We start from the raw sequence: 57,671 nt of genomic DNA, 5'->3' as shown, positions 1-57,671 counted from the left end.
TGAGCAGGTTCAGCTACAGCGCTTGTTGGTGCATTAAACTCTGCCTTTGGCTGTCCAAAATCAGTTTTAGGCTCATTTCTGGTTGGCTCATTGACAAAAAAGCTGAATTCAACAGGTTTCTGTTCTGAGAAAGAATTGTTGAAAGTGCTTCCAGACTGAGGTTCATCTTTCTTATTGTCAAAATCAAATTTGAAAGACTGAATTTCAAGATCATTTGGATCTTCATTTTCTTCATCAACAGAGAATAAACTGTACGCATCCTGCTCGCTTTCTTCTTCATTTCTCCAGCTCTGCTCAGGGGTGTTTAGTGTATTATCCTCTTTATCAGAGAATTTTATTTCTCTTTTGATCTCCTCTTCCTCAATAATCATTTTTTTTTCAATAGAGGTCACCTTGAACTGTTGAGTATCATGGTCTTCATCATCTAATCTGAAATGATTGATTCTATTGGTATCGTAGATTGTTTCCGGAGCAATCTCTCTTTCTTCTCTTGTTTTAAAAGGAGAAGATTTTGGAGACTCAAAGCTGTCATTAAGACTGATTCTTATTTTTTCTGTAGGACCTGAAAACTTTTTGTTGTCATTAGAGAATCCTGTTGCGATAACAAGAACACTTACAGCATCCCCTAGTTCTTCATCAGCACCTACCCCAAAAATAATATCGGCTGTATTTCCTGCCTCTTTCTGGATATGATCCATGATGATACCGATTTCGTCCATGGTAACTTCTTCAGCACCACTTCTGATCAGTAACAGGACATTTTTGGCACCTGTAATCTTATTATCATTTAATAATGGAGAATCAAGAGCTTTTCTTACTGCTTCTTCAGCCTTATTTTCACCTGAAGCAGTTCCTGTAGACATCAGAGCAGTTCCTGAATTCTGAAGTACAGATTTAGCATCTCTAAAGTCAATGTTTACATCAAAGTAACCTGTAATAACTTCTGCCATACCTTTCGCGGCATTTGCTAAAACTTCATCGGCTTTTGAGAAGCCCTGTTTGAATCCAAGGTTTCCGAACTGCTGTCTCAATTTATCATTGTTGATAACAATTAATGAGTCAACATTATTTTTTAATTTTTCAAGACCGTTTTCAGCTTGCTCCAGTCTTCTTTTTCCTTCGAAGCTGAAAGGGACAGTCACAATACCTACGGTTAAAATCCCCATGTCTTTTGCTACTTTAGCAATCACGGGAGCCGCTCCGGTACCGGTACCACCACCCATTCCGGCAGTGATAAACACCATCTTGGTGTTCTGGCCCATGGCTGCTTTGATATCTTCAATACTTTCAATAGCTGATTTTTCCCCCACTTCAGGGTCTGCGCCAGCCCCCAGACCTTCCGTAATGGAAGTTCCTAGCTGAACTTTATTGGCAACGGGGTTATTGTCAAGTGTCTGAGCATCTGTGTTACAAACCACGAAGTCTACCCCGTGGATACCTTTTTCGTACATGTGCTTCAGAGCGTTGTTACCACCGCCCCCTACACCGATTACTTTTATGATGGATGAATTTCCTTTTGGTAAATCAAATGAAAATCCTTGTGTACCTATATTTTCCATAACTATACTTTTTATAATTATAATTGATAATTGATTAATGATCATTGATAAGGAAAAGATCATTTATCGCTTATCATTCTCATTTATAATTTACTCTACTTCTTCAAAGAATTTTTTTACTTTTTCCATAAGCGACTGCCCGAATGTCAGTTTAGCTTTTCTGTTTTGCTGCTTTTCCTTTTCAACAGGCTGCTGCTCCTGAACGGGTGCTGTCTGTTGAACCGTTTGGGTAGTTTCCGCCTGTGAAGGAACTACTTCCGGCTTAGGCTGCTCAATCTCAACTTCTTCCACGTCATCAGCATTCTGCTTTTTATCTCTGATCTTTAAACTCTCCATCAGTAACCCAATAGAGGTAGCAAATTCAGGGCCTTTCAGGTACTGATTTTTATCGTTGGCGATATATTCATTAGCAAAACCGATTCTGCTGTCAAAACCTGTGGTATAATTCGCCAGCTGACGCAGGTGTTTCAGATTTGAACCACCTCCTGTCAGAACAATTCCGGCAATCAGCTTTTTCTTTTGTTCAAAGGCGCCATACGCTTTCAGCTCGGTATTTACCATTTCCAGAATTTCTTCTACTCTTGCATTGATGATCTGTGCCAGAGTTTTTAAAGAAATTTCCTTGTCTGGTCTTCCGTGAAGTCCGGGAATTGTTACAAAAGTACTGTCTTTTTCCAATTCGGGAACAGCCGAACCAAATTTTACTTTCAATTGTTCAGCATGTTTCTCAATAATGGAACAGCCTTCTTTTATATCTTCGGTAATAATCCCGCCTCCGTAAGGAATAACACAGGTATGACGGATGATATTATCTTTAAAGATAGCAATATCAGTAGTACCGCCACCAATGTCAACAATGGCTACACCGGCTTCTTTTTCTTCTTTTGTAAGAACAGCTTCTGAAGATGCCAATGGCTCCAGGGTAAGGGCCTCCATTTCCAGCCCGGCTTCGCGAACACATCTAGCAATGTTTCTGATGCTGCCCATTTGGCCTACTACAACATGGAAATTAGCTTCTAAACGTTTTCCGTGCATCCCGACAGGTTCCTGAATTTCACCTTCGGAATCCACTTTATATTCTTGAGGAAGTACATGGATAATTTCTTCTCCAGGAAGCATGACCAGCTTCTTGACCTGGTCTTTTAACGCTTCAATGTCATCGTCTGTAATAAATTTATCCGGATGTTCACGCATAATATAATCGGAGTGCTGCAGAGAACGTATGTGTTTTCCTGCAATACCTACCGTAACCTTGCGGATAGGAACTCCAGCACTGGATTGTGCTTCGGATACTGCAGCCTTGATTGAATTAATGGTTTGCGAAATATTATTCACAATCCCTTTATGAACACCAAGACTTTTAGCTTTTCCTACACCGAGAACTTCTATCTTCCCGTGTGCATTCCTTCTTCCGACAATCGCGACTATCTTCGTTGTCCCGATGTCCAGACCTACTGAATACTCTTGATTTTCCATTTTTTATATCGATTTGATTTTTTCTACTTTTTCCATTATCAGGACCGGTCCTGTTTTATATTAAATTGTCTTTTAGAGACTCTTTTATTCTATTTTAACCTTGGCTTTCGGCTTTGGTTTGGACGGTGCCGGGGCCTTTGTTTTTTTCTCTGTTTTTTTTGTTTCCTTAGTATGCGTTTTTTGTTTTGTACTTTCCTTGGGTTTTGCTGATGAGGAATTTACTTTTTTTTCTTCAGCTATCTTTAGCTTAGTTTCTGTTCTCTTCATTCCCTGAGCAGGTATCTTCGCCAGTTCCAGCTTTCCAGCTTTTAAAATACTGTCGTTTTCCTTAAAATAAGGGTTTAAAGTCGTTACAATCTGGTTCTGATATTTTACAGAAACCATACTGTATTTTTGAGGATCCTGATAGACCAGGTATTTTTCTACAAAAGTTTTAAATCCTTTTACTTTAAAATCAATGTTTTCCAGATCTCCAATTTCTACTCTGTAATTCCCTTCGCTTGTCAGAAGGCTGTAACTGTCTTTGCTTTTTGAAATTCCAATAAAGTATTTTTTGCTGAAATCATCTTTATCGATCTTTTCTACCAGCTCTGCCAGTTTTTTATATTCTTCAGGCTGTACATTTCCTGTTACCAGCATACAAGGGTGAGAATAGGTCCTTGAAATGGGAAACTCAGTTCCTCTTTCATCTACATAAAAATCTTTTCCATCTTTATTGAGCCTGAAAACAGGAACTCTCTGTTTGATATCCAGATTCAGTTTTCCGTTTAAGTTCAGATAGACATTGGCACTATCAACTGCCGGCAAAGAATTGATCTTTTTTTCTAAGGCAGGGATATTCAGTTCTCCTACTTTTCCCGAAGGGTTTTCTCTTCGGACGATCTCTCGAATGTCTTTTTCATCCACAAAATAAACCGGAGTTCTCTCGCTCATTTTTACAGAAATTTTATTGTCTGTAATCTGCTCATTGCTGAATCTCTTCAACGAGAAACTCAGTAATAATCCAAGGATGATTACAGTGACAACAATTTTTAATATTCTGTATTTATTTTTCATACTTTTTTGTATTCATGTATTGATGTAAAATGTATTCATGAATACGTTAATACATTATTACTTTTTACAATTCACTTATCCACTCACAGATAGGGTCATACAGGGTGTCTATATTCCCCGCACCTACTGTAAGGAGGATATCAAAATCTTTTTCTTTTATTTTTTCAAAAGCATCTGATAAATTGGATACTTCCTTTTTCTCTAATGTTACTTTTTCTAAAAGCCAGTTTGAAGTGATTCCTTCAAAATTCTCCTGAAGTTCTCTTGCAGGATAAATATCTAGTAAAATCAATTCATCAGCTTTACTTAAGCTTTCTGCAAATCCGTCTGCGAAATCTCTTGTTCTGCTGAACAGGTGTGGCTGGAAAGCTACCAATAGTTTTTTATCAGGGTAAAATGTTTTAATTGAACCCATTACGGCATTGATTTCTGTTGGATGATGAGCATAATCATCAATATAAATTTTACCGTTTTGATAAATATGTTTGGTATATCTTCTTTTAATTCCTTTAAAATTGGCAATTGCTTTTTTCAGCGTATCAAAATCTGCGCCCAAATTGCGAAGAATAGCCAGTGCTACCGTAGCATTTTCAACATTGTGGATTCCAGGGATCTCCCATATGAAATCTTTTATTGTTTCTGTCGGGGTATGGAAGTCAAAATAAATTTTATCATGGTCCATACGCAGGTTGTCAGAATAGTAGTCAGCAGGCTCATTCACTGCATAAGTTCTATGAGGTCTGCCTATATCAATTCCTTTTCTTACAAATAGCTGCTGATCTTGCGGGACCAATGCTACAAACTCTCTGAATCCTTCTTCTATATGACTTTTATCTCCATAAATATCCAAATGGTCCGCATCTATAGAAGTCACTACGGCCCAATCCGGGGAAAGGCTTAAAAAGCTTCTGTCATATTCATCAGCTTCTACCACAGAATAATTGGAACCATTATACAGAAAGTTGGATTTAAAATTCTCAGAAATACCTCCTAAAAAGCATGAGAAAGGAAGATTGACTTCTTTACATAAATGAGCCACAAGGGTAGACGTTGTTGTCTTTCCGTGAGTTCCTGCTATTGCAATACAGTCTGTATTTTCTGTAATTAATCCTAAAACTTTAGCACGTTTCAATACTTCAAACTGATTTTCATTGAAATAATCTAATATACTCAGCACTTTGATAGCGGGGGTGTAGATGATCAATGTATCTTCTTTCTGAAGAGACGTGATTCTTTCATCAATATGATCTTCAAAAACAATATCAATACCCTCCTTCATCAGATTCTGAGTGAGTTTAGTATTGGTTTTATCGTATCCCAATACTTTTTTCCCGGATGCATTGAAATAGCGTGCCAATGCACTCATTCCGATACCTCCGATTCCAACGAAGTAAAAAGTCTGATATGTCTGTAAAATATTCATTTATTTCTTTTGTATTATTGTATTCATTTAAAATGTACTGATGATTTTTCGTTACCTCATTTTACGATGATACTTTTTACATTAATTTAAAAATTTCGTCCACAATCTCTTTTGCAGCATCAGGCTTGGCAAAATACTTCAGATTGTCGGACATTTCTTTTCTTACACTTTCGTTTTCGCAGATATCTGATAATGTATTCCAGAATTTTTCCTGCATTTCAGAGTCTTTTACCATTCTCGCTGCATTTTTGTCTACAAGGTTCATGGCATTTTTAGTCTGATGGTCTTCCGCTGCAAAAGGGAATGGCACCAGCAGAACCGGTTTCTTTGCTACTGCCAACTCTGAAATGGCAATGGCTCCAGCTCTTGAAACAATCACATCGGCAGCAGAATAAGCCAGCTCCATGTCTTTGATGAATTCACGGATCTGAATATTGGTGGTGTCAATGTCTTTTGTTTCGTCTAAAATATTTTTATAATCAAGCTTTCCTGTCTGCCAGATCAGCTGATAATCTTTATCTGCAATTTCCTTTAAATGGGTTTTCCAGGCATTATTTAATGTTCTGGATCCTAAAGAACCACCTACGGATAAAATGGTAAGCTTGTCTTTACTGAGTCCCATTTTTTCTTTTGCCAGAGCAGTTTCCTGCATTCCCGAAACAATAACTGAACGGATCGGATTTCCCAGAAATTTTATTTTTTCAGCCGGAAAGCCTTCTACTTTTGGGTAGGCTGTAAAAACAGCTTTTGCTTTCTTGCTTAAAATTTTATTAGTTACCCCTGCGTAGGCATTTTGTTCCTGTATGAAAATCGGAATTCCCATTTTGCTTGCTTCATAAAGAGCAGGTCCGCTTGCAAAACCTCCTGTTCCAACTGCAAAATCGGGAGCAAAACTTTTAATGATTCTTTTTGACTTAGATAAACTTTTCAGAATTTTGAAAGGTAATCCTAAGTTGGATAACAAGTTTCCTCTGTTGATTCCGGCGATATCAATTCCTTCTATTTTGTAGCCAGCCTGAGGAACTTTTTCCATTTCCATTTTTCCGTTGGCTCCGATGAACAAAAACTCTGCATCAGGAAATCTTTGCTTGATTTCGTCTGCAATGGCAATGGCAGGGAAGATATGTCCTCCTGTTCCTCCGCCTGATAGTATTATTTTTAACTTTTTGTTCATTTTCTTAATAGGACTGCGTCCGATTTTTTGTTAAATCTTCTTTTTGGGACTCTTTGATATTATGCGATATCGTTTATCTCTGCTATACTTTGTTTTTTTCCCATTCCTTCTTCATCATAAATCTGAATTCTGGAACTTATATTTAAGATAATTCCTAACTGTAAATAGGTCACCAGCATGGAGGTTCCTCCGTAGCTTATCAATGGCAGTGGCTGTCCGGTTACCGGGATAAGATTCACTGCAACGGCAATGTTTACGGAAAGCTGTATAAAAATCATTACCCCGAGACTGAGCACGAGGAGTGAGCCGAAGAATGCCGGCATTTTACTGGCAATCATTACAATCCGTATCATCATGATCAGGTACAAACTGATCAGAAAAGTGGCACCAATTACTCCGTATTCTTCTACAATTACAGCGAAAATAAAGTCGGAGGCAGACTGTGGAAGCATTTGCTTTAAGGCACTTTTTCCGGGTCCCATTCCTGTAATTCCACCATGTACAATTGCGGCTTTGGCCTGCATTACCTGATAATTTTTGGCTTTGATGCTTTCGTCATCGCTATCCGTTGTTTTTGCTTTACTTGATGTAAATGTTTCGATACGGCTCATCCATGTATGTACACGGTTCCCTCCGATCATATTGGTGTTTAAAGCAATTAACAGGAAGAATACGATGGCCACAAATGATGCGGAAATAAATCCTGCAATATACTTCCAGTGTAGCTGTCCTATAATCAGAACAATGACTGAAACCAGCAAAATCATTAAGGCGGTTGACCCGTTGTCTTTTGCTACCAATACGAAAACAAGCAGGATAGGCCCGAAGATATACATGATGTTCTCTATCGGAAGCCTCTCTCTTGTTATCTTTTTGGTCAAATATCTGCACAGATAAATGATCAACATTAAGAATGCAAATGATGAAGGCTGGAATGAAATTGGTGTACCCGGAATTTTAAGCCATCTGGAAGCACTGGCTCCGTCAATGGTTTGTCCGGTAAACATGGTGACTATCAATAGAACAATCATCAGCCCGAGCAGAATACTGCTGAGCTTTCCTATGTATTCATATTTTACAGTCCCTACCAGTCTCATGATTCCAAGACCCAGGACTACAAAGAACATATGCTTGATAACGTGACCGGTAGTGGTCCCGTTATTGACAATATATTCCAGATTTGAACTTGCAGAATATACAGGGAAAATAGAGAAGATGGAAATCACAAGGATGACCATCCAAAGTACTTTATCGCCCTTTAGAAACTCAAATCTGCTTTCTGTGTTCTGTTCGTCCATAATATTGTATTCATGTACCGATGTAAAATGAATTCATGAGTTACACGCTCATTAATACATTAGTACTTTTTACATTTATTTTAATACTTGTTCTTTAAACTGACGCCCTCTGTCTTCATAGCTTTTGAATAAATCAAAGCTTGCACAGCATGGAGAGAGAAGAACTGTATCTCCTTTTTTAGCGAGTGATTTTGAAATTTTCACTGCTTCTTCCATGCTTGAGGTATCATATATAAATTCTTTCTTGTCTTTAAAGAAATCTATTATCTTCTTGTTGTCAATTCCCAGACAAACAATTGCCTTTACTTTTCTTTTGACTAAATCTTCAATCTCGGTATAGTCATTCCCTTTATCCAACCCACCCACAATCCATACGGTAGGGGTTTTCATACTTTCCAGAGCATAGTACGTTGCGTTGACATTGGTTGCTTTACTGTCATTGATGTATCTTACACTGTCAATTTCAGTAACCAATTCCAATCTGTGTTCAACAGCCTGGAAGGTCATTAATGAATGTCTGATGCTCTCATTATTTATTTTTAATATCTTACCGGCAATAGATGCAGCTAAGCTATTGGCTACATTGTGGTTTCCAAGGAGAGATAATTCTTCAACTTTCATTGAGAATTCATCTTTCATTTTTACCACAATCTGATCATCATTCACAAAACCTCCTTCAGGTAGTTTCTCTTTTGTAGAGAAAGGAACCATTTTAGCCTTTATTTCAAGTTTTTCAAGAAGATTTTTACTCATTTCATCATCCTTGTTATAGATGAAGAAATTGTCATTTTCCTGATTTTCAGTGATTCTGAATTTTGCTAATGCATATTCTTCATAGTTGTAGTTATACTGATCCAGATGATCTTTTGACAGATTCAACAATAAAGAAATATAAGGTCTGAAATTCTGAATGTCATCCAGCTGGAAAGAGCTTACTTCCAGGACATAATATTCATGGTTTTCATCAGCAACCTGTTTTGCAAAGCTGTATCCGATATTTCCACCCAGGCCTACGTTTAATCCGTCATTTTTCAGGATATAGTAGATCAGGGAAGTGGTTGTTGTTTTACCGTTACTTCCTGTAATAGCGATAATCTTTGCGTCTGTAAATTCAGAAGCAAATTCAATTTCAGAAGAAAGCCGTATTCCTTTCTCATGAATTTTATGGATAATTTCTGCCTTTTTAGGAATTCCCGGGCTTTTTACAATCCAGTCGGCATTTAAAATTCTTTCTTCGGTATGGTTTCCTTCTTCAAATTCAATTTCATGATCAGTAAGGAACTGCTTATAGTCATCCTTAATGGCTCCTTTATCTGAAAGAAATACTTCCAGACCTTTCTTTTTAGCCAAATAAGCAGCGCCGCATCCGCTTTCTCCACCTCCTAAAACAACTAATTTCATATTTAATCTTTTTTGTAAAATGTAAAATGTAAAACATATAATGTATTGGTGTCTTTTTACATTAATATTTTTTACTTTTCACAAAAATTATCTCATTTTCAGTGTGATCAGACATACAATTGCCAGTATTACGCCAATGATGATCATTCTGTTCACGATTTTACTTTCGTGGAACCCTTCTTTCTGATAATGATGGTGTAATGGTGACATTTTGAATAGTCTATTGTTCTGGGCATATTCTAACCCGTATTTTCTTTTTCTGTATTTGAATACCCAAACCTGCAGGATCACAGAGACAAGTTCAATTAAGAAGACTCCGCACAGTACAGGAATTAGTAATTCTTTTCTTAAAATAATTGCTAAAACAGCAATGACACCTCCCAGCATTAAGCTTCCTGTGTCTCCCATGAAAACCTGAGCCGGATAAGTGTTGTACCAGAAGAATCCGATAACTGCTCCTACCATTGCTACTGCAAAAATGGTGGTTTCGCCCATATTCGGGAGGAACATAATATTGAGGTAGTCTGCAAAGATGATGTTTCCGGAAATGTAGGCAAAGAGGGCCAGTGTGAGCAGGATGACTGTACTGGTTCCGGCTGCCAGCCCGTCTATTCCATCGGCTATATTCGCTCCGTTTGAAACGGCTGTCACAATGAAAATAACAATAGGGATAAAGACAATCCATGCCCATTCGTGGGCATCTTTATCATTCATCCAAAACAAAATTCCGCTGTAATCGAATTCGTTATTCTTTGCAAAAGGGACCGTGGAAACGGTAATTTTTTCAGTAGGCATAAAGTTCTGCTCTACATTGTTCCTGTTCACTACTTTTGCATCTGCATATTTTCTTTTTACAGTGATATCGGGATGGAAATACATTGTAATTCCGACAATTAATCCTAGACCAACTTGTCCTACAACTTTGAACTTCCCGCTGAGACCGTCTTTATTTTTCTTAACTTTTTTCAGATAATCGTCTACAAAACCAATAGCCCCCATCCATAGCATCGAAACCACAAGTAAAACGATATACACATTGGTGATCCTGGTAAATAACAATACCGGAATAATGGTTGCCAGAATAATAATAAGACCTCCCATAGTAGGAGTTCCTTCTTTCTGCTTTTGACCATCCAGTCCAAGGTCACGTACCAATTCTCCCATTTGTTTTGTTCTCAGATAATTGATGACTCTTTTTCCGAAAACAAGAGCAATAATGAGTGAAAACAGTACAGCCATTCCGGCACGAAAGGAAATATATTTAAGCATTCCCAGTCCCGGAACATGAATTCCATGGTTAGTTAGATATTCGTATAGATAGTATAGCATAGTTTCAATTGTTAATAATGATCAGTGATAGTTTTATTTTACTTACTCATTAATTTCCAAAGCTCATTAATTACTTCTTTGTCATCAAAATGATGTTTCACACCATTTATCTCCTGATAGTTTTCGTGGCCTTTTCCGGCAACTAAAACAATATCTTTAGGTTCTGCAAACTTTATCGCCATTTTAATGGCTTCTTTTCTGTCCGGAATTGAAGTGTATTTGCTGAAGTTTTGAGGTTCAACGCCTGCTTCAATTTCTTTAATAATCTGTGCCGGATCTTCTGTTCTGGGATTGTCTGAAGTGATGATTGCCAATGTTGACTTTTTAGTGGCAATATTCCCCATTTCAGGTCTTTTGGAGTGATCTCTGTCGCCTCCACATCCAAAAACAGTGATCAGTCTTTCATTTTTTGTTCTGATATCATTGATGCTGTCCAGTATATTTTCTAATGCATCTGGAGTGTGTGCATAATCAACGATAAAGAAAATTCCTCCATCAGATTTCATGGTCTCAAATCTTCCTGAAACTCTCTTCAGCTTACTCATAGCCTGAAGAATTTCATCCTGTTGGAAACCAAGTTCAGTAGCAATTCCGAATACCAGTAATAAGTTATATGCATTGAACTTACCTGTCAGAGTAGTCCAGAACTCTTTTCCGTTGAAGTTCAGCAGCATTCCGTTGAAATCTACTTCTAAAAGTTTGCCGTGGTAATCTGCTATTGTTTTCAAAGCATATGATTTCTTTTTTGCTTTGGTATTCTGAAGCATTACGTTACCGTTTTTATCGTCTACATTCGTGATGGCGATGGCAGTATCATCTAATTGATCGAAGAATCTTTTCTTTGCTTTTAAGTATTCTTCAAATGTTTTATGATAGTCTAAATGATCGTGAGTAAGATTAGTGAAACCTGCTATCTGGAAATGTAACCCCTCGATTCTGTTTTGAGCGATTCCGTGAGAACTTACTTCCATGAAAGCAAATTCACATCCTTTCTCTACAGCTTCTGCTAAAATCCTGTTGATAGTGATAACATCAGGGGTAGTGTGAGTAGCGGGAATGATTTCTTCTCCTATTCTTATTTCAACAGTTGAAAGTAAAGCAGAGTCATAACCTAAGTTTTTGAAGACATCAAAAAGCAGGGTAGCCACAGAAGTCTTTCCATTAGTTCCTGTAACGCCTATCAGTTTCAATTTCTGAGAAGGATTTCCATAGAAGTTGGACGCTAAGTGACCTAAAGATTTAGATGAATCTTTTACTTTTATATAAGTTACATGTTCAGCAAAAGTTTCGGGAAATTCTTCACCAACAATGGTAGTTGCTCCTTTTTCAATAGCCGAAGTGATGAATGAGTGACCATCCACAACTGTTCCTCTCATAGCGATGTAAAGAGAGTTCTCTGTAACTTTTCTGCTGTCAATCACCAGCTCAGCAACCTCACGGTTTGTATCACCGTGGATTTCTATTACTGGGATTCTGTTTACTAATTCTGTTATTATCATTTTTATCAATAGAACCTTGTTCTATCTTTTTTTAATCGTCCCTCAGGGACTATGTTTTAATTCTGCAGAGATAAATAAATTCTCTGGTTTTTACTTATTGTTGTGCCTTCTAATGGGAATTGCTCTTTGATTCTTCCTACTCCTTTATAGTCGACACGGTATCCCAAGTTTTCCAATTGCGGGATTACATTTTTACCGATTAATCCTACTACGTTTGGCATCTGCTTATCGTTTACTGCTACTTTTACATTAGGTTCTACCATTTTGCTCAGGTTTACCTTTTTGTCTACGAGCATTTCTTTCTCAATGTTTTGAGGCGTTTTCAGGAATGTTTTTCCTGCAATTTCTTTAAATACCGGTGCTGATACGGGACCTCCATAAAATCCTATTGCTGTATTGGGCTCACTCACCATTACATAGCAGGTATATTTGGGCGCATCTGCCGGATAAAATCCTGCGAATGAAGCTCTGTATTTCATAGGACCAGGCAGCCAATATTCGAATCTTGCGGTTCCTGTTTTTCCTGCCATTTTAAGGTTCGGAGTAAAAATACTTCGTCCCGTTCCTTTTTCTACAGCTTTAGTCAGAGCACTTGTCATCATTTTAATGGCTTTTTCTGATGCCATTTTATTAACCATTACTTCTGGTTTAGCGGTATACATTACTTTTCCGTCTTTCATGATTTTATCTATGAATAAAGGCTTAAGCATTTTTCCTCCGTTGGCAACTCCGTTATAGAAAGTGGTCAGCTGTAATAGGTTTATATTGGAAGAATATCCATAAGAAATAGAAGCCAATGTTGCTGCATTCCATCTTTTGTTTTGTGGCGTTACGATCTTCGGTTTTGTAATTCCGGGAAGCTCGATATCCATCTTATCGAATAATTTCCATCGTTTCAGGTGATCAAGGAAAATCTGTGGCTTTTCAGCATAATATTTTGTGATCAGCTTTGAGGTTCCTACGTTACTGGATTTGGCCAGTACATCACTGATGTCATAGATTCCTCCACCGTGTCCGTCGGAAATTCTCTGTTTGGCATATACCCAAACTCCGTTTCCTACATTTACCGTTGTATTCTCATCAATAAATCCATCATCCATTGCCGCTAAAAGCGAAATGGTTTTAAAAGTAGATCCCGGTTCGATATTATCTTTTAAGGCATAATTGTAAGAGTCTTCGTAATCTCCGGATTCTGTTCTTCTTAAATTAACCAGAGCACGTACTTTTCCGGTTTCAACCTCCATTACGATTACAGTGCCGTGTTTTGCTTCAAAATTAATAAGCTGTTTCTCCAAAGCAGAATGTGCAATGTCCTGAATTCTAAGGTCTAATGTGGTGTAAACATCTTCTCCGTCCACAGGTTCCTTAACTTTCCAGAAGTCGATTGGCTTCCACTGGGAAGAATTGATTCTTTGCTCCAGTCTTTTGCCGTCAGTACCTGTCAGATATTTTGAAAAAGCTCCTTCCAGTCCGGATTTAAGTTCTCCATTATCAATACCGATTGTACCGGCTCCGATTTCTGAAGTAGCAAGCTCTCTTTTGTAGTTTCTGTCAACAATAAACCCTCCTTTGTTTTTTCCTCTTTTGAAGATCGGGAACTTTCTGATTCTGTCGTATTCGTCAAAATCAAGTCCTTTTACAAGGGTGTAATATTGGTTTTTCTTTTTCTTCTGTTCGTCGAACTTCTGTCTGAATTCTCCTCTTGATTTTCCGAACATTTTGCTCAAAGAATCTGTCAGGGCACCAATATTATTACTGTAGACCGTGTCCTTCATAGTTTTGAAGTCAAGGTAGATGTCGTAACGCATTACAGTGGTAGCCAGAATAGAACCATCTGAAGCAAAAAGATTACCTCTGGCAGCCTTTAAAGTGGCTTCCCGGTAATTTTTATTAATGTAATCATCTTTGATTTCCTGGACATTGGTGTTCTGAAGGATTACAATCCTTGCCAAGAACATTACAAACACGCACAAAGCTACCACTGCGAAGAGGTAGCCCCATCTTAACGTTTTTTTACGTTTATTGTCGTATTCATTTTGCTTTTGCATCTGTACTGTCCAGTTTTATTAGCAATTTATGAGGGTGGTTTTCCAGGGTCATTAATGAATCCCGTGCTACCTCTTTCCCCAACTCTGATTCCATTTTTACTTTTATCAGCTTACTTTGGGCGTAAGCGTTTCGTGATTTGTATTCTTCCGTCTCTTCTTTTAAGGCGTTTACAATTCTGATTTTTTTATTGACGAGATGGTTCGTATATATCATAGCCATCATCAACACAAACAACAAGAGAAAATACCTGTAATGTATTTTGATCTCATCACGATTCAGAAAATTTCCTTTTATAATGTCTATAAAAGTGAGTCTCTTCTGGGGGCGATTTGTTGTTCTTTTTGCCAAGTTATTGTAAGGGATCGACAGTTGACGGTTGATAGTTCATATCATTTATCAAATATCGTTTACCATTTATATTTTTATTCCTGTTCTCATTTTAGCACTTCTTGCTCTTGAGTTTTCCTCGATTTCCTGGTCATCAGGAATGATCGCTTTACTCTTTACCAATTCGAATGCCTTTTTATAGTTACCATAGATGTCTCTTGCCGGTTCTCCTTCAAACATGCCATTTTTCAGGAATCTTTTTACCAGGCGATCTTCCAGAGAGTGGTAAGAGATTACTACTAATCTTCCTTCCGGTCTTAGAACATTGTAAGCCTGAACAAGCATTTCTTTTAATACTTCAAGTTCCTGATTCACTTCAATCCTTACTGCCTGAAAAAGCTGCGCATAGAATTTATTAACCTTATGAGGAGGAATATAGCTGAAAAGCTTTTTCAAATCCTCTGTGGTTTCTATGGTTTTTGTTTTCCTGTGATGTACAATCTCTCTTGCCAGTTTTCTTGCTTCTCTTAATTCTCCGTAGTGGTAAAAAATATCAGCCAGTTCTTCTTCTCCATACTCATTAATTACTCTTTTGGCATCCAGTCCCTGCATAACGTTCATCCTCATATCTAAAGGAGCATTGCTTCTTGTAGAAAATCCTCTGTCTGCTTCATCAAACTGGTGAGAAGAAACTCCCAGATCAGCCAAAACACCGTCAACCTGCGAAATTCCATACATCAGTAATGAGTTTTCAAGAAATCTGAAATTCTGATTAACTAATGTAAATCTGGGATCATCAATTGTATTTTTAAGTGCATCCAGATCCTGATCAAAGCTGAACAGTCTTCCTTTGTCTGAAAGTCTGCTCAAAATTTCCTTTGAGTGTCCTCCACCTCCAAAAGTGCAGTCCACATATATTCCGTCAGGATTCGTCACCAAATCATCTACACTCTGCTTCAACAAAACGGGGTTATGATACATGCTTAATTGTGTTTTTTATTTAATAAAATTATTAATAACCAATACAGTTATTCTTCATCGAAAGATCCCATTACATCTTCAGCCAGGCTTGCAAAATCAGTCTCATTGGTGGATATTACCTCTTCGTAGGCTTCTTTATCCCAAATTTCAAAGAGTTCTCCTGCGCTGGTGATCACAATATCCTTCTGAAGATTTGCGAAATTCGTCAGGTCTTTGGAAATCTGTAATCTTCCTGCATTATCCAATTCAACAATTTTTACTCCTGCCGTAAACATTCGTATGAAATCAGCATTCTTTTTTATGAATCTGTTCAGTTTATTAATTTTGCCCATCAGTTTATCCCACGCATTCATAGGATAGACTTCCAGACAAGGTTGGAACACAGCTCTTTTGACTACAAATGCCTTGTCTTCGAAGTTCTCCATCTGTTTGATTAAAGATGAGGGAACTTTTAAGCGGCCTTTGTCGTCAATTTTGCACTCATATGTTCCAATGAAATTTTTCATTTGGGACAAATTTATATAATAATTTCCAAAATTTCCCACTTTTTCCCACTTTTTGACTCAATGTTAATAAGTTTTATTAAAGATTGAATTTAAATAATGTAAAATACTGGTATGTAGAGACTTGTTAAAAGTGGTATTTGAGGCATAATAAAGTCGTTTTGAAAAAAAAAGTTAAAAAGGGGAATATTATATTATTTTTATCTTAAATTAGGATAATCAAAATTTTTTTGAGGTTTAATTTGTATTTTTGCAGAGCTTTATTAAGGCGTTTTATGATATTTAGTACAAAAAAAGAAAAGAAATATTCCTATGTAGAGGCGGGAGAAGGACATCCATTAGTGCTATTGCACGGGTTAATGGGTGGTTTGAGTAATTTCGATAAAATGGTAGATTTTTTTTCGGATAGAGGTTTCAAAGTATATGTTCCTCAATTGCCGATCTATGATCTGCCGGTACTCAATACGAATCTTACCACTATCGCAAAATATATAATCAAGTTTATAGAAAGTCATATTTCAGGTCCTGTGAGCATTGTAGGGAACTCAATGGGAGGTCATGTAGGACTTATTCTAACTTTGGCAAGACCGGATTTGGTGAAAAATCTTGTCTTGACAGGGAGCTCTGGATTATATGAAAGAACTTTCGGAGACAGTTTTCCAAGGAAAAATGACCGATCTTATATCAGAAAGAAAACAGAAGAGGTTTTCTATGATCCAAAGATTGCGACAGAAGACCTTGTAGATGAAGTTTTTGGAGTGGTGAATGACAGAATGAAAGGAATAAAAACGGTGATGCTGGCCAGAAGTGCCATCAAACACAACATGTTGAACGATCTTCCAAAGATAGTGACACCTACCTGTCTGATCTGGGGAAAACAGGATAATGTAACTCCTCCGGAGGTGGCAGAAGATATGCACAAGTTTATTCCAAATTCAGATTTATTCTGGATTGAGCACTGTGGGCATGCAGCCATGATGGAGAAACCAGATGAATTCAATGAAATTCTGTATAACTGGATAAAAGATAAAGTTTAAATACATAATAAATAACCATTAGGAGCTTTTCTTAATGGTTTATTTTTCTAAAATACATTCAAAATGATTATTAAGACAGCAGAGTTTGTAAAGAGTAGTGGAAAATGGCAAGAATGCCCGGAACCTAATATTCCCGAATATGCTTTTATTGGAAGGTCTAACGTAGGAAAGTCATCACTGATTAATGCTATGATGAATCATAAAGACCTGGCTAAAACTTCGCAAACCCCAGGAAAAACCCAGCTGATCAATCATTTTTTAGTGAATGAAAACTGGTATCTTACTGACTTACCGGGATATGGATATGCAAAGGTTTCCAAAGTTCAGCGTAAAGATTTTGAAAAACTGATCACCAATTATATTCTGAACAGAAGAAATCTGGTGAACCTTTTTGTTTTGGTAGATTCAAGACATAATCCGCAGAAGATTGATCTGGAATTTATTCAGTGGTGCGGAGAAAGCGGAGTTCCGTTTTCAATTGTTTTTACTAAAGCAGATAAGCTAAAGCCAAATGTAGTGATCAAAAATGTTGAGGATTATAAGACAGAACTTCACAAGAGCTGGGAAGACCTGCCGGAGCTTTATGTTACCTCAGCAGAAAAGAAAGAAGGAGGAGATGAAATTCTGAATTTTATACAAAAAACAAACGATTTTTTAATCAATAATAATGTAAGTTTCGATGAGTAATATGATATGGAAAATCAAAACTTTTGATGAGTTTACGGTTCCTGAACTGTATTCAGTATTGAAGGCTCGTATAGATGTTTTCGTTATCGAACAGAACTGCCCATATCCCGATCTGGATAATTATGATCAGAAAGCGGTGCATATCTGGGCAGAAGAAAATGGAGAGGTTCTTGCCTACTGCCGTGTTTTTGACAAGGGAATAAAATTTGATGAAACTTCAATAGGGAGAGTCCTTACGACAGAACAGGGAAGAGGAAAAAGCATAGGGAAACAATTGATACAATATGCGGTGGAAACAATAGAAAACCGTTTTCATACTTCTGAAGTCAGAATTTCAGCACAGGATTATCTGTTGAGATTTTATGGAGGTTTTGGCTTTGAAGATACGGGTAAAAAATATCTGGAAGATAATATTCCGCATACGGAAATGATCAGAAAATAAATAAAAGGTATCTCATATGGGATACCTTTTTTATATCTACCGGAAAGCAAACGTAGTGAAAACACCCAAAAAGAAAAGGTGAAGAATTTTTCTTCACCTTTAATGATAGTATATATGGAGTGTGTTTTTTATTTTCCAGTGATTATTTTAAGTATAACAGGCTCCAGATTGGATGGAAGGTCAGCTGATTTTATCTGATATTTCTTTATCTTCATTTCTTTAAACCAGTTTTCCCAATATTCTTTGATGACCCCTTCTTCAAAAGGATTGCCTTTTTCAGGATTAATTCCGAGTACGATGACTTCAAGGTTACTTAAGTCTTCATCCGCCTTTACAAAACCATAGCCATTTTTTTCAATGACTTCTTTAAAATCGGAAGCAGTCAGATTATTGGCTTTTATGAGTTTGGTTGTTAAATAAGATGTTCTTTGTTTGTTATCTTTTTTTTCTTCAAACCTGGTATTTTCATGATACATATATCCGTCTGTCAGAATGAACAGAATATTTCTTTTATCTTGTTTTATACAATAATCATTGACTTTATTTTTAAAAAACTCCCAAATATCAGAACCTACATACTTTCCGTCTTTGATGGCAGACTGATAAATATTTAAAGGTAATTGTGAATATTTTTTATCCACGGAATCAAAATAATCTCTTGGAGTATTTTTATTAAAAGAAACTTTAAGGCTTTTCGTGAAATCATTTATTTTGGGATCAGAGGGCTCAGGATTGAAGAAAACCTGCATCTGATCGTCATAAGTGATGATTTTCTTTGATTTGATATGACTTGAAAATCCTTTTTCAATGGCTTTGATATACTCTGTGTCCCGTTGGAAATACTGCATGGTAGGGTTTGGATTCGTTCCAGGATCAATTCTGTCTGATAAATCAATTAAAATACTGACATTAAGGTTGTTTGGGTCAACAACGATTGAGTCTTTTTTTTCTTCATGGGTCCCTTCATTTTTGTTTTTGCAGCACGAAGCCAACGAAATAATCATTAATAAATAGAATATCTTTTTCATAATATAAGTTATAATGATGATAAGTACACTAGATTTTGATTGTCAGAGTTGGCTCCTACAGCTTCCAGGTTGGTATTGTATGTTGAAATGCAGTCGTCAATCATGGTTTGTTTTTCCGTTTTTGAAACCGCAATTTTCTCTCCGATAAAAGTAACCCAGCCCTGAACATATTCCGAAGCATACAATTTGTAATCTTTGGTAGGAATGATGACTCCGTCTATAATATTCTGAAGCTCTTCTATTCTTCCCCGGGTTTTAATCATCAATTCTTTTGTGTTTCCTATACTGGCGATGATTTCTTCGATTTCTTTTTTAAGGACATTGATCTTTTCCTGAAAGAACTCAGCTTTTTTCTGTCTGATTTCCTGTTCGTTTTTGATCTTATCTTTTTCACGGTGTTCTTTCATCACAAAATCGAAAACAAGCCCCCAAATGATATAGACAATGAATCCTGCGAAAATAATTCCCCAAAACTGTATTTGGGTAAAAGCTATTTTAAGATTAAATGGCAGAGATTCAAAAGTTTTATTTAGTTCATATAATTTTGACTCAATTTCATAAGCCAAAATACAGTCGAAAATAAAAGTCACAATAAATAATAAACCGAGCTTGATGTAATTTGCCCTCGTTTTATTCTCCCAAAACATGTGAATCAAATAGCCTAATCCAAGAAATACAAACGGAATCAAGGTCACAAAGGCGCCTTCAATAGCTCCCTCGTTCCAAGCTTTGCTGAGAGCTTGTGCATCCAAAACACTTTGAATGACGGTGCTTTTTGCATCAAAACTTTTAAAAAAAGCGGAATAGGATGTTGAGATATAGAATGTGAGGAGATACAGACTTATTGGAAGCAGAAGAAGAGCGCCAATCCAGAATTTTGCAGATGCTCCTCGTGAAGCTTTTACATTATATTTTTCCGGGTTTCTTGGAAGATCAATGATCTCAGCTTTTAAAGCTTCAATAATGCGTTGATGGTTTTCAATTTCTTTATTCTTGGTTTTTAATTGCTCATCTTTGGTTTCCTGGGAAACAATGAAAGCTTTGATCTCCGTTTCCCGATTTTTCTGTTCATTCACATATGCTTCTTTAAGCTTTGTCTGCTTTTCAACCATTTCCTTTTCTTCATTTTGGAATTTTGAATAAACGGCATCCAGGCAGATGGATAGGGTAGAATGGTTTCCGCTGGTTCGTGAACTGTCTCTGTATCCAGATTCGTGATAGGTTCTTTTCCGGCTTTCTTCTAAAGAATCATCGTTCGGAATAACTTCATTTTTAGGAAGCTGTTCCTGCTTGGGTTCTATGGGAGCGGATTTTAATTTGAATAAATTTTTTATACTGATGGTATCCATGATGAGTTAATTTTTTAGTTCATATAAGATTTCGTTCTTGTTCTTTCCGATTTGTACGGATTCGATGAGATAATCTACAATGGCCGTTACATTTTCTTCCATAAAACCAAACATCAGGACATATTTTTCCATTGCTGAATATTCGTTAGGAGCAACAATTCCGTCTGCCCACACCATTACTGTAAGATCATATAAATAGTCAATCTTTTCTTCAATAGTTGTGGGAAGCAAAGATTTTAAATTGATTGGATTCATAAGGATTTCATCAAGATTTTTAGAAGAGATCCCTTTTTCTTCTGCCAGTTTATAGAGCATCTTTAACTCCAGAGGGCTGAAGTCGTCATCACATATGGCCATTTGGTAAAGCCTCAAAAAATGCGCTTTAAGATTTTCAGTGATTTGAATGTTTTCCATGGTTGGATTCGTTTTCTTTTGGTTTTTTAGGATTAATAATAATATCCCGGGAATGAAATCTCGGCTGAGCAGGGTAGGCTGAAGTTTCCTCTGGAGTTTCTATGACTTCTTCTTCTTTTTTTTCCTCTGATTTTTCGGCAAAAGCTATCAGCAGAAAAAGAATCCCGGTTATGATATCAATGGGAATCCATATGCTTTTTCTATAAAGATAAATAGGAAAAACAGGGTTGAAAAGAATGAGAATGAATAAGAAAATTAAGCTGAAATAATATTGTTTAAATCGTACAGCATTGTATAAAATGAGTAATGCCCCCATCGAGATAAGAATTCTCAAAATAGTATAGTATTCTATGGGAAGTCTGAAAATAGCCACGAAACAGCTGATAGCACATAAGGTAAGAAAAGGTTTCATGGTGAGAATTGTTCATTTAAAAATAGACCTGAGTTCATAATATTCTGTTTTTGAGTTATTTCAAATCTTTATAATATACATAACCTACTTTTCCGTTTTTTCCTGCCTGTACTTTATACCAGGAGTCTTGTTTGGATAATTGCTTTAGTTCTGTGTTTTTTGGAACTTTTTCTATGATTTTAGAACTTAGAGAAGGCTTTTCATAGATATAGGTAATTGCTGCTCCTGCAAAATAGCGGTTGTTGGTATTGATGTTGATTTCATCAATCCGAATTTTCGGAGAACCATACGATTGTTTTTTTTTAGTAGAGTGTGAACCATTGTTAGTTGTAGATTTACTTTTCTTTGAGGATGATTTATTGCCGGAAGAATCACCTTTGCAAACACCGCAGCTCCCACCGGAAGAGCAATGCGCACAACCCGAGCAGTTGGAACAGGCACGGCACGATGAAGAACCGGTACACCTTCCACCGTGATCAGGGCTTTCGGATCCGGAAATACTGAAAGATCCGGCAGTAAGTGTACCAATGCATAAAATGAGTATAGAAATGAACGTTTTCATGGTTATTTAAATTTAGTTATATATTAGTTTTCAACCGGTGTTTTTACCTGGATACCTTCTTTATGAGATGCTGATAAAATTGTAATTCATAGAAATCTCTTTCATTGCCTGTACTTTTATGTGATCATTCACCTTTCCGTATTGTCTTATAGAGCTGGATAGCCCTGTTGTCAGTACTTCTGCTTCACTTTTGCTCAGACGTAATAAGTAACTTTTATTTTGGACTATTAATTCGAGGTTTCCCCGCTGAAATTCGTGAGAGATTAGCTTATTAAATGGTATTTGAAAGCTTTTCCCTCCTGCGTTGAAAATGATTCTTGAACTGGTTAAGAATAAAGTACCAGAGTATGTTTTTCTTACTTCCTCTTTTACGGGACGATATCTGCCGCCACCCACTCTGGCATTCACTCCTTTTGTTATTCTGAAAGAAATACTGGAACTGGAGCGGGAATATCCTGCATGAACTATTTTGTTTTCAATCAAAGTGGCACTAAACTGCAAATAGCCTGTTTCATCTCTAATTAATGTGATAGGAGGATTATAAAGAACAGGAAAAATCCCATGATCTAAATTCCATAATAATTTGGAACGTTCAAGCTTTCTGATTTTTTTATCAGAGAGAAATGTTTTGATATTCTGATGGTCAATTTTCAAATCACGGGTAGTTTGTACCAGTTGGGTTTCCTTCGAGGGAGAAAGACGGCTGTCTGAAACTTTTTCATCCAATATTTTATTAAATATTAATACAGCAGTTTTCTGTTTAATGGCCTCGGTTTGAGGCAATGGAAACTGAAGGAAAGCTGCGATAGTCGTAATCTGCTGATTCTCGGCATCTGTCAGTACATTATTTTCATAACATTTCTGGATTAGAGCACTGACTGTTCTTTCTGCAATTTTCTTTTTTTCAGCTGAGATTTGTTCATCAGATAAACTGAAAAAGAGTTTAATTTGATTCAGGGCCAGGATTTCACTCTGTGTGACATGAAAATCTGAAACAGCTTTACATAAAGTCTTATAATAAATTCTTCTTCCTGCTTTACTTTTTTGCTGATCACTTACCGGTTTGGGGCTGTTTATCACATTTTGTTCATAAATAGGTAAAATGGTCTGAAGGTTTGAATAATCTATGGTTTTTAAAAGTTTATTAGTGCCATCAATATCTATACTAGCCACTTTGGTAAGGATAAACGTACAGGTAAAAGGAATTGAAAATAATCCCAGAACAAACATAATTAATGAGGCAATAAAGTTCTGTTCGGTCAATAAGCCTACGGAGATTATAAGAAATACAATACCAAAGCTCCATCTTAAAATTCTCACAAAAAGTAAAAGAGTTTTCATGGTTATTAGTTTTTGTTAGTTGTAGATCTCTAAGGTTTTATGGAGTTCTTCTTTGTTGCTTTTTGATGCAGCTGTTCAAGTTTTATTTTAAAGTCCATTAGGTTATTTTTTTAAAGAGTTTCATCAACGATTTGGGAAGTAGGTGCATTTTTCTTTACAGATGAAATCCCAATTTCCATTGAAAATTTAGAACTGTAATATTGGCTTTTACCAATAATTTCTCCATTTCTGGCTTTCAAAACAAAATAATCTTTTCCGTTCACGGCCATCCTTCTGTCGTATCTTGCTTCGTCCTGAGAATTAATCTTCACAGATTCAATTCCTTTTAGGCAAGATGCTTTCTGAACATAGCCTTCACTGGTTAAAATAATTTCGCCATTTCCGGCTTTTAGATTAAATTGATACTCGCTGTTAACTCTTTTTGTAATGACAAATTTTTCCATAATAATTACTTAGCTAGTGTGACATTCGTGTGAACATGTTTTACATCCGTTTGATTGAGAATCCGTTTTCTTAGATTCTCTTACTGTATTATTACAAGAAGAATATTCTCCCAGATATTTCCTGTTAGCGGGATCTGGTATATACCTGCACTCTTCATGGTCTCCATTACTTTGTGCTCTTTTGTTTACGTAATACTTTTTCATATTATTCTTTTAATGTTTTAATACTCCAAAAGTAGATAGATTAAAAACTCAACCCTTACGGTTTCCCGTAAAAGAAAAACCTTCCAAAAAATTGGAAGGCTGTATAACGGGGTTAGAATTTCTTTAAATAATTCCGATGTCTTTACAAAAAGCAACAAGCTGTTCATTACTGTTGATCTGAAGCTCTTCTTTCAGGCTATTCAGTTTTTTTTCAACGCTGCTTAAGCTATTGGGCCTGATGTTATTATTCTGAAGATATACCGGAATGTTTTTTTGCAGAACTCCTTGTGAAAGAAGAGATACCAGGGTAATATCATAATCGGAGAATTCATAGCTGTTTAGCTGTTTTACATCCTGTTTCAGATCGAGAGAAAGATAATTTTTATTATCGTAGACTGAGGCAATGGCCTTTTTTAATTCCTTAGAGTCATTTCTGGCTTTACGAACGAACCCATTGATCCCATTTTCTTTAAAAAGAGAATCGATGACACCGGAACGATGTTCTGCAGAAAACACAATGGTTTTAAGAGAGGGCTGTATTTTTTTTATTGCCTGAATGAGCTCCTTACCGTCTTTGAGGTCCTGTTCACGATGGTCTTCTTCATAATAAAGGTCAGTAATTAACAGGTCATAATGGTCTCCTTCTCTATGAGATTTTTGAATCTTAGCTAACGCATCATCACAATAAGATACATAGTCAGATTGTGGAATATTTAGCTCTTCTAATGTTTTTTGTACAGAGATACTGATACTTTCGTGGTCTTCGGCTATTAAAATTTTTTTAAACATTCTTTTTCTTTTTTTAAAATGCTGGGAACGAAATGTGAATTTTCAATCCCTTTTCGGTTTGGGTATCAAAAGTAATTTCTCCATGGATTTTTTCAATACGGGAAACCGTATTAGTTAAGCCATTGTTATAAGAAATATCTCCTGGAACACCAATTCCATTGTCTGTATAATGTATTTGTATCAGGTTGTTATCTCTTTCAAATTTAAAAGCAACGAGAGTGGCCTGACTGTGTTTTTTCATATTCACCAAAAGCTCACGGAGGACCTGATAAACCTCATCTTTGGTTGTATGGGAAACATTGGCCCAAATATTCTGGCCATTTCCTGCCAGAAACGTATTTACTTCATCATTTTTGAAAGAACCAATAAGGTTGGATATTTTTTTATCAAACTCCAAGATATCGCTGGAGTATTCTTTTTCATATGAAATATCTCTTGACTTTTCATAAACAAACTCAAGTTCATCCAGAGCTCCTTCTTTATCAAAATCAGGTTGATTTTCAATTTTTGTCATGACCTGATAAATGCCGTTGGCTACAACATCATGAACTTTTTTGGACATTTTCAGCTGGGTATTTTTTACTTCGAGCTCTTTTTCCTGCTGAAGTCTTTTTTGTCTTTTTCTAAACCAAAAAATACCCCCAACTAAAACTAAGATTAAAGCCCCAATACCTGCATTTTTATAAAGTAATTCTACTTCTTTTTCTGCATTTTGCCTTTTAATCTTTTCGACATCAAATCTTATGAAGGCAAATTTGCTGTCGTTTTTATCTTTTTCTCTTTGAATACTATCATTCAACGACAGATATGTTTGAAAATTTTTGACACTTTTCTCAGGATCTAATAAAACAAGCTTTTGTAATGCTTCTAAACGATCAGTAGGGCTCTTTATTTCCCTTGCTATTTGATACATGTTTTCCGCATAGAGTAAAGCCTTTTTTCGGTCATTAATTATATAATAATCAGAAAGGTGTGCGTATCCGGCATTTTGAGCCCATTTATCATTAATCTGTTTTTCAATTTCAATGGCCTGTAGTAACTGAGGCTCTGGATTATAATTGGGATTATTTAAAGACTTTACATTTTCAAGATTTGAAAGGAGCCTTGCATATAATTTTTTATTAGTATTCTTTATTTGTGGAAGAATACTTTCATAAATTTTAATGGCTTCCGAATATTTTTTTTCGTCTTTATAGGTATTGGCCTTATTCTTTAGATATGTTAGCTTATTATCTATAGAGTCAGCATATTTTACTGCTAGGTCATAATATTTTATAGCATTAGGAAAGTCTTTTACATTATTACTTGCTATTCCTAAGTTATTATAGTTTGCACAAATGTAGGCATATTGGTCTTTATCATTTTTATCAAAAAATTGTTGTGCTTTAAGTGATAATTCCTGACCAGCATAATAATCTCCTTTGTCTGTTAAAATAATAGCCTTATTGACAATGCATTTTCCCATTCCTACACTATCTTTATGAAGCCTGAAGACATCTTCAGCTTTATCATAGTATACATATGCACTATCTGTTTTTCCTCCACTATTCAGCTCGTATGCCTTATCATAGAATAAGTTGGTTTTTGCTACGATTTTATTTTTTTGGCAGGAGAAAAGTAATAGAAGAAGAATAGCTAGAATTTTTTTCATGTAAAAAGTTTAGCATAAATTTAAAAAAAAGAACAGACATTCTATGCCTGTTCTTACTGAGTTTATTAATTTAATTTTTTGCTGAAGTAATTATTTTTTTGGAGGGGTTTGAGTGGTCTCTCCTCCCGTATCATCCGTTGGATCTGTCGGCCCGCTTTGCGTTTGCGCTGTTATCGTTATAGGATTGTTATCATTTGTTGTTACTGTATTGGCATTATTATTTGAGAATGCTAAGCTGAATAGCATTAATATAAACTGGATCATCTTCTTTAAAATTTAAAATTTGAGCATTTCTGTAGTTGCCAGTGAAACCGATCACAGGTAGAGCTACACGAATAAAAAATTTGAAGCGCTTCTAAATTTTGGGAAGTGAACCTTCAAAAACGGAGGAGAAACATCTGCTTCCCAACCCGGAGTTTTCCTCCGTTTTATCTGGTAATTTTAAAATCAGTTTTGTAAATTTGTTTTCTAATGTTTTGTTTATCACTGATTTTGTTATGGCAAAGATGGGGAAGAAAGGAAAGTAAGTGTTAGACAAAGTATGGACATCGATGGACAAGAAATGGACAGGAAGTTGTTACGGAATCCCGTAATGCGACACGGTAGAAAATCACCTATTTTGTAATTGCTTTTAAAAACTAATTATGTCCAAAAGAAAACTACTGATTCATGAAGTATTCGAACAAGCTAAAAAAGAGTCTGGAAGAGATACAAAAAGCGGTATAGCATCTTACTTGTGGACTTACTTTGAAGAGCATCTGAATTATATTATTTCAGACAAAACATTCATTAGGTATTATGAGACTTTTTTAGAAAATAATAAAGAAGTAAATATAAATCCAGATAGGCTTGATAAATTAAGTCAGTATATTGGATATGAAAGTTTTAAAGATTTTAATTGCACGTTTGAAAAAAAGATCGAAAACGAAGGAGAAAGTACTACATCGGTGAAATTTCTATTAGATGGTGAGGAAGTTTCTGTACCTGAGAAAATTTTCAATATCATTATTAAAATATCCAATAATCCTAATTTTAATGTTCCGGATTTTATGAAGAAGAACGGACTGGGTGTATTGGAATTTGTTTTAGTTGCTATGATGGTTACCGGAGGTGTTGTTTTTTCAAATAATTCTGCTGATAAGAATAGAAATGAAAATCAATTAGGCTTTATGTCATTTATGAGTACAAATAAAAATTATATGTATTGGGACGGGGAACAATTTATTGAAACAGAAAATAGTTTTATAAAGCCTGAATTTGAAGTAGTTGCCAAGAATGAACATAAACTCAAGTATTTTAAGAGAATAACAAGAAAAGACACAATGACTGTTGCGAACTCTCTCGGAAAAACATGGTATTCAAAATACAATGGGAATGTGGAGTTTTTTACGGATGATGGTACTGACCCTAATAACGGCAGAGAATTAAGAAAATCAACTTCTCTCATTCTTTATAAATATGCTGGAAAACCTAAAGACACAGTAGACGCAAAAGAATAACTTTCCTTCACAATAATTTAAAACTCACTTAAAACAACTCTGCATCGATTCCCTTAATTTCGTTTTATTTTAAGATGAATAAGGGAATATTATCATTTTTACTTTTCAGTTTCTCTCTATTGGCTGGCCAGCAAAAACCTGTACAGATTGCCTTTCTTTCCGATGTGCATTTTCAGGACTTATATGGAAGCTTTTTGGATCATGATTTTAAAGGAATTGTAAATCCTAAAACCGGAAAATCAACTATTTTAAGGACAATGGATTCTCAGCTGCGCTCCACAAGGATTTTCAATGAGAACTATTTTGCTTTTCTAAAAGCATTAGATGATATTGCGGCAAAAGGAATAAAAATTGTTGCAATGCCAGGGGATTTTTCGGATGACGGGCAGGCTTATAACCTTCGTGGTCTTCATAAAGTATTGGATCAATACCACCGGAAGCATGGGATGAATTTCTATTTAACACCCGGAAACCATGACCCTGTTGGTCCATTCAGAAATGATGGAGGGAAAGATGATTTTCTTGGAAAAGAGGGAAGACCTTTAGGAATTTACAGTAAAGAACATATCGGAAAATCGATCGATAAGATCATTACAAAAGATATTACAGAATCCGGTTATCTTGAAATTTTGAATGAATTGAAAGGATTTGGATTCTATCCCCAGAAAGAGGATTTGTTTTGGAGTACTCCGTTCGATCATGTATCATTGAAAGATTATTCATATACAAAAGCTTTACAGTCTGCTGCATATTCCAGAAGAATGTATGAAGTTGCAAAAGGTTTTTCTGTTCCGGATTTAAGTTATGTAGCTGAACCAGTGAAAGGAGTATGGATGATTGCTATTGATGGGAATACTTACCTTCCCAAAAACATAAATGAAAGTCCTCAAAACACTTCCAATTATAAAGGTGCAGCCATCGGTTATAATAATGTTCTGACGAACAAAAAGCATTTGATCCAGTGGGTAAAAAAACTTGCTGATGAAGCTAAAAGAAACAACAAAACACTGATTGCCTTTACCCATTATCCGATGATAGATTTTAATGACGGAGCCGGCCATGATATTAAAAATGTATTGGGTGAGAAAAAATGGCAGTTGGAACGTGTACCTCAGGAAGATGTTGCAAAAGTATTTGCCGAAGCCGGTCTGCAGATTCATTTTGCCGGACATATGCATATTAACGATACTGGAATAAGGAGATTTGGAGATCATTTCTTAGTAAATGTTCAGGTTCCGTCGCTGGCTGCCTATTTACCAGGCTATAAAATTCTTACACTTACATCTCCTGATAAGATGGAGGTTCAAACCGAAGTTTTATATAATGTTCCACACTTCGATGACCTTTTTCCTTTATATGAGAAGGAATATCTTGCTTTAGAAAAGGAGGGCAGAAATATTCTATGGAACAGAGAGATACTTAAAGCGAAATCCTATCACGAGTTTATGCTGTTTCATTTGCAGGAACTTGTCCGGTTGAGAATGATTCCTGATGACTGGCCTGAAGATTTTATCAAAAAAGGAAGACAACTAAACGGTAAAGATCTGCTTTTGCTTGTTCAGGACTCAAATTCTTCAATAAATGCTGATGAATTCCGCGACTGGACGTTTGATGATCTGTTGTTTGATCTATATAAATTCCAATCTGCAGATGAACTGGCAAAGAAAGATATTCCGGCAAAAAGATGGCAGCAGTACCAAATCCTGATTAGGCTTTTTGAACAAAATGAATCTAAAGACCCTTTCATCATTCAATTAAAATCTGTTTTCAGGATTCTTTCTTTGCTCTCCAGTGGAGATCCCTCAGATCATTTTGAAATTGACTTTAAAAAACAAGAAATAAAAAGGCTGTAATATTATCAGGTTTATTTTTGAAGGCGTACGAGATGATTAAGATTAAAGGTATTGTGCAATTATTTCCCAGTGACAGGATTCTTTCTTTCATAGGTGTTATTCTCAAAACTGATTTTATAATCCGATTTAAAAAGTTGGCTGGGTTGATAATAGTCTGTGGTAATTATTTGTGCACCGCTTTCCTTTGCTTTTTCAAATCTTGAATAATCTTTGTTTCGGGCTTCCATCGTATCAGCATCAGCTCTTGTACGGACAATATAACCTTGTTTTACAAGCTTTTTTATTTCAGTAATATCTTTTTTCGGTTCGTTCATGAATAGTACAGCAGATTCGGATGTGCCGGGAGTAGAATTGGTAAAAATCACTCTTCCTTTTAATGATGGATGCCCTTTGATGTACAAATCTCTGTTCTCGCTGTTATTATCCAATACGAAAAGGAATTTACCTTTCACATCTTTCAATTTTGGCCAGTTCTTGTTTAAAATAGCTTGGTTCAGTGTTTTGTAAGACCCTCTAATGTCATCCGGAGTGATTATTTTATCTTTTCCTAAATATTCTGCCAGTTCATTATCCAGCTCGTCGAAAAGTTTTGAGGTATAATGTTCAGGCTCTGTTCCAAATATATTTGCTTTTCCGTCTTTCGGTTCAAGGGTAATGAAAACAGGCGTATGATCAGGATGCTTATCAGACCATTCCTTCAGATCTTTCAAGCAGTCTTCTAATGTATAATACCAGGTTTGATAGTCTATATCTGTAATATGGATCATTTTATAGCCTGGCTTTGTCATTTTATTTTCAGGATCAAAAGGTTCAGTCGTTTTTACCAGATCCAGGATTTTCGGATGGGCATATTTCCCCCCTCTACTGTCAGCATAAACGTCAATTTCCAGATTTCTCAACCCCAGGTCCAATTGTTGGGGAATAGGCATATGTTCGTATTGAATCTTCGGTAAAGAGTTTAGAGAATCTTTCTTTGATAAATAGCTGTAAACCTCCGGAAGAATGGCTTTCTTATAAGAATTGTGTGAACCAATTACCTGAATTTCATTAAGCTTTACATTGTTAAGGTTTTGAGATTGTGACCAGAGAAGGTTTAATGAAGATAAATAGATACCCAGGAAAGCTGCCTTTTTCATTACATCAGATTTTATAGATGCGAAATTACTGACTCTTACTTTTCGATGGATTATATATTATGTTAAGTATTTTTTAATATTTTGTAAATGAAGAAAAATACAGCATTATAAGTGTCTACTAATCAGTTGTATTTTATTGTCTCATTTTAAGATATTTATATTTTATTGATTTTAAGATAATATTATGTTAAAATAGATTTGAAGCATATCCTTTTACTTTGTATGCCGAAATAAAAACTAACGATTGCCTGAAAAGAAAACCACTGTTGCGGGAACAACAGCGGCTTTTGGAATAAGCAATGTAACATCTTGCAATTACTTTACTTATTGATATGTACCACAAAATTAATTTTTTTAAGTTTAAAAAGCTAATTCCGATTGCACTCATTTTTCTGGTTTCCAACCAAGCTGATGCCAAAGGATTTACAGTAAGCTATCCTGTTTTTTCGCAGGTGAATGAAACCATTTCCGGGAATGTAACGGATCAGGAAGGATCTCCAATAGAAGGGGCGAAAATTACCGTTGTAGAAACGGGAGCTACCGCTGCTACTGACGGATCCGGAAACTTTGCAATTTTGGCAAATATCGGCCAGACGCTATCCATTTCTTATGACGGATATGTACTACAGATGGTGAAAATCTCGGGGACTTCGGTTTCTGTAAAGCTACAGTCTAAAAAAGCGGCAACTTCCATTGAAGAGGTAACGTTAGTGGGCTATGGTACCCAGAAAAAATCTGACCTTACGGGAGCAGTAAGCCAATTGAAGGCTGAGAATTTCAAAGAGGGAATGAATATTTCTGTTGATAACCTGATGCAGGGGAAAATCGCAGGTGTCCGTATCGTTCAGTCTAGCGGTGAACCGGGAGCAGGAGTGAATGTTTCCATCAGAGGTATCGGTTCCATCAGGAGCGGAAGTACCCCTCTATTCGTTGTAGATGGTGTTCCTTTGAGTAACGATGCAGTAAGTGCCACAGGTCCGAATATCGGCTTAGGAAATGCACAGGCCAAGAACCCGTTAAACTTTCTGAATACAAGTGATATTGAATCTATCACTGTTTTGAAAGATGCTTCAGCAGCAGCAATTTATGGAGCAAGAGGTTCAAACGGTGTTGTTCTGGTGACTACAAAAAGAGGGAAGAAGGGAGAGCCCCTGTTTACCTATGATACGTATTTAGGATTTTCTTCTGTAATCAAGAAATTGGATTTATTGACGGCTAATGAATACAGAGCAGCGGGTATTGACAAACTGTATGATCACGGTGGGAATACTGACTGGCAGGATGAAATTTACAGAAATGCAGTTTCATCAAATCACTCGGTATCATTTTCAAAATCTACAGATACAGGGAATTATTTTGCCTCTCTTTCACATATGGATCAGGATGGTATCGTTCTGAACAGTAATTTTAAAAGAACAACCGCGCGTTTGAATGCGGAAGAATCTTTCTTTGATAATAAACGATTAAAAATCAAACTTAATCTTACGGCGAGTGACATCCATGAAACGGGAATTCCCAATGGAGCTAATGCAGGTTCCGATGGTCAGGTCATTATTCACGCTTTAATGGCGAACCCAACACGTTCTGTGTATGATCAGAGTGGAAATTTCACGAACTTTAATATGCCCGCACACTACAATCCGTTGTATTTATTGAGTGTTTATAACGACAAGACCAATACATTCAGAGTACTGGGAAATACAGAGGCTACGCTGAGAATTTTACCTGGGTTGAATTATAAATTCAATTTGGGTATTGATAAATCAATGTCAGAAAGAAAGACCACCATGTACCCGAATTTAACTGACAGAACACCGGCAGGGCTATTTGTTCAGGCTAATTTTCAGTCTTATAACGTCCTTTTAGAGCATTATCTGACTTATGATCTTAGCTTAAATAAACATAATTTCAGTCTTCTTGGGGGATTCTCATATCAGAAATTTAAGGCTACCGGAACTTATTATGGCGTAAAAAACATTGCCAAACAGGGGGTAGGAGTTCCACCGGATATTAATCCAGGGTCTTCAGGAGATCCAATTATTCCGGCACCAGGATACGCTCAGGAAAATGAACTACAATCGTATTTCGGAAGGGTGAATTACAATTTTGACAAAAAATATTTATTAACTGCTTCTATAAGAGCTGACGGTTCTACAAGATTCGGTAAAAATAATAAATACGGATACTTTCCTTCTGTGGCTGTGGGCTGGACAATTTCTAATGAAAACTTCATGAAAGGGATCCAGATGATCAATGAATTAAAATTAAGAGGAAGCTGGGGGCAGACCGGTAATCAGGAAGTTCCTAATAAAATTACTCAGGCAAGTTCTGCTTTATCTCAGGCTGCAGGATATTATTTATATGATAATCTCAATCTGGTCAACGGAGTGGAGGTGTACAGAACACCCAACCCTGATCTGAAATGGGAAGTGGTAGAACAAACCAATATTGGTGTAGATTTCAGCTTATGGAAAAATAAACTTTACGGATCATTGGAATATTATAATAAGACAACAAAAGATCCGATTCTGAATATTCCCTCAGGGCCATTAAGTTTAACACCAACTGTCTGGAAGAACGTCAATGCACAGATCGTTAATAAAGGTTTTGAATTCTCCTTAGGAGCAGAGATTATCAAAAACGAAAATTTCACATGGAACTTTGATGTTAACGGAGCAACTGTAAATAATGTTGTTAAAAATCTTCCGGTTTCACAAGTGTTATCAGGGGAGATTTCAGGTCCGGGATTTTCCGGAGTAACTGCCAATATCTACAAAAATGGCTATGAAGCGGGATCTTTCTATATGTATCACTATTTGGGAATAGATGCTAACGGAAAATATATTTACGAGGATGTAGACGGAGACGGAGTAATAGGTCAGAATGATAAAAAAATCTTTGAAGGGGCCATACCCAACTTTACGTTCGGAATCAATTCTTATATGAAGTACAAGAAGTTTGATTTTGCATTTTCATTCATTGGGCAAACGGGGGGGTATTTAGTAAATAATACAGCGTTAGATTTAAATATCAATAGTCTGGCTTCAGACAGAAACGTTTTGAAGAATTTTTATGATTCAGGAGCAAGCTTTACAAACCAGCCGCAGCTGTCTTCTTTATATCTTGAAAAATCAGACTTTATCCGTCTGAATAATGTGAGACTGGGATATACTTTTGACATAAGCCAGCTAAAATTCCTGCGAAGTATAAACCTTTATGTAAGTGCACAGAATCTGTTCACCATTACGAGTTACACAGGTTATGATCCGCTGGTGGATACCAACAAGCAGGTAGGAGGGAATCAGTCTTTAGGAATTGATTATACAACATATCCTTCTGCTAAAACTTTTATTTTGGGAGCAACTATTAAATTTTAATTTAAAAAAATCATGAAATCTAATTTTCTAAATATTAATAAAATTGTATTATCTCTTGCAGTACTTGCTTTAATAGGGTGTACAAATCTGGACGAGAAAGTGATTGATGAGGTACTGGGTTCTGAAAATGCAGATCCTGAAGCTTCTCTGGCTGCAGCCTATGGACAGCTTGGTGACGGAACCTTTGTAGATCACGGGAGTGTTTTTGCCTTGCAGGAATATTCTACTGATGAAGCATTGCTTCCAACAAGAGGGAGTGACTGGGGAGATGGAGGAAAATGGAGAGCGATGCACGAGTTTACCTGGGATTCTAATAATGATGTTATAAAAACAACGTGGAATCAGCTGAACTTTGGGATGGCAAAATCTTTATATGCCATTGGAAGTATCAATAAAAGTAATATGAATAACAAACCTTTGTTTCTGGCAGAAGCGAAAGGGTTATTGGCATTGTACACTTACACTACTTTGGATCTTTTTGGGCAGGCTCCTTACAAGAACCCGGATAATGCAAATGCTCCCATCGAAATTAGAAAAGCAGACACAGCAATTGATGGACTGATTACGGAAGTAGAAGGGCTTATTCCCAATTTAGCAGATCTGAAAACCCAGAATACCCATGCCGGAAGATTTACAAAACAGGCGGCCTATGCATTATTGGCAGATATGTACCTGAACAGAGCCGTTTTAAAGAATAAAACTGCGGGTACGTTCAATTTTACAGAGCAGGCCGTGAGTGGAGGAGGTAATGATATGGATAAAGTAATTAAGTATTCTGACTTATTGATTAATGCTGGAATGTTTAGTTTGGAATCTAATTATTTCCACAATTTTGACATCAATAATGATACAAGTAAAGAATTGATCTTTACGATCGTTCAGAAGAAAAATTCAAATAGAAATGCAGATAATGACCTGGCCTATATGTCTATGGAAAGAAGCCAGAAACCATCTCCTGATAACAGGGGAACAAATGCATCTTGCATTACTCCTGAGTTCTATAATTCCTGGAATGGGAATTTTAATGACCCACGTTTTCAGAGACACTACCAATATGATGATGGTACATGGTTCAAAAATGATGGTACGGATGTAAGCGTACCTTCAACAAGCAAAGTGGAAGGTACAGGAAAGCCCTGGTTCCATTTTAACAGAGGATTGCAGGTTGGGCAGCAATACGGTCCCAAAATTCTTTCAAGCGGAAGTTTTGATATGACATCAGACGGAAGAATTAAAGTATATAAACTGTTTACGGAAAAAACACCGACACTTGCTGCCGATTTTACTCCAGAACTGAATTTTGATAATCCTTCGGAAGCCGTATTTACACAGGCTCAGATCAACAGAGGGGTAAGAAACTTCAAATTTGAATTTGACCCCGGATATGCTAATAACGGAACAAGCGGAATGGATGTCCCTCTGTACAGATTAGGAACAATCTACATGATGAGAGCAGAAGCATTTTTCAGAAATGGAAATGTAGCAGCAGCATTGGCAGATGTAAATAAACTGAGGACAAGCAGAACACGTGAAGCATTATACAACAGTGCTCCCGGTGTTGCCATTGCCTCTCTGGATGCTAATACTTTGTTTAAAGAATCAGGATATGAGCTGTATTGGGAAATGTACAGAAGAAAGGCGATGATCAGATTTGGGAAATTTGATTTGGCCGGAACTGCCAAATCAGCTTCTCAGCCTTACAGAAGAATCTTCCCGATTCCTCAGTCAGCGATTGATGCCTCAAAAGATTTCACACAAAACCCGGGATACTAGTTATCTTCATATAAAACGATTATTTTTTGCGCAGACAAAAGCGAAGAGATTTTTCTCCTCGCTTTTGTTATTCTTATACGTTTTAATGGTAATAATACTGAACTATTCAGCATTCAGCATTCCCAGTTCTCCGTAATATTTTTTAAACTTCTGGATTTTAGGGCCTACTACAGCGCTGCAATAAGGTTGTGTAGGATTTTCATTGTAATATCCCTGATGATATTGCTCTGCGGGCCAGAATTTTTCAAACGGTGCTAATTCTGTTACATAGGTTCCGGGCCATCTTCCTGAATCCTGAGATACTTTTACAGCTTGTTCTGCTTTTGCTTTCTCCGCATCATCTTTATAATAAATAACGGAGCGGTATTGCGTTCCGATATCATTACCCTGTCTGTTCAGCTGAGTAGGATCATGAAGGAAGAAGAATACATCCATCAATTGCTCATAGGAAATAATAGCCGGATCATAAGTGATCTGTACTACTTCTGCATGTCCTGTTTCGCCGGTGCAGACTTCCTGATAAGTAGGATTGTCTTTATGCCCTCCCGAATATCCGGAGACTGCAGACTTTACACCTTTCAGCAGGTTAAAGCAGCTTTCTACACACCAGAAACATCCGCCACCGAAAGTGATTTGCTCTAAATTATTGTTGTCCATTTTTGGTAATATATTGTTTTATTATTTTTTTCAGCATCAGAAGATGATCCGGAAAAACAGATCAAAAGTAAGAAAAACCTGATGGATTTTCATACGAATCTTACGAATTGTTCTCATAGATAAGACAAATGATAACGGATCAATGAAAATAGAAAAACAGTGCCAAACGTGAACTCAAGTGATGTCTTATAGATAGAGACCGGTAAAAGGATTTATAGAGCCATGGCTGAAATAAAAAAGAGGCTTTCCCATTACGAGAAAGCCTTCCTTGTGTATTATGTCGGATCAGTTATTTTTCCCAAACTAAAGCACTTGCTCCAAGAATAGCAGCATCTGCTTCGTCAAGCTCACTGAATACCAGTTTTACTTTATTTCTGAAAATAGGAAGAAGGTTTCTTTCCATATGAAGCTTCGCAGGCTTTAAAATAAAATCTCCGGCTTTGATTACTCCTCCGAATAAAAGGATCGCTTGCGGAGATGAGAACATTACAAAATTAGCTAATGCTTCACCCAGTTTTTGGCCTGTATATCTGAAAACTTCAATGGCAATTGGGTCTTCTTTTAGAGCACATTCATATACTGTCTTAGAATTGATTTCGTCCTCAGGATATTGGTTCAGCATAGATTCAGGGAATTCTGCCCTCATTTTCTTTGCTGTAATTGTAATTCCTGTTGCCGAAGCGTAGGCTTCCAGGCTTCCTTCAGAACCCGTACTCCAGTGTTTTCTTCCACCTGGCTTCACGATGGTGTGTCCCAGTTCTCCTGCAAAACCGTCATGCCCGTAGATTAAACTTCCGTTGGCAATGATTCCGCTGCCTACCCCTGTTCCTAAAGTGATCATGATGAAGTCTTTCATTCCTCGTGCTGCTCCGAAAAGCATTTCTCCCAAGGCTGCTGCATTAGCATCATTGGTAACTGTACAAGGCAGACCGAATTTTGCCGTCATCAGTTCGGCAAAAGGAATCACACCTTTCCAGGGTAGATTGGGAGCCAGCTCTATAGTTCCCTTATAATAGTTTGCATTGGGTGCCCCTACTCCAATTCCGTCAAAGTTTTTTTCAGATCCATGCTTTTCCATCAAAGGAAATACATGATCATATAAAGCATCGATAAAATCTTCTACTTTATCATAAGCATCGGTTTTGAGGTTTCCTTTATCCAGAACTTCTCCACGGTGGTTTACGATTCCGAACTTGGTATTGGTCCCGCCGATGTCAACTCCAAGGGCAACTTGTTTTGATAAATCTATTAATGACATTTCTATTATTAAATTCTAAGCTCTAAAATTATAAAAAAGATTGTATTAATGGATTATTAACTAGGTTTTATTTAAAAGATTAAGCCGTTTTTACCTTTTTTTTCTTTTTTCTTCCCCACCAGATCAAAAATCCGGTTACCGGAAGTGTGGCACAAATAAGACTTACAATGAAAGCAATAATCTTGGTAGGAAGCCCCAGAATAGCTCCTACGTGAATATCATAATTGGCATTTACTACCTTTTCTCCAAAGTTTTTGTCTTTGGGATCATGGGTGTGAAGCAGTTCTCCGGAGTTTTCATCAAAAATAAGGCTGCTGCTTTTATGATAAGAGTAGGAGAGATGCTTTACATATACCTCAAAGTTCGGGTGCTCATGATCGTCCATATGCTCGTGGCCTAAATCTATGGCAAAACCGTAGGAATCCGGATACTTTTCCTTTACAGTGTTGATGATCTTGTCTAGTGTTCCTTCCGTTCTTAGCTCAATAGGTGCCTTTGTTTTAATGTGAGAATAATCAGGATATTTTGTTTCTCCGCCTGAGAAGACTACATATATCATTGCCTGAACCACAAAGAACGCATAGAATAGGCCGGTAACAGAAAAGATTAGGGCAAAGATAGACGCATAAAAACCCAGTACATTATGAAGGTCATAGTTCTTTCTTTTCCAGCTTTTGATATTTTTCCATTTGAATCCGAAACGCTGCTTTCTGGCTGCTTTATTTTTTGGCCACCATAAAACAATTCCTGTGATAAGCATAATAACGAAGATAATAACCGGTATTCCCACTACATAAGTTCCCCAGTCCTGCTTGAGAAGGAAGCTCCAGTGGATCATTTTTACAATATTGAAGAATCCGTTTTTCTCATCATACACCCGAAGTACTTTTCCTGTATAAGGATTTACATAGGCCTGTTTGTAGATAGGAAATTCATCAAAATAATTCCAGGAATCCGTATTGTGCTCATACCAGAAGAACATATAAGACATTTTCTTATCTATAGGAATATTTACCCAGTGAATAGGGTATTTTTCTTTTACCTGTTCTGCAACAGCTTTTTCCATAACTCTGATAGGAAGAATCTGCTTCTGGTCAATGTTCTGTTCCTGATGATAAATGACATCTTTACGGGTAATATTTTCTACTTCATCTTTAAATACATACAATGCTCCCGTAATAGAGATAATAAAGATGAGGAATCCGATGCTCAGTCCAAGCCATAAATGTAGTTTGGCCGACCATTTTTTAAAGAATCCCGGTTTCTTTTTATGATGATGATTTTTCTTCATATTCAAATTGAATCTTAAGCAAAGATAAACTTTACTCTTTATTTAGTTTAATTAAAATTTATATTCAATCATAAATGTTCCTCTCATTCCCAGAGCATTAATATAGTCGCTGTCTCTTGCTGACCACCATGCAATGGAAGGCTGATACACTTTATTGAATATGTTTTCAATACCCAAAGAAACTCTCCAGTTATGGTTTACTTCATAGCTTGATTTAAAATTAAAAACAGTATAGTCTGGAACATATCCTTCACCATAGGCATAAAGGCCTGTTTTTGCATTCGGGTCAAATCTGTTTTGTTTAAAAGAATGAAGCATGTCAAGCCCGATTGATAAGGCAGGAATTGGTTTCCCCTGAATATAAGCAAGCACTTTAGGAGCTGAAATTCTGCTGTTATTGATTTTCGTAGAGTAATCTCCGTCATCTTTTACAGAAGTGATTCCTTCCATCCAGCTGTAACTTCCACCGAACTGAACCCACCTTACCGGAGTAAAATGTAAGAAGCCTTCAACTCCATATACGATTTCCGGTGATCTCTGAATCATTAATGCACGGTCCGGACTCTGTACGAATGATGCCCCCAGTTTAGAAGTACTCACATAAGAAGTTAATTCATAATTTAACCAGCTTGCAAGCTGTCCTGTTGCCCCAAATTCATAGTTGTTGACAATGATTGGCTTTGTTTCAAGATTCTTAATAGTTTCAGAAGTTGAGGTTCTTAAGATTCTTCCCAGCTCATTGATAGAGTAGGCCTGTGAAAAGCTTCCGAACAGATTAATATATGGCTCAATATTGTAACGCACTCCAATGTTTCCTACAAGGGCATTGTAGCTCAAATTTCCTCCTGCTACAGGAATACTTTTTGTAAATGTTCCGTCACTTTTAACTACAGAAAGGGTATTGAAATCATCTACGTTGACTTTAATATTTTCATAACGAAGACCTCCTTTAATGGTCAGCTTCTTGAACAGGTCAATTTTTGCCAGTAAGAAAGGCGCTACGTTGGTCATAGTCATGTTCGGAGTCCAGAACCTACCATCTTCCAGCTTCTGTACAGTATTGTCATTCAGGATATCTGCTCCGTAAATAATTTCGGCCTGTGAATTGTGAGTATTCCAAAGCTGGGTGTCAAAATTAAACCTTGCTCCCATCTTTTTGGAAAGAACATTAGACTGCCCGCCATTAAAAAAGGTATCACTATACCCGTAAACCGTTTTAAAATCCTGATAATAAAGGTTAATATTTAAAGAAGTTCCGGCAAATAGATTTTTATTGTCGTAACTTACTCTGACGTTGTGGTTTTTTGGTGTTCCCTGAGGAGTTGTTTCCAATCCTTTTCCTAGTCCTTCTCCTATGGTAGGGGTGATGCCGTATCTCCCTGTTTTTAATCCTAAATTCAGGTTTGATTTTGAAGAATAGCCGATATAGGAAGCTTCAATTCTTTGGTTATCATTGATATCATACCCTAATTTCAACATTCCGTTGTAATTATCCATTTTTGCAGTACTGTAAGTAGGGCTCAGCATGATACCATCCGCGTCTTTCATATAACCCGTCCTTTCATAAGCTAAGGAAAGGGTATAGTCAAATTTATTGACCTTTCCTGACAAAAGCTGGCTGGCTCTTACTCCTAAAGTACCACCATAAGGCTGCCCGGTAAGACCAATCTGTGAAATTCCTGATATTTTCTTATCCGTTTTACTTCTTTTTGTAATATAATTGATAATACCACCATCTGCTCCGTTTCCATAGATAGATGATGCTCCTTTTATTACTTCAATTCTTTCAATGGCTGATGGATCAATGACTCTTACGTCTCTTGCTCCGTTTCGAAGTGGAGTAGACTGAGGAATACCGTCAATCAAAACCAAAACCTGACGCCCTCGTAAAGTCTGCCCCGTGTTCGAAGTCTGCCCGGAATTGGTTCCTAAACTGGGAACAGTATATTGCAGAATACTCGTAATATCTGAGTTGACCGTCAGCTGAGACTGAATCTGTTTTTCCCCTACAATTGTGATGGAACTTGGAACTTCTTTTATATTTTCCTTTTTCCTTGAGGCGGTCATAACTACTTCTTCAACATTTTTGGTCTGTAATGTATCTTTAACCTGAGCGAAAACGGTAGTAGTTCCTAAGCAGGCAGCTGATAAAAGCACTTTTTTCATTATATTTTCTTTCCTTGTTTCTTTCTTTTTCCCCACCAGATCAAAAATCCGGTGACAGGGAGTGATGTGCAGATGAGGCCGGCAATGAACCAGATGATTTTTCCAAACAGTCCAAAGTAGGAGCCTGTATGAATATCATAATTGGCATTGGCGTATTTTTCTGCGTTGTTCAGTTGCTGATGAGGTTTATTGGCTAGTAGTTTTCCTGAGTATTTATCAAAAGTCAGCAGGTTTCTCTCACTGAATCTTCCGTCTTGCCCATAAATGGAAACAGGGAGGTTTTTAAGTTCCTTCCCTTTTTTAGTTTTTCCGTTTAAAGATATTCTGAAACTTGATGAACCTGCATATAATTTTTCAGTCTGGGAAGCGGCAATATCAAAAATGGCTTCATTCTTCACCATTAATGAGTCCGGTGATTTGAGCTCTTTTTCCTTAGGAAGATCCAGAGAACCGGATAATACAACGTTGAACGTATTTTTCACATAAGGATAAGCGAAATAGATTCCGGTAACGCTCAGCAGTAAGGCAATAAATGAGGCATAGAACCCCAGTACGTTGTGAAGATCGTAGTTTTTACGTTTCCAGGTTTTCACATTTTCCCAGGAGAACCAAAATCTTCCTTTTCTGGCATTTTTATTTTTAGGCCACCACAAAATGATTCCTGTAATGAGCATGAAAATAAAAAGTACGGTTGGAATTCCTACAACATATTTGCCCCAGTCGGAATTCAGGAGAAGACCCCAATGAATGTATTTTAAGATATTAAAAAAATCATATTTCTCATTGTAAATACCAAGAACCTCTCCGGTGTACTGATTGACATAAACCTGTTTGTTGATGAGTACTTCCTGAAAGTAATTCCATCCCTTTTTATTTTTTTCATAATATAGGAAACGATAGGATTTACTTTTGTCTAAAGGAATTTCAACGGAGGTTAAAGGATACTTTTCATTAAGCTCCAGACTTACTTTCTCCCGAAGCAGATTAATTGATAAAGGTTTTGCTCCGGGGTCTCCCTGCTTTACATAAATAGCCTCCTTACGTAAGCTATTCTGTACTTCATCCTTAAAAACATATAAAGTCCCTGTAAGAGAGACTATAAAAACAATAATACCAACGGACAAGCCAAACCACAGATGTAGTTTGGCAGACCATTTCTTTGTAAAAGAAACTTTCTTTTTATGATGCTTTTTTCTCATAGCAAAAAGTTAACCCCTTGTGGGGCTAACCTTTGATTTTTAAAATTTATAAGCTAATGATAACCTGAAATTCCTAGGTGCTTCAGCCTGATAGTAATATCCTCCTCTTTGAGTGTTATCAGCCATAGTGAAATTAATACTACTTCCACTATACAAATACCTGTTAAAGACATTGAAGACATTTAATCCTACTCTGAACTTGGCATTTTCCCATGATAATCCGGCATCAAACTTCAAATAGTCGTTCATTTGCAACGGCGCATTGGTACTTCCCCAGTTCCAGCTGCTTCTTCCACCTAGGAAAGTTCCTCCGAAACTTAGTCCGAAACCCTCCAGTTCACCTTGTGTGAATGTATAATTTAACCAACCGTTGATAGTATGTTTAGCATATCCGGGAACCAGTTCTCCCTTTGTTGCTTTAGGTGTGGTCTCCGTAAATTTGTTTTCTGTAAAAGCGTAATTGAAGATCGCATTGAACCCTCTGGTAATTTCTCCTTTAAGGTCAAATTCTACTCCCTGTACTCTAGTTTTACCTAAGAAAATAGAGAAAACGCCGGTTGGATCACTTGGGTCGTTGGTAATCGCATTATTCTTATTAATGTTATAAAGGGATAAAGTCGTATTCCATTTCCCATTGAACCAGTCTCTTTTGAACCCAATCTCCATGCTGTTCCCCGTAATTGGTTTAGCAGTAGTTCCATCTCTGAATAGTCCTGACTGAGGAGAAAAGGCCTGGTCATATAATGCATAAGCAGAAGTATTGTCATCAATAGAATAGCTAAGCCCAACGCGTGGTGTTATTCTGTTGGCTTCTGTTTTCGTTCCGTAGCTGTTTTCTTTTACGTTTGTATAACGTGCCGCAACGGTTAATCTTAAAGCATCATTTAAGAATCCTAATTCATCCTGTAAATATAATCCTGTGTATTCCTGTTCAATAGTACCATAAGGAGTGGCTCTCTGTAATAAAGATTTTCCTTCAGTATCAAATTTTGGATATCCTGCACTAGGAGGTGTATAAGAAGTAGCATTCAGGTCGAATGGATTTTTCTCAGTATCCAAGGGTCCGCTTTTTGACCAATCAGCCAGATATTTTTTTGATCCCAAGTCAAGACCCGTTAATATTTTGTGTGATACCGGCCCTGTTTTGAAGTATCCATTTAAAAATACCTGTCCGAATTTCATAATATTACTGGCTTCCCAATAATTTAATGTTCTGATAAACTGTGTTTCTGAAATGAATTTTCCTGGCCAGATATCGCTTCCCATTGTATATTCGTTTACATAAGTAAGCTGAGAAGTCAGCTTCCAGTTTTCATTAAATTTATGCTGTAAATTTACATTAATGGTATTATTGGTCACATTAGTTGGGTCAATACCTGGATCAGTTACTGTATATTCAGCAGGTTTTTTCCCATAGCCTTCAAAGCTGTAAACATAGGCCGATCCTACTTCAGACATTTTAGCTTTCTGATAAATATACTCAGCAACTAAAGTAGTCTTATCTGTAAGTTTTACTTTTAATGAAGGATTAATGATATAACGATCATTGAATTCATAATCTCTGAAGCTCTTTCTGTTTTGCGCCATCAAATTTAGTCTGAAAGCAACTTTATCCGTTATTTTAGTATCAATATCAGCCTCTCCTCTGTACATATTGTAACTTCCCAGTGTAATTTTTGCTGAACCGTTCAAAGAATTTCCGGTAGGTTTTTTAGTCACGATATTATAAATTCCGCTAGGCTCTCCATTAGACATTAAGAACCCGGATGGACCTTTGATGAATTCTATATGGTCTACAAAGCTCATATCTTCACTTAACGGGCCCCAATTTGAAGTTACGTTTACTCCATTCATAAAAGCAGCAGCTCTGGAGCCTCTCATGTTGACTCTGGTATACATGTCTCCCCAGTGCTCCAGCCTTTGTGCTCCGGCAACATTTCTTAAAACACCATCACTTAGGGTAGTTACCTGCTGGTCTTCCAGTGCTCTATTGGTAATGATGGAGATGTTTTGTGGAATCTTAATCAAAGCTTCGTCCAGACGAAGAGAAGATGATCCTTCCTTTTCTACATATTTTTTATAATACCTTCCGTTGACAATAACTTCTTCGATATCATTAGATTTGATAGTATCTTTTTTTTCTTGCGCAAAAGTTAACATAGTGGTTAATAATGCAGCTCCTATCGTTATTTTTTTCATTGTTTATAGAGTCAAGTTTTGATTTATTTTTTATGCTTAAAACTTATAGGTAAGAGTACCTACTGCATTGATAAGCCTTTGAGGATTTGCAGTGGTGTATCCTATCCAGTAATGCTGATTGGTAAAGTTGTCCACTTTTACCCCAATTCTGAATTTTTTAGCATCATAATATGCGCTGGCATTCAGAACGACATAGGATGGTAAAGAGAAAATACCGTCTGCAGAGTTATAGATTTTATTTTCGCTGGCATAATTTCCACCAATTCCAAAACCTAATCCTTTAAGATTTCCGTCCAGAAACTGATAGCTTGCATATAAATTTGCTAAATAAGGAGATCCCGAAGTATTAGGTCTTCTATCCAGCACAGCCTGGTCAGCTTTGGTATATTTTGAGTCGTTATAACTGAATCCGGCAATTACTGTAAATCCTTTTACCAGATAAGCATTTAATTCAAGTTCAACACCTTTGCTTACAATAGTACCGTCCTGTATTTGTGCACGAGGGTTATCAGAAGGCGTACTTCTTAGAACATCTTTTACCTGAATGTTATAATAACTTAAGGTAGAGGATAATTTTCCGTTAAACAGGCTTGTTTTGATCCCTCCTTCCACTTGATTAGCCTGCTCAGGAACCGGAGTTCTCGTAGTTCCTGATGCATCCACATAATAATCAAGGTTTTTGAAACTGTTCTGGTAATTTCCAAAAATGGAAAACTTGTCTTTTACCACTTCATACACAATTCCTAATTTTGGAGAGAAAAACGTCTGATTCAGTTTTTTTCTTTCTTCAGAATCTGAAGCACCAGTAATTCCTGGTTTGTTTGTGAAATTATCCACTCTTAATGCCATTAGTACATTAAGATTATTAGTGATATTTAGTACATTGGAAATATAAACTGCATAGTTTTCCTGAATCCCTTTTATAAGATAAGGACTTTCATTTCCTGCCATGGCGTTATATTTTTCCTGAAGAGCCGTGCCATTGAAATTGGTATAATCAAAACCAGCTTGATGCAAAGGAACAGGAATAGAATTTCCACTGGCATCTCTGTCAAAACCATTCACATCATAGAAATTCTGATTATTATTTACCCTTAAATAATCAAACCCTACAACTACTCTGTTTCTTAGGCTTCCAATGTGAAAATCTCCATTGAAGTTTTGTTGAAAATTGAGAGATTTTTTTCTGCTGTCTCGTGTAGATTGATCACTTCTATACATGCTGCTGGCATCATCTCCCATAAAATATAAATAGGGCATAAATCCGTTAGAATAGCTGGACGATGTACTGAAATTAGTAGAGGAAGTAATAGAATTTGAAATCTTATAGTTGACCTGGCCAAAGAAGTTGATGCTTCTTCCGGTATTGGTAAGGTCTTTTCCTAAATAGGAGTTTTTATAATCTAAATTTAGATCTTTGATATTGTTAACCTTCTGCAGGTAATTCCCTGAATAAAAGAAAAAGGTCTGATCACTCATGTTCTTCATTTGAAACAACTCCATATCAAGGTTGATGCTTAATCTGTCAGTTGGTTTATAGCTTAAACTTGGAGCAATAGCTAAGTTTCGTCTGAATCCTTCTGTCTGGAAAGTGCCTTCGTTTGTATAGGCAGAATTCAGGCGGAATAACAGTTTTTTATCCTGTGTAAGAGGGGTGTTGATATCTACTGCTGCTCTGTAGGTGTCATAGCTCCCTCCAGATAAGCTTACATTTCCTCCGAAGGTCTCATAAGGCTTTTTGGTTACCCTGTTGATGACTCCTCCATAGCTTGAAAGCAAACTCCCGAATAATGTTCCTGATGGCCCTTTAAGAACTTCTATTTTTTCAAGATTAATGGCATCTATAGTTCCTGTTACAGCTCCTAAAACTCCATTCCTTAAAGAGTTGGCAGATACAAAACCTCTTAAACTTACATAAGCTCCGCCGTCACCGGCTCTTCCATTAGAAGTCCACATGGTCTGCAGACCGGGAATATTTTTGAAAGCATCATCCGCAGTATAAATTCCTTGATTTTCTAAAATGGTCTTGTCAATACTTGAATAAACTTGTGGATTTTCAATAGCCTTTAGGGGCATTTTATTTGAATATTCACTGTCTTTTTTTATATAAGAGTTAATGATAATTACTTCATCAATGCCTTTAGTCTTGATTGAGTCTTTCTCTTGAGCAAAGGCCAAAATTGAGCCCAGCATAGAAGCACAGATCAGTACATTTTTCATGAAAGTCAAATTTTCTGCAAATATATTATTTTTAACTATTCTAAATAAATAATTAAATTGATATTTATCATAAAATTGTTATACACTGGATAACAAAAACCCGCTCCAGTCAATGCTGAAGCGGGTTTTGTATGATTATATTAAATTTTTCTTATGCCGGAATTTCTCCTTTGTATAAGAAAGAGATAATCTCTTTGTTCAATTTATCCATCATTTCACTGAATAAGTGGAAAGATTCCTGCTTGTAAATGACAAGTGGGTCTTTCTGTTCGTAAACAGCCCCCTGAGAAGATCTTCTCAAGTCATCCATTTCACGAAGGTGAAGTTTCCAGTTTTCATCGATGATTGATAAGGTGATATTTTTTTCAAAATCGTTCACCAGGCTTTCACACTTCGTATCGTAAGCTTCTTTTAAGTCAGCTACAATAGTCATTGTTTTGTGTCCGTCTGTGAAAGGAACCTGAATCATTTTGAACATTGAACCTTGATTTTGGTAAACATTCTCAATGATTGGGAATGATTTTTCTTTCAATAGGTTCAGCTTCATTTGATAATCTTCCTGTGCAGCTTTGAATAGAATATTCGTTAAGTCCTGAACCGTTTTATTTCCAAATTCACTTTCAGAAACCGGAGATTCCATTGTGAACGTCTTGATGATCTCGTATTCGAAATCTTTATAATTTCCAGTTGCCTTTCCTTTCGTAACGATAGAATTGGAAACATCGAAAATCATATTTGTAATATCATACTTCAGGTGATCTCCAAATAGAGCATTCTTTCTTCTCTTATAGATTACGTCACGCTGCTTGTTCATTACGTCATCATACTCAAGCAGTCTCTTTCTTGTTCCGAAGTTATTTTCTTCTACTTTTTTCTGAGCTCTCTCAATAGATTTACTGATCATAGAGTGCTGAATTACTTCACCATCCTTGTGACCCATTCTGTCCATCATTTTAGCAATTCTTTCAGAACCGAACAAACGCATCAGGTTATCTTCAAGAGACACATAGAACTGAGAACTTCCCGGATCTCCCTGACGTCCCGCTCTACCTCTTAGCTGTCTGTCAACACGTCTGGAATCGTGTCTTTCAGTACCGATAATTGCTAAACCTCCTGCTTCTTTTACTTCTTTAGAAAGCTTAATATCCGTACCACGACCTGCCATGTTGGTTGCAATGGTTACAACTCCCGGCTGTCCTGCTCCTGCAACAATTTCAGCTTCCTTCTTGTGAAGTTTTGCGTTCAATACCTGGTGCGGGATTTTTCTTAATTGAAGTGCTTTTGAAAGCAATTGAGAGATTTCAACTGACGTAGTACCTACAAGTACCGGTCTTTTTTGTGCTGTTAATCTTTCGATCTCTTCAATTACAGCATTGTATTTTTCTCTATTGGTTTTGAAAACCAAATCTTGTTTGTCATTTCTTAAGATAGGACGGTTGGTTGGAATTACCACAACATCTAATTTGTAGATTTCCCAAAGTTCCCCAGCCTCTGTTTCTGCAGTACCGGTCATCCCCGCAAGCTTGTTGTACATACGGAAATAGTTCTGAAGCGTAACTGTTGCAAAAGTTTGAGTTGCTGCCTCAATTTTTACATTCTCTTTTGCTTCGATCGCCTGATGAAGACCGTCAGAATAACGACGTCCCTCCATGATACGTCCCGTCTGCTCATCAACAATTTTTACTTCACCATCAATCACCACATATTCATCGTCTTTTTCAAATAATGTATATGCTTTCAATAGCTGGCTCATTGTGTGAACACGCTCAGATTTTTCAGCAAAGTCAGAGAAAAGTCTTTCTTTAGCTTCAAATTCTTCTTCCTTAGATAAATTTTTAGCTTCTACTTCAGCAATTTCAGTTCCGATATCAGGAAGTACAAAGAAGTTCGCATCAGAGTTACCCTGAGACATATATTCAACACCTTTGTCTGTAAGATCTACCTGATTGTTTTTTTCTTCGATTACAAAGTAAAGATCTTTATCTACAATCGGCATATCACGGTTGTTATCCTGCATATACTGGGCTTCAGTTTTCTGAAGCAATGCACGGTTTCCGCTTTCCGATAGGAATTTGATTAATTGTCTGTTTTTTGGAAGACCTCTGTAAGCCTGAAGTAATTTAAACCCTCCTTCTTTGTTATTTCCGGCAGCGATTAATTTCTTGGCTTCATTGAAAATAGCAGAAACAGTTTTCTTCTGTACTTCAACAATTCTATCAATAGAAGGTTTAAGAACATCAAATTCCTGTCTGTCACCCTGAGGAACCGGACCTGAAATAATTAATGGAGTTCTTGCATCATCTACCAATACGGAGTCAACTTCATCCACGATAGCAAAGTTCAATTCTCTTTGTACCAATTCTGAAGGTGAAGTTACCATGTTATCTCTCAGATAATCGAAACCGAATTCATTATTCGTTCCATAGGTAATATCTGAGTTATATGCTTTTCTTCTTCCATCTGAGTTCGGCTGGTGGTTATCAATACAATCGATAGACATACCGTGGAACTGATAAAGAGGTCCCATCCATGCGGAGTCTCTTTTAGCAAGGTAGTCGTTTACCGTTACAACGTGTACTCCTCTTTCCGGAAGTGAATTTAAATAAATAGGTAATGTTCCCACTAAGGTTTTACCTTCACCGGTTGCCATTTCGGCAATTTTACCACTGTGAAGAATAATACCTCCGATAAACTGAACATCATAATGGACCATATCCCAAACTACAGGAGTTCCGGCAGCATCCCATGAGTTTTTCCAAACAGCTGTGTCTCCCTGAATTTCAACGAAATCTTTCCCCATAGCAGCCAGTTCTCTATCCCAGTCACTTGCTGTTACACGGATTTCACCATTCTGAGCCCATCTTCTTGCCGTTTCTTTTATCAATGCAAAAGCTTCGGGAAGAACCTGAATCAGAACTTTCTCTTCAATTTCGTACGACTCTTTCTTTAAAGACTCAATTTTTGAAAAAAGAGCTTCTTTTTCGTCAACATTGGTTGAGTTTTTTATCTGCTCTTTTATCTGTTCTATTTGAGCTGTGATATTGCTTGTTGCAGATTTTATATTCTCTTTAAACTCAGCAGTTTTTTGTCTCAAACCATCATCCGACAATTGTTGGATGTTGGGTTCTACAGCTTTGATTTTTGTTACAACTTTTTTTACTTCTTTTAGGTCCTGCGCTTTTTTGTCTCCCAAAAACCCTTTAAGAACTTTGTTTAAAAAACTCATAAATTTTTTGCTTTATGCTTAATGCAAGATGCTTTAAGCGTTTTAAATGACACGCTTATCGTGTAAATTAATATATAAAAGTGCAAAAAAGCTCTAAGCACACAGCCTAAAGCTTATCGCTTTATTAATATTCGTCCTCGTTCCAAAGGAAGTCCTCATCGGTAGGATAGTCACTCCATACTTCCTCAATAGATTCATAAATTTCTCCTTCATCTTCGATTGCCTGAAGGTTTTCAACTACTTCCATAGGTGCACCAGTTCGGATTGCGTAGTCAATAAGCTCTGCTTTTGTCATTGGCCAAGGTGCGTCACTTAGATATGAAGCTAATTCTAATGTCCAGTACATAATTTTCTAATTTTTTGCAAAAGTATAAAAATAGGTTGTATAATAAACTTTTTTATACTTGATTTTCAATTCTTTTTATAATCTTTTCTTATAAATGACTTTCATCAACTGCATGACAGCTATGTCAGTAATTTACTTATTGTCGTTTTCTCAAAAACCATTCCACAAATTTTTTTATGCCATTTTGGAAGTCTGTGTGGGGTTGATACCCTATTAAAACCTTTGCTTTTGTAATATCTGCATTGGTTTTTGTGACATCTCCCGGCTGCATTGGCAGAATTTTTTTTGTGGCAGTTTTTTTCAGGGCCTCTTCAATGGCCGATACCATTTCACATAAAGTGATCACCTGGTTTTCACCCAGATTAAGAATCTCGTACACCCCGGAATTATTTTCCAGATACACTATAGATTTCGTAATTCCATCAATAATGTCATCTATATAAGTATAATCTCTGGCAGTATTTCCGTCACCATAGAAAGGAATCTCCCGGCCTTCTGAAATAAGCCTCGTAAATTTATGGATCGCAAGATCTGGTCTCTGCCTTGGACCATACACGGTAAAGAACCGAAGTTGGATCATATCTATATCATAAAGCTTATGATAAACGTGACCCAGTATCTCTCCGCTTTTTTTAGTGGCCGCATAAGGTGAAATAGGATTGTCTACATTATCTGTTTCTACAAAAGGGGTATTTTCGTTATTTCCATAAACACTTGAAGAAGAAGCGCAAATAAATTTTTTGATATTAAAATCTTTACAAAGTTCCCAAAGGTTCATCGTACCTCTTACATTAACTTCTTCATATTCTAAAGGCCTTTCAATAGAAGGACGAACGCCGGCCAGTGCTGCCAGATGAATAACCATATCTATAGTATGGCTTTTAAATATATTTTCTAATCCTTTTTTATCTCGGATATCCTGATAATGAAGGGAATATTGATCGGAGTGGGAGAGGGAAATTAAATGTTGGATATCAGTCTCTTTATCAGAGAATTCAAAATCCGAAATTTTGCCAATTGACTCTAAAGTATTTTTAATTTTTACCTGATAGCCGTAAAAATTATCAAAATTGTCAATGTTTATGACAGAATGTCCATTTCTTAATAATTGTTCAATTAAATGAGAACCAATGAACCCACTGCCTCCTGTTACAAGGTAAGTCATCTGTGATTTTTTATTAGTGCAAAAATATAAATTTTACGTTTTGAAAATATAATCATTAAATTTACTTAAAAAAGTAATATAAATTATAATATGCAGTTTCAAGGGCAAATTTTAAAAATGACAAGCTACGATGCTAAGCCAATTCAATATTATCTCAATCTGTCAGGTGACCTTATCCATATGAACGAGCTGATAGGGAAGGAGCTAAGTATAAAACATACGGGTTTCCAATGTGTAAACTGTGGCGAAAATAAGCCAATCTACAGAATGGGATTTTGTAAAAATTGTTTTTTTGAAAGTCCTTATGCCAGTGATACCATTATCCGTCCGGAGCTTTCTACAGCACATTTAGGAGTAGCAGAACGCGATTTGGAGATTGAAAAACAAATCCAGCTCCAGCCTCATACCGTTTATCTGGCTTATACAGGAGACGTTAAAGTGGGAGTGACCAGAAATACACAGATTCCTACAAGATGGATTGATCAGGGTGCGACTTTTGCATTGCCTATTGCAAGAACAGAAAACCGTTATGAAGCAGGAATGATAGAAGTTGCCTTAAAAGAACATTTAGCAGATAAAACCAACTGGAGAAAGATGTTACAGGATGATTTCGAAGGAGAAATTGATCTTGCAGATTTCAGACAGAAAATAAAAGAATACTTCCCTGGAGATTTTCAGAAATTCTATAGTGAAGGAGAAGAATTGTGGAAGTTTGATTACCCTTTTCAAAAACCGGAAAAAGTAACTTCATTTACCTTAGACAAAAAACCTGAATTTACAGGAAAATTAGTTGGGATAAAAGGACAGTATCTCGGATTTGAAGGCGGAAACTTTATTAATATAAGAGGACACGAAGGATATTTAGTCGAACTGGAGACAAAAAATTAGTATCACCTTGATCAGGTGGCAAACCAAATCACATAATATGAAAAAATGGGCTAAAAGACTATTGATAAGTTTTGGAATCTTAGCGGGAATTCTTCTCACTTTGAATTTTGGACTGAATATATGGCTTAAAACCCAGCTTCCTGAATATATCAAGAATAATACAGATTATAAAGTATCCTATAAAACGCTTGATGTAGACCTCACAACAGGAAATATCTTATCCGCAGGGATATCTATTAATAGTAAAGACCCTAAAAATATTGATGTCGTTGGACTGCAGGGAACTATTGATACCCTAAAAATCAGCCGTATTGGTATTTATGATGCTGTTTTTAATAAAAGAATAAGCTCTTCTGATCTTTTGCTGGCAAAACCTAACTTAAACATTATCCTTCCAAGACCCGCAGATCATAAGACCGGAAAGAAAAAAAGCCCATTTTTATTTGAAAATATAAGAATCAGTGATGGGAAGATTGCTCTTTTCAGGCATACAAAACAAAAATTTCTGTCGGTACAGCAGCTAGATCTCTTTGTAGAAAATCTGCAGATGACAGAAGAATCTGTAGAGAATAAACTACCGGTCATTTTTGACAGTTATAGTATTAAAGGGAAAAGCTTCTTCTTTAGACCGAACGGCATTTATGCGGTTACAATCAGTACCATCACCACAGAAGACGGGCAGATGTCTGTGGATAATTTTAAACTGATTCCGCTTTTGTCTTTTGCCCAATTCAAAAAGTTTTACCCTCAAAAAACGCAGTTGTTTCAATTCACAATTCCTAAAATGGATTTCAAAGATGTGATATTGAATAAAAATAAAATTTCACTAACCAATGCCGAATTTAAAAACCCTGTTTTTACATTATACAAAACAGATGTCAAAATTAAAAATTCTGGCAAAAAATCAGATTTTGAAGTTGATCTAAAAAATATTAAGCTTAATAATGCGGTTGTTCAAATCAATAAACAGGACGGAAGCAAACTTTTATCCGCGGGAAATCTTAATTTGAATATCAATCAGCTGATATTTAATAAAGAAACCTCAGAAAAAATAGTTCCCATTGAATATAAGGACTTTACATTTTCCGGAAAGAATATAGAATATGCAGGACGCCAGAATATATCTGTGGGAAGCATTGCTCTAAAGCCGACAAATGGAGAAATTCGTGATATTATGCTGACTCCGGGCTCTTCCGGAGAAGAAAAAAGATCAATAGGTCTTAGAACCGGTCATATTGCATTTAATATTAATAAATTAGAGTTTATTGATAAAAAACTCAATCTGGATATTAAAGACGTTCTCGTGGAAAATGTAAACGGAACAATCAAAGCAGGGCCGGAAAAGCAGAATAAAAAGCCTCAGGCAGGATTTATAAACTCTTTGATCATCAGGAAACTTTCATTGAAAAATTCAAATATTACTTACGATAAAGAAAAGGAGCCCCTTGCTTTTCATGATCTGAATGCTACATTTAATCAAATTGAAGCTACTCCAAAACCTAATAATCAAGGGATTTCCTTCAAAATCAAAGACTATTTTCTGACAACACGCAACTTTGCTTACAAAACACAGTTTTATAATATGAGTGTTGGACTTTTAAAGTTGAATAAAAATAAAGTTCAGATCAATAATTTTACGATGAAGCCTACCGTTTCGAGAGCAGAATTTATCAAAATGATACCTGTAGAAAGGGATCTCTATGATTTGAAGGCTGGAGAAATCACTGCGGAAGGAAATTGGGATCTGTTTTCTCACCATAAATTTATTAATGCTTCAAATGTCACGATACAATCTGCAGATGCCAATATTTTCAGAAGTAAAATTCCAAAAGATGACCCTAAAATAAAGCCGCTTTATTCAAAAATGCTTCGTTCCGTGAAAGTTCCAATGACGGTTCACAATCTGGATCTTAAAAATTCAGTTTTAGTATATGAAGAAGATACTCCTGAAAGTATGGGACCCGGCAAACTGACGTTCAGTAAATTTAATATGAATGTCAAAAACCTTAATTCTGCCAAAACAAAAGGAAAGCCTACAAAGGTTGATATTAGAATCAATTGCTCATTTATGAACCTGTCGCCTCTTGCTGTAAACTGGAGCTTTGATGTTGCAGATCATAATGATAACTTTGCCATTTCTGGGAAGACGTCCAATCTCCCTGCTGGCGGCATTAACCCTTTTATCAGGCCCTATCTTCACGTGACAGCCACTTCTGGGACCATCCAGGAAATGCTTTTTAATTTTAAAGGAAATCCGGCAGGATTACATGGAACATTCAATCTCAAACATAAAGATTTGAAAATTGCAGTTTTAAATAAACATAACCATGAAAAGAAAGGACTGTTAACCGCTGTAGTCAATGTTTTTATAAAATCAAATTCGGGGAATTTTCCTGAGGCCGTTGATGTAGAAAATGTAGAACGTGATCCCACTAAATCATTCTTTAACCTTTTCTGGAAAGGAATAGAACAAGGGTTAAAGAAAACGCTTATTGGAATAAATGTTGAAAAAACAGAGAAGAAAGTAAAAAATGTGGTCTCTTCTGTAAAAGAAATGAAACAGTCTGTCAAAGAAATCAAACAGGAAATTAAAAATAAAAAAGCCGACTCAAAACCTGGAGAAGAGAAAAAAGAAAAGAAAGGATTTTTGAATAATATCTTTAAACATAAAGAAACCCCACAAAATGAATAATCTTTTAAACCATTAAGAAGTGATGAAATGAATAATCTTAGCCAGCGTAGGCAAGATTTTATTTTATTAAAACAAGCCCAATGGTTTAAAAAATTAACATAGCTGTTGATGGTTTAAAATTTGAATTCATCACTTTCCAAAACCTGAATTTTTCTTAAAAATTCATCGAATTGCTCTCCCGGATAATTGCTGTCAGCTCCATAAGAATCTATAATCATCCCACGATTTCCCTCATTGTCCTTTACAACGTACAGAACAGCGTTGTCATCGGGATTACTATCTCCTTCAAAGCGATAAGTCTTCAATATTGTCAATTCAGAAGGCTGATAAATTTTCTCAGAATTTTCAAACTTCATTTCACAGTCTTTGTTCATTCTGAACTCCCTGTGTATTCCTCTCTCAGAAAGCGTTTTCATTACTTGGCTTAAAGTGGTCATTTGGTCAAAGTTTCCGGGATTTTCCATAATACTATTTTTGGTGATGAGTACAATAATTAAACCATTGCTTTTGTAAACCTAAGAAAAATAATGAATTGTAACTTTCTTAAAAATAAAGTTTAATGTTAACAAAATTTATAATTCAGGAATCGAAAATAGGTACACTTTTTGCAATACCTACAACAATAAATCAAAGAAAATATGAAAAAAGAAGTTGGAGTTTTACTGGCAGGAGGAGTAGGTCTTTTGGCGGTATTAAGTTTAATAAGTATTAAAAAAATTTTGACTAAAAAAGACAAAAAATATAGTGATTCCTATTCGGATTATCACAGACACTTTGATGAAAAAAACCAGGAAGATGAAACTCATGGAGTTGAATTCTATGCGCTGAAGTAGTAAAAAAATATATTAATTATGTTTAATCCAACACTTTTTAAGTGTTGGATTTTTTTTTGGAAAAACTTTAATGTTAAAACTCATTATTTTATAAAAATTCCATTATAATTTTACAGCAGAATGCAAAACAAAAATTTCATAAAAGGTCAGGGAGCTCAGCGGAACGTTACCAATCGTTTCGAAAGATATACCTATGAGCCTGACGATGAAGATTTCGAAACAGTGAAGACTTCATTTACTGAAGTTTTTCCAAAAACAATTGTCAATCAGGTTAAAAGCGAAGATCTCCCGATGGAATATTCTATGAACCCCTATCAGGGATGCGAACATGGATGTTCTTATTGCTTTGCAAGACCCACCCATGAATATTGGGGATATAGTGCAGGAATTGATTTTGAAAGGAAGATCATGATAAAAAAGAATGCTCCGGAACTTTTAGAGAAATTTTTTCAAAAACGTGGATATCAGGCTGCTCCAATTTTGCTGTCAGGAAATACAGACTGTTATCAGCCCGCAGAACGAAAATTTGAAATTACCCGAAAATTGCTTCAGATGTGTCTTGATTATAGACATCCCGTGAATGTGCTGACAAAAAATGCTTTGGTATTAAGAGATCTTGATATTTTGAAGCCAATGGCAGAACAAAATTTAGTTTCAGTTTCATTAAGTATTCCTACCATTAATGAAGAACTTAGGATAAAGATGGAACCTAGAACAAGTTCGGCAAAGAATAAGTTAAAAGCTATAGAAATACTATCTGAAAATAAAATACCTGTTCATGTCATGGTAGCTCCTGTAATTCCCGGGCTAAATAGTGATGAACCTTTGAATATATTAAAATCAGTCTCAGATGCCGGTGCTTTAGGGTTTGGATATACTCTCGTTCGGTTGAATGATACTGTGGAGCCGGTTTTTGTAAATTGGATTGAAGCGCATTTTCCAGACAGAGCACAGAAAGTTCTGAACCTGATCCGTTCCATGAGGGGTGGGAAGCTCGGAGATAAAAGATATTTTGAAAGACAAAGAGGAGAAGGGAATATTGCTGAAATGATTCATACTACTTTTAAAATAGGGAGAAAGAAGTTTTTTAGCGAAAAAGAATTTCCTAAGCTTTCTATTGCAAACTTTACAGGAAGCCGTGACCAGCAGCTAAGACTGTTTGATTAAATCATCTTTTCTGAAATGTAATCTATATTATATAGTATAAGGAACAATATTTGTGAAACCTATAACCATTCAATAGGTTGGGTTTTAGGACGACATCATAATACTTTCTGACTCCTTTCAGACCTTTCTAAAATCTAAATGCATATCAAAAATCTGTTTTACTATATATAATAACGTGTACCCTTTATTGCTAATTTTCCAGCTTTACCCATTGCTTTTTCATTTATTAAACTTTTGTTTAAAATTTTTCTCCCTGCCTTCCAGTCGTTTAAGGTTTAATATTACGCGAAAG

47 protein-coding genes (1 of these 47 running past the window's edge) are annotated in these 57,671 nt (G+C 36.3%); 11 read left to right on the top strand and 36 right to left on the bottom strand.

Annotation, left to right across the window (positions count from 1 at the left end; all coding sequences use genetic code 11):
- From ftsZ to mraZ, 13 genes are all read right to left on the bottom strand, one after another.
- Positions 1-1,559: the 5' portion of a cell division protein FtsZ gene (gene ftsZ, locus AC27VX_RS00235; protein ID WP_488693294.1), read on the bottom strand. Its footprint begins 358 nt before the window's first position; 1,559 of the gene's 1,917 nt are visible here — the first part of the coding sequence; the start codon lies at positions 1,557-1,559; its stop codon lies off the left edge, out of view.
- A gap of 90 nt (positions 1,560-1,649) precedes the next feature.
- Complete coding sequence (ftsA, locus tag AC27VX_RS00230) at positions 1,650-3,035, bottom strand: cell division protein FtsA (RefSeq protein ID WP_488693292.1); 1,386 nt, start codon at positions 3,033-3,035, stop codon at positions 1,650-1,652.
- Positions 3,036-3,119: 84 nt separating this feature from the next.
- Positions 3,120-4,091 (bottom strand): cell division protein FtsQ/DivIB, encoded by a 972-nt coding sequence (locus AC27VX_RS00225; protein WP_236856598.1) that lies wholly within the window; start codon positions 4,089-4,091, stop codon positions 3,120-3,122.
- Positions 4,092-4,155: 64 nt separating this feature from the next.
- Positions 4,156-5,514 (bottom strand): UDP-N-acetylmuramate--L-alanine ligase, encoded by a 1,359-nt coding sequence (gene murC, locus AC27VX_RS00220; protein WP_488693290.1) that lies wholly within the window; start codon positions 5,512-5,514, stop codon positions 4,156-4,158.
- A 76-nt stretch (positions 5,515-5,590) separates the two neighbouring features.
- Complete coding sequence (murG, locus tag AC27VX_RS00215) at positions 5,591-6,688, bottom strand: undecaprenyldiphospho-muramoylpentapeptide beta-N-acetylglucosaminyltransferase (protein WP_300687797.1); 1,098 nt, start codon at positions 6,686-6,688, stop codon at positions 5,591-5,593.
- A 59-nt stretch (positions 6,689-6,747) separates the two neighbouring features.
- A complete protein-coding gene (locus AC27VX_RS00210; RefSeq protein ID WP_236856595.1) occupies positions 6,748-7,986 on the bottom strand; it encodes an FtsW/RodA/SpoVE family cell cycle protein in 1,239 nt (412 codons plus the stop codon).
- A 75-nt stretch (positions 7,987-8,061) separates the two neighbouring features.
- A complete protein-coding gene (gene murD / locus AC27VX_RS00205; protein ID WP_236856594.1) occupies positions 8,062-9,387 on the bottom strand; it encodes a UDP-N-acetylmuramoyl-L-alanine--D-glutamate ligase in 1,326 nt (441 codons plus the stop codon).
- Between the two features lie 87 nt (positions 9,388-9,474).
- Positions 9,475-10,716 carry a phospho-N-acetylmuramoyl-pentapeptide-transferase gene (gene mraY, locus AC27VX_RS00200; protein WP_236856593.1) on the bottom strand — a complete coding sequence of 414 codons (1,242 nt, stop codon included), beginning with the start codon at positions 10,714-10,716 and terminating at the stop codon, positions 9,475-9,477.
- Between the two features lie 38 nt (positions 10,717-10,754).
- On the bottom strand, positions 10,755-12,215 hold the full coding sequence (locus AC27VX_RS00195) for a UDP-N-acetylmuramoyl-L-alanyl-D-glutamate--2,6-diaminopimelate ligase (RefSeq protein WP_488693286.1): 1,461 nt from the start codon (positions 12,213-12,215) through the stop codon (positions 10,755-10,757).
- Between the two features lie 56 nt (positions 12,216-12,271).
- A complete protein-coding gene (locus AC27VX_RS00190; protein ID WP_236856591.1) occupies positions 12,272-14,263 on the bottom strand; it encodes a penicillin-binding transpeptidase domain-containing protein in 1,992 nt (663 codons plus the stop codon).
- The gene (locus tag AC27VX_RS00185; protein WP_236856590.1) at positions 14,247-14,612 is read right to left on the bottom strand and encodes an FtsL-like putative cell division protein; all 366 of its coding nucleotides are present in this window, start codon (positions 14,610-14,612) and stop codon (positions 14,247-14,249) included. The genes AC27VX_RS00190 and AC27VX_RS00185 overlap by 17 nt, the downstream gene beginning before the upstream one ends.
- A 66-nt stretch (positions 14,613-14,678) precedes the next feature.
- A complete protein-coding gene (rsmH, locus tag AC27VX_RS00180) occupies positions 14,679-15,572 on the bottom strand; it encodes a 16S rRNA (cytosine(1402)-N(4))-methyltransferase RsmH (protein WP_236856589.1) in 894 nt (297 codons plus the stop codon).
- A 47-nt stretch (positions 15,573-15,619) separates the two neighbouring features.
- Positions 15,620-16,078: a division/cell wall cluster transcriptional repressor MraZ gene (gene mraZ, locus AC27VX_RS00175; protein ID WP_488693283.1), complete on the bottom strand. Its 459-nt coding sequence runs from the start codon at positions 16,076-16,078 to the stop codon at positions 15,620-15,622.
- Between the two features lie 272 nt (positions 16,079-16,350).
- On the opposite strand from mraZ, the gene AC27VX_RS00170 reads away from it, so the two are divergent.
- The 3 genes from AC27VX_RS00170 (at position 16,351) to AC27VX_RS00160 (ending at position 18,241) form a co-directional block, all read left to right on the top strand.
- Positions 16,351-17,112 (top strand): alpha/beta fold hydrolase, encoded by a 762-nt coding sequence (locus AC27VX_RS00170; RefSeq protein WP_236856587.1) that lies wholly within the window; start codon positions 16,351-16,353, stop codon positions 17,110-17,112.
- 63 nt (positions 17,113-17,175) lie between these two features.
- Positions 17,176-17,799, top strand: coding sequence for a ribosome biogenesis GTP-binding protein YihA/YsxC (gene yihA, locus AC27VX_RS00165; protein ID WP_236856586.1), 624 nt, complete (start codon positions 17,176-17,178; stop codon positions 17,797-17,799).
- Positions 17,792-18,241 (top strand): GNAT family N-acetyltransferase, encoded by a 450-nt coding sequence (locus AC27VX_RS00160; RefSeq protein WP_236856585.1) that lies wholly within the window; start codon positions 17,792-17,794, stop codon positions 18,239-18,241. Before yihA ends, AC27VX_RS00160 begins: the two co-directional genes overlap by 8 nt.
- A 128-nt stretch (positions 18,242-18,369) precedes the next feature.
- Here the strand turns inward: AC27VX_RS00160 and AC27VX_RS00155 are convergent, their stop codons facing one another.
- The 11 genes from AC27VX_RS00155 to AC27VX_RS00105 all read right to left on the bottom strand — a co-directional run bounded on the left by AC27VX_RS00155 (position 18,370) and on the right by AC27VX_RS00105 (position 26,698).
- On the bottom strand, positions 18,370-19,269 hold the full coding sequence (locus tag AC27VX_RS00155) for a hypothetical protein (protein WP_488693280.1): 900 nt from the start codon (positions 19,267-19,269) through the stop codon (positions 18,370-18,372).
- Positions 19,270-19,277: 8 nt separating this feature from the next.
- A complete protein-coding gene (locus tag AC27VX_RS00150) occupies positions 19,278-20,618 on the bottom strand; it encodes a BAR domain-containing protein (protein ID WP_488693278.1) in 1,341 nt (446 codons plus the stop codon).
- Positions 20,619-20,624: 6 nt separating this feature from the next.
- A complete protein-coding gene (locus AC27VX_RS00145; RefSeq protein ID WP_236856582.1) occupies positions 20,625-21,032 on the bottom strand; it encodes a hypothetical protein in 408 nt (135 codons plus the stop codon).
- Positions 21,010-21,444 carry a DUF6804 family protein gene (locus tag AC27VX_RS00140; protein ID WP_300687812.1) on the bottom strand — a complete coding sequence of 145 codons (435 nt, stop codon included), beginning with the start codon at positions 21,442-21,444 and terminating at the stop codon, positions 21,010-21,012. The genes AC27VX_RS00145 and AC27VX_RS00140 overlap by 23 nt, the downstream gene beginning before the upstream one ends.
- A 55-nt stretch (positions 21,445-21,499) precedes the next feature.
- Complete coding sequence (locus AC27VX_RS00135; RefSeq protein ID WP_488693276.1) at positions 21,500-22,006, bottom strand: SH3 domain-containing protein; 507 nt, start codon at positions 22,004-22,006, stop codon at positions 21,500-21,502.
- A 60-nt stretch (positions 22,007-22,066) separates the two neighbouring features.
- Positions 22,067-23,347, bottom strand: coding sequence for a hypothetical protein (locus AC27VX_RS00130; RefSeq protein ID WP_488693274.1), 1,281 nt, complete (start codon positions 23,345-23,347; stop codon positions 22,067-22,069).
- A 110-nt stretch (positions 23,348-23,457) separates the two neighbouring features.
- Positions 23,458-23,790 carry a YegP family protein gene (locus AC27VX_RS00125; protein ID WP_488693272.1) on the bottom strand — a complete coding sequence of 111 codons (333 nt, stop codon included), beginning with the start codon at positions 23,788-23,790 and terminating at the stop codon, positions 23,458-23,460.
- Positions 23,791-23,799: 9 nt separating this feature from the next.
- A complete protein-coding gene (locus AC27VX_RS00120; protein WP_300687820.1) occupies positions 23,800-23,994 on the bottom strand; it encodes a hypothetical protein in 195 nt (64 codons plus the stop codon).
- Between the two features lie 123 nt (positions 23,995-24,117).
- Positions 24,118-24,783, bottom strand: a complete 666-nt coding sequence (locus AC27VX_RS00115) for a response regulator (protein WP_300687822.1) — start codon at positions 24,781-24,783, stop codon at positions 24,118-24,120.
- Between the two features lie 13 nt (positions 24,784-24,796).
- Entirely contained in the window at positions 24,797-26,434 is a 1,638-nt protein-coding gene (locus tag AC27VX_RS00110) for a tetratricopeptide repeat-containing sensor histidine kinase (protein ID WP_488693269.1), read from the bottom strand.
- Between the two features lie 90 nt (positions 26,435-26,524).
- Positions 26,525-26,698, bottom strand: coding sequence for a hypothetical protein (locus AC27VX_RS00105; RefSeq protein WP_300687826.1), 174 nt, complete (start codon positions 26,696-26,698; stop codon positions 26,525-26,527).
- A 380-nt stretch (positions 26,699-27,078) separates the two neighbouring features.
- Between AC27VX_RS00105 and AC27VX_RS00100 the strand changes: the two genes are divergently transcribed.
- Both AC27VX_RS00100 and AC27VX_RS00095 read left to right on the top strand, forming a co-directional pair.
- Entirely contained in the window at positions 27,079-27,933 is an 855-nt protein-coding gene (locus tag AC27VX_RS00100) for a hypothetical protein (protein WP_488693267.1), read from the top strand.
- A 74-nt stretch (positions 27,934-28,007) separates the two neighbouring features.
- On the top strand, positions 28,008-29,786 hold the full coding sequence (locus AC27VX_RS00095) for a metallophosphoesterase family protein (protein ID WP_488693265.1): 1,779 nt from the start codon (positions 28,008-28,010) through the stop codon (positions 29,784-29,786).
- 59 nt (positions 29,787-29,845) lie between these two features.
- Here AC27VX_RS00095 and AC27VX_RS00090 read toward each other — a convergent pair whose 3' ends face one another.
- A complete protein-coding gene (locus tag AC27VX_RS00090) occupies positions 29,846-30,922 on the bottom strand; it encodes a phosphatidylinositol-specific phospholipase C1-like protein (RefSeq protein WP_488693263.1) in 1,077 nt (358 codons plus the stop codon).
- Positions 30,923-31,254: 332 nt separating this feature from the next.
- Here AC27VX_RS00090 and AC27VX_RS00085 point away from each other — a divergent pair, with 332 nt between their 5' ends.
- Positions 31,255-34,299 carry a SusC/RagA family TonB-linked outer membrane protein gene (locus AC27VX_RS00085; RefSeq protein ID WP_488693261.1) on the top strand — a complete coding sequence of 1,015 codons (3,045 nt, stop codon included), beginning with the start codon at positions 31,255-31,257 and terminating at the stop codon, positions 34,297-34,299.
- A gap of 12 nt (positions 34,300-34,311) precedes the next feature.
- Positions 34,312-36,072, top strand: coding sequence for a RagB/SusD family nutrient uptake outer membrane protein (locus AC27VX_RS00080; protein WP_488693259.1), 1,761 nt, complete (start codon positions 34,312-34,314; stop codon positions 36,070-36,072).
- Between the two features lie 102 nt (positions 36,073-36,174).
- Here the strand turns inward: AC27VX_RS00080 and msrA are convergent, their stop codons facing one another.
- The 10 genes from msrA to AC27VX_RS00030 form a co-directional block, all read right to left on the bottom strand.
- Entirely contained in the window at positions 36,175-36,729 is a 555-nt protein-coding gene (msrA, locus tag AC27VX_RS00075) for a peptide-methionine (S)-S-oxide reductase MsrA (protein WP_236856566.1), read from the bottom strand.
- Positions 36,730-37,018: 289 nt separating this feature from the next.
- Positions 37,019-37,987, bottom strand: coding sequence for an ROK family protein (locus AC27VX_RS00070; RefSeq protein WP_236856565.1), 969 nt, complete (start codon positions 37,985-37,987; stop codon positions 37,019-37,021).
- Between the two features lie 79 nt (positions 37,988-38,066).
- Complete coding sequence (locus tag AC27VX_RS00065; RefSeq protein WP_488693256.1) at positions 38,067-39,278, bottom strand: PepSY-associated TM helix domain-containing protein; 1,212 nt, start codon at positions 39,276-39,278, stop codon at positions 38,067-38,069.
- Positions 39,279-39,329: 51 nt separating this feature from the next.
- Positions 39,330-41,444 carry a TonB-dependent receptor gene (locus tag AC27VX_RS00060; protein WP_488693254.1) on the bottom strand — a complete coding sequence of 705 codons (2,115 nt, stop codon included), beginning with the start codon at positions 41,442-41,444 and terminating at the stop codon, positions 39,330-39,332.
- Positions 41,444-42,643 carry a PepSY-associated TM helix domain-containing protein gene (locus AC27VX_RS00055; protein WP_488693252.1) on the bottom strand — a complete coding sequence of 400 codons (1,200 nt, stop codon included), beginning with the start codon at positions 42,641-42,643 and terminating at the stop codon, positions 41,444-41,446. The genes AC27VX_RS00060 and AC27VX_RS00055 overlap by 1 nt, the downstream gene beginning before the upstream one ends.
- Positions 42,644-42,682: 39 nt before the next feature.
- On the bottom strand, positions 42,683-44,842 hold the full coding sequence (locus AC27VX_RS00050; protein WP_236856561.1) for a TonB-dependent siderophore receptor: 2,160 nt from the start codon (positions 44,840-44,842) through the stop codon (positions 42,683-42,685).
- Positions 44,843-44,878: 36 nt separating this feature from the next.
- Positions 44,879-47,062: a TonB-dependent siderophore receptor gene (locus AC27VX_RS00045; RefSeq protein ID WP_488693250.1), complete on the bottom strand. Its 2,184-nt coding sequence runs from the start codon at positions 47,060-47,062 to the stop codon at positions 44,879-44,881.
- A gap of 151 nt (positions 47,063-47,213) precedes the next feature.
- A complete protein-coding gene (secA, locus tag AC27VX_RS00040; protein WP_236856559.1) occupies positions 47,214-50,288 on the bottom strand; it encodes a preprotein translocase subunit SecA in 3,075 nt (1,024 codons plus the stop codon).
- Positions 50,289-50,412: 124 nt separating this feature from the next.
- Positions 50,413-50,634 carry a DUF2795 domain-containing protein gene (locus AC27VX_RS00035; RefSeq protein WP_002662059.1) on the bottom strand — a complete coding sequence of 74 codons (222 nt, stop codon included), beginning with the start codon at positions 50,632-50,634 and terminating at the stop codon, positions 50,413-50,415.
- A 136-nt stretch (positions 50,635-50,770) separates the two neighbouring features.
- Positions 50,771-51,799 carry a GDP-mannose 4,6-dehydratase gene (locus tag AC27VX_RS00030; RefSeq protein ID WP_236856558.1) on the bottom strand — a complete coding sequence of 343 codons (1,029 nt, stop codon included), beginning with the start codon at positions 51,797-51,799 and terminating at the stop codon, positions 50,771-50,773.
- Positions 51,800-51,889: 90 nt separating this feature from the next.
- On the opposite strand from AC27VX_RS00030, the gene AC27VX_RS00025 reads away from it, so the two are divergent.
- Positions 51,890-52,687: a DUF2797 domain-containing protein gene (locus AC27VX_RS00025; RefSeq protein ID WP_236856557.1), complete on the top strand. Its 798-nt coding sequence runs from the start codon at positions 51,890-51,892 to the stop codon at positions 52,685-52,687.
- Between the two features lie 37 nt (positions 52,688-52,724).
- Positions 52,725-55,379: a hypothetical protein gene (locus AC27VX_RS00020; protein WP_236856556.1), complete on the top strand. Its 2,655-nt coding sequence runs from the start codon at positions 52,725-52,727 to the stop codon at positions 55,377-55,379.
- Positions 55,380-55,492: 113 nt separating this feature from the next.
- On the opposite strand, the gene AC27VX_RS00015 is transcribed toward AC27VX_RS00020, so the two are convergent.
- A complete protein-coding gene (locus AC27VX_RS00015; protein ID WP_236856555.1) occupies positions 55,493-55,843 on the bottom strand; it encodes a hypothetical protein in 351 nt (116 codons plus the stop codon).
- 174 nt (positions 55,844-56,017) lie between these two features.
- Between AC27VX_RS00015 and AC27VX_RS00010 the strand changes: the two genes are divergently transcribed.
- Both AC27VX_RS00010 and AC27VX_RS00005 read left to right on the top strand, forming a co-directional pair.
- Entirely contained in the window at positions 56,018-56,212 is a 195-nt protein-coding gene (locus AC27VX_RS00010; protein WP_047379954.1) for a hypothetical protein, read from the top strand.
- A gap of 120 nt (positions 56,213-56,332) precedes the next feature.
- The gene (locus AC27VX_RS00005) at positions 56,333-57,379 is read left to right on the top strand and encodes a PA0069 family radical SAM protein (RefSeq protein WP_488693235.1); all 1,047 of its coding nucleotides are present in this window, start codon (positions 56,333-56,335) and stop codon (positions 57,377-57,379) included.
- Positions 57,380-57,671 lie beyond the last annotated feature (292 nt).

The sequence above is a fragment of the Chryseobacterium sp. 14P4.3.2 genome (assembly GCF_057799275.1).
Note: the sequence above shows the minus strand (reverse complement) of the source record. Positions and strands in the feature narration are given on the sequence as shown.

Excerpts from the sequence above, each read along its gene's own strand:
- mraY (WP_236856593.1), bottom strand. The coding sequence starts at position 10,716 with ATGCTATACTATCTATACGAATATCTAACTAACCATGGAATTCATGTT.
- AC27VX_RS00110 (WP_488693269.1), bottom strand. The coding sequence starts at position 26,434 with ATGAAAAAAATTCTAGCTATTCTTCTTCTATTACTTTTCTCCTGCCAA.
- AC27VX_RS00090 (WP_488693263.1), bottom strand. The coding sequence starts at position 30,922 with ATGAAAAAGGCAGCTTTCCTGGGTATCTATTTATCTTCATTAAACCTT.
- AC27VX_RS00105 (WP_300687826.1), bottom strand. The coding sequence starts at position 26,698 with ATGATCCAGTTTATATTAATGCTATTCAGCTTAGCATTCTCAAATAAT.
- AC27VX_RS00045 (WP_488693250.1), bottom strand. The coding sequence starts at position 47,062 with ATGAAAAATGTACTGATCTGTGCTTCTATGCTGGGCTCAATTTTGGCC.
- AC27VX_RS00065 (WP_488693256.1), bottom strand. The coding sequence starts at position 39,278 with ATGAAGAAAAATCATCATCATAAAAAGAAACCGGGATTCTTTAAAAAA.
- AC27VX_RS00095 (WP_488693265.1), top strand. The coding sequence starts at position 28,008 with ATGAATAAGGGAATATTATCATTTTTACTTTTCAGTTTCTCTCTATTG.
- AC27VX_RS00190 (WP_236856591.1), bottom strand. The coding sequence starts at position 14,263 with ATGCAAAAGCAAAATGAATACGACAATAAACGTAAAAAAACGTTAAGA.
- AC27VX_RS00030 (WP_236856558.1), bottom strand. The coding sequence starts at position 51,799 with ATGACTTACCTTGTAACAGGAGGCAGTGGGTTCATTGGTTCTCATTTA.
- AC27VX_RS00145 (WP_236856582.1), bottom strand. The coding sequence starts at position 21,032 with ATGGAAAACATTCAAATCACTGAAAATCTTAAAGCGCATTTTTTGAGG.
- AC27VX_RS00125 (WP_488693272.1), bottom strand. The coding sequence starts at position 23,790 with ATGGAAAAATTTGTCATTACAAAAAGAGTTAACAGCGAGTATCAATTT.
- AC27VX_RS00050 (WP_236856561.1), bottom strand. The coding sequence starts at position 44,842 with ATGAAAAAAATAACGATAGGAGCTGCATTATTAACCACTATGTTAACT.
- murG (WP_300687797.1), bottom strand. The coding sequence starts at position 6,688 with ATGAACAAAAAGTTAAAAATAATACTATCAGGCGGAGGAACAGGAGGA.
- AC27VX_RS00015 (WP_236856555.1), bottom strand. The coding sequence starts at position 55,843 with ATGGAAAATCCCGGAAACTTTGACCAAATGACCACTTTAAGCCAAGTA.
- AC27VX_RS00080 (WP_488693259.1), top strand. The coding sequence starts at position 34,312 with ATGAAATCTAATTTTCTAAATATTAATAAAATTGTATTATCTCTTGCA.
- AC27VX_RS00085 (WP_488693261.1), top strand. The coding sequence starts at position 31,255 with ATGTACCACAAAATTAATTTTTTTAAGTTTAAAAAGCTAATTCCGATT.
- AC27VX_RS00010 (WP_047379954.1), top strand. The coding sequence starts at position 56,018 with ATGAAAAAAGAAGTTGGAGTTTTACTGGCAGGAGGAGTAGGTCTTTTG.
- AC27VX_RS00135 (WP_488693276.1), bottom strand. The coding sequence starts at position 22,006 with ATGAAAACGTTCATTTCTATACTCATTTTATGCATTGGTACACTTACT.
- AC27VX_RS00070 (WP_236856565.1), bottom strand. The coding sequence starts at position 37,987 with ATGTCATTAATAGATTTATCAAAACAAGTTGCCCTTGGAGTTGACATC.
- AC27VX_RS00020 (WP_236856556.1), top strand. The coding sequence starts at position 52,725 with ATGAAAAAATGGGCTAAAAGACTATTGATAAGTTTTGGAATCTTAGCG.
- AC27VX_RS00195 (WP_488693286.1), bottom strand. The coding sequence starts at position 12,215 with ATGATAATAACAGAATTAGTAAACAGAATCCCAGTAATAGAAATCCAC.
- AC27VX_RS00115 (WP_300687822.1), bottom strand. The coding sequence starts at position 24,783 with ATGTTTAAAAAAATTTTAATAGCCGAAGACCACGAAAGTATCAGTATC.
- secA (WP_236856559.1), bottom strand. The coding sequence starts at position 50,288 with ATGAGTTTTTTAAACAAAGTTCTTAAAGGGTTTTTGGGAGACAAAAAA.
- AC27VX_RS00100 (WP_488693267.1), top strand. The coding sequence starts at position 27,079 with ATGTCCAAAAGAAAACTACTGATTCATGAAGTATTCGAACAAGCTAAA.
- AC27VX_RS00025 (WP_236856557.1), top strand. The coding sequence starts at position 51,890 with ATGCAGTTTCAAGGGCAAATTTTAAAAATGACAAGCTACGATGCTAAG.
- AC27VX_RS00160 (WP_236856585.1), top strand. The coding sequence starts at position 17,792 with ATGAGTAATATGATATGGAAAATCAAAACTTTTGATGAGTTTACGGTT.
- AC27VX_RS00035 (WP_002662059.1), bottom strand. The coding sequence starts at position 50,634 with ATGTACTGGACATTAGAATTAGCTTCATATCTAAGTGACGCACCTTGG.
- AC27VX_RS00055 (WP_488693252.1), bottom strand. The coding sequence starts at position 42,643 with ATGAGAAAAAAGCATCATAAAAAGAAAGTTTCTTTTACAAAGAAATGG.
- AC27VX_RS00150 (WP_488693278.1), bottom strand. The coding sequence starts at position 20,618 with ATGGATACCATCAGTATAAAAAATTTATTCAAATTAAAATCCGCTCCC.
- AC27VX_RS00170 (WP_236856587.1), top strand. The coding sequence starts at position 16,351 with ATGATATTTAGTACAAAAAAAGAAAAGAAATATTCCTATGTAGAGGCG.
- ftsA (WP_488693292.1), bottom strand. The coding sequence starts at position 3,035 with ATGGAAAATCAAGAGTATTCAGTAGGTCTGGACATCGGGACAACGAAG.
- mraZ (WP_488693283.1), bottom strand. The coding sequence starts at position 16,078 with ATGAAAAATTTCATTGGAACATATGAGTGCAAAATTGACGACAAAGGC.
- AC27VX_RS00060 (WP_488693254.1), bottom strand. The coding sequence starts at position 41,444 with ATGAAAAAAGTGCTTTTATCAGCTGCCTGCTTAGGAACTACTACCGTT.
- AC27VX_RS00140 (WP_300687812.1), bottom strand. The coding sequence starts at position 21,444 with ATGAAACCTTTTCTTACCTTATGTGCTATCAGCTGTTTCGTGGCTATT.
- murC (WP_488693290.1), bottom strand. The coding sequence starts at position 5,514 with ATGAATATTTTACAGACATATCAGACTTTTTACTTCGTTGGAATCGGA.
- AC27VX_RS00005 (WP_488693235.1), top strand. The coding sequence starts at position 56,333 with ATGCAAAACAAAAATTTCATAAAAGGTCAGGGAGCTCAGCGGAACGTT.
- murD (WP_236856594.1), bottom strand. The coding sequence starts at position 9,387 with ATGAAATTAGTTGTTTTAGGAGGTGGAGAAAGCGGATGCGGCGCTGCT.
- AC27VX_RS00225 (WP_236856598.1), bottom strand. The coding sequence starts at position 4,091 with ATGAAAAATAAATACAGAATATTAAAAATTGTTGTCACTGTAATCATC.
- msrA (WP_236856566.1), bottom strand. The coding sequence starts at position 36,729 with ATGGACAACAATAATTTAGAGCAAATCACTTTCGGTGGCGGATGTTTC.
- AC27VX_RS00120 (WP_300687820.1), bottom strand. The coding sequence starts at position 23,994 with ATGAAAAAGTATTACGTAAACAAAAGAGCACAAAGTAATGGAGACCAT.
- AC27VX_RS00155 (WP_488693280.1), bottom strand. The coding sequence starts at position 19,269 with ATGAAAAAGATATTCTATTTATTAATGATTATTTCGTTGGCTTCGTGC.
- AC27VX_RS00130 (WP_488693274.1), bottom strand. The coding sequence starts at position 23,347 with ATGAAAACTCTTTTACTTTTTGTGAGAATTTTAAGATGGAGCTTTGGT.
- AC27VX_RS00210 (WP_236856595.1), bottom strand. The coding sequence starts at position 7,986 with ATGGACGAACAGAACACAGAAAGCAGATTTGAGTTTCTAAAGGGCGAT.
- yihA (WP_236856586.1), top strand. The coding sequence starts at position 17,176 with ATGATTATTAAGACAGCAGAGTTTGTAAAGAGTAGTGGAAAATGGCAA.
- rsmH (WP_236856589.1), bottom strand. The coding sequence starts at position 15,572 with ATGTATCATAACCCCGTTTTGTTGAAGCAGAGTGTAGATGATTTGGTG.